This is a genomic window from Thorsellia kenyensis (assembly GCF_042432445.1).
Classification (GTDB): Bacteria; Pseudomonadota; Gammaproteobacteria; order Enterobacterales; family Thorselliaceae; genus Thorsellia; species Thorsellia kenyensis.
In genome coordinates this window covers 1-57,671 of the sequence record NZ_JBHLXE010000076.1, presented here as the reverse complement: position 1 = coordinate 57,671, position 57,671 = coordinate 1, and the positions used below count along the sequence as shown (strand labels likewise).

Here is a 57,671-nt window from a genome sequence, read left to right as displayed (position 1 = left end):
TCACTTTTTAGAGTTTAGCGCTAAACTACTTTTTATGCATTCATTATGCTTAAATTGAGTGAAAAAAAATAACAAATAACTAAAAATTAGCCATTATATTCGTATTATCATGGGTATTTATACATGATTTTGCCATGGAAATTATTTTTTCAAGTGAGCTAAACTATAATTCAATAACTCAAATTCAATAACTCAAATTTTCCAAAAAATCGTTTTATCAGACGCTGATAATAAAAAAATCCGCTAAAAACTAATTGAAAATGCCATTACTAATGCGTCTTCTCTACCATTATGGGTTGGGTAATAATCAACTCTTTGAGTTACTGTAGCAAATCCCATTTTTTCATATAATTTTATCGCATTTTTATTCGACTTTCTAACTTCTAACCAAAGGGTTTTTATGCCTACAGTTTCTAATTCATTGATTAAGTGAGAAAGTAATAATTCACCTAAGCCTTTTCTTTGCATCTCAGGACTAATCGCTATATTGAACAATGTCGCTTCATCAACAACAGTTTGGCAAATACAAAATCCTGCTAAGTTATTTTGTTTAAAAATAACAAAATTAGCGTAGCGTAAGCCAAAATTAGACTCGAAAATATTTTTAGGCCAAGGGAATAAATGACTTTGCTGTTCAATTTTATATGCTTCTTCAATTAAAGAGAGATCAAATGGTTTTATTGTTGGCATATTTTGTCAATTGCCTCCATAAATTTCTTTTAGCCATAGTTGATGCATAAAGAGTTTTTAATGTATTTGTTTCTATCAAATGACACTGTTTTAACTGTTTTAGCTCATTTATATAAGAGGAGATCTCTCCTTTTAGCATTAACTCTTCAATATCATCTTCAACCGCTTCGTTTTGTTGATCATTAAATAATACCACTAATCGATGCTGCTTAGATTCTTGAATAGGTAAAATCAAATGCGATAATTTATTTATAGGAAAGTAAGCTAGATTTGCATGTGTCAGGTTTAGTGAGGTCAATATATCATTTAAAAATGGGGTGTTCATATCCATAATTTCCTCACTTAAAAAAATGAGTTGAATACTATTTTCAAGCGCAATAGCGACTTCACCTAAAAATACATTAGGACGTTTCATAGACCAAGTTTGAATGCCTAATGTTTTTAGTGACTGTTGGTATCTTAATAGTGCAGGCATTGTTATCGGTGATTTTTTGAAGCTAAGAATTTTTTGATGACATGCGCAGCAGCCACCAACCCAAATGATGCTGTGACCATAGTCACCGCACCAAATCCACTAGAGCAATCCATTTTCAATTGCCCCTCAGTTTGTTTTTTTGCAAAACAGATTTCACCCTCTACGCTTGGGTACCTTAATTGCTCCTTTGAGTATACCGTATCTATTCCAAATTTGCCTTTATTATTTAACTTCACCCCATATTGAGATTTCAACAGGCTTCTTACTTTGGAGACAAGTGGATCTTGAACTGTCTTAGCTATATCAGCCACTTCGATAAGAGTTGGATCGATTTGGCCTCCGGCACCGCCAATCATTAAGAATTTTTTCTTGTTTCTTCGACAATAAGCAGCTATTGCTGCCTTAGTTTTGACGCTATCAATTGCATCTATGATATAGTCAAACTCTTGACTTAAATGACTTTGAATATTTTGTACTGTAATAAAATCTTCAATTTTATGGACTTTACATTCAGGATTAATTTCTAAAATTCTCCTTGCCATGACGTCGATTTTCGATTGACCGACTGTGGACGTTAATGCGTGGATTTGCCGATTGGTATTCGTAACGCATATTTCATCAAGATCAATAAGCGTAATTTCACCAATACCTGTTCTAGCAAACGATTCAGCAATCCAGGTACCTACACCACCTATACCCACAATACAAAAATGCGCACGAGCAAAATGCCGTAGAGATTCTTTTCCATAAAGCCTTGCTATCCCGCCAAATCGCTTTAAATACTCTTCTGATAGTTCATTTAATATAGTTGGTTGGGTAAGTTTCAAAGATTCAATATCGTTCATCATTGTTTTAGTCAAAGTCTCGATTTTAATCGTTTTTAATTACTGGTGGTTTACGATTTTTAAAGTAAACCGTTTCTATCTGTTAAATTTTTGTATTTTTAAAACAGAGGCGCTTTCAATGTTTTAATATTCATCAATAAGATTGACAAAATTCACCATTTTCATTTAAGACTAATTGATAGGCATTTCCATTATATTTATTATTTCCAGCCTCATAACCAGCTTTCTCGCCTAGTCCATGATAGATGTCAAAGTGATTATTCTTGATAGCCCCACCAACATCTAAGGCAACATAAACTCTAGGTTTATATTTACCCGTAAAATTACCAGCATTATCTACATGGGGCACTTTAGCGTAGATAAGATCACCCATATCAAAAATAGATTTATCTGCTGCAACTGAGCCATGTGCCACTAATGGTATGCCCGCTGCCCCTTTTACATGATCATTATTTTTAGGTGCAAAGAACACCCATGATGGATTTTGATTTAACAATTCTAAGACTTCCTCTTCACTGTGCTGTTCAATCCATTCATAAATTGTTTTTAATGAGACATTTTCTTTAGTAAGCTCACCTTGTTCAACTAAATATTTTCCAATTCCTTTGAATTTATGACCATTCTGCCCACTGTAGCCAAAATAGACGGGGGGATTACCATCTTCAAAATCGATAAAACCGCTCCCCTGGACTCCCATAATAAAATTATCTACTCTTGATTGGGTATATGCAAGTTCAAGTCCCATACCATCAAGCGCTCCATCATGAATTTCTGAACGACTCGGCATATTACCTTTAGTTAAATTAGGCTTGGACAATATTGGGTAAATAAAATCGCCTTGAGCTGTTCTGCGCCCTTTTATCACAGGTGAATAATATCCAGTAAACAAGGCCTGATTTGCCTCAGTGACAAAAGGTTTATTTAGCATCAATCCAAATTCTGCAAGTCTAGCCTCATCAGCACCTGCATCTACCCACGCTTTTGTACATTGATATAATTTGTTATTTTGTGTAATGAGCTTACTTGAATTTTGTTCTATAGTACTCAACTGCTCAAAAAAAGCACTTTTATTAATGCTTAAATCGTATGCCTCTCTTATGACTGGTGTGATCTCCTTCTTGGATGTACACCCAACAAGAACAAAAAGGGCTAATACGGTTGTGCATATGTTAAAATATCTAAGCTTATTTAGTGCTGTTTTTTTTGCCCTATTAAAACTTAATGGTGAAGTAAAAAAGATCATATAGCTTCCCAATTGAAAAAATGACTGCGTAGTGATGAATAAAAAATAATATTTGATGCAAAATGTTCAAAACTAACTAGGCAATTAGCTGCATAGATACATATTACTTTTTTTATTTTTGCAAAAAAACTATAATATCTAAAAATAAGGTATAATGTAAGAGATAATTCTAATAGGTAATGAATAATACCTTTTTAGTCTTTATAATAGGATTTTAACATTTTATAACATTTGCAATATAAGGAGCTAGGATGCGTTTTCTAGCCTTTTTTTTACCAATGACTTTTATTGTCTTAGGCTGCACCCCTAGAATTGAAGTGGTAACACCCGATAAACCTATTATCATCGATTTGAATATAAAAATTGATCATAACATTCATATTAAAGTTGATAAAGAAATAGAAACGTTAATTAACAGCAATGAGGCATTATTCTCCTCTTGATGTTGTGTATTATTACTTTTTTCATTTAAAGAGATTGAGTCATTTTATGAAATTTTATGGTTTTTTACGATTAACGAAAACGTTTTTAGTGCTTTTTTTCCCAATTTTTTGTTTTGCAGAAAGTTCAAATGCGCTTCAGGATGCTAAAAATAAGCATTTAGTGGGTGAGTCACTGAGTGGCTATATTGAAATCGTTGTCCTTAATGACAACTCAAAGTCCTCTCTAGTTGAAGAAACTGAACTCGAACGATTTGTAAAAAATATCAACGAACAAAGAAAACAATCTTACCAAATAATTGCTGATAATAATCATATTTCTGTTGAGATAGTGGCGAACATTGCTGGCCAAAAATTGGTCAAAAATGTTCAACCTGGTCATTATGCTAAAGGAATAAATGGACAATGGAAATTATTTAAATAACTCTGTTATCTTTAGCCGCAATTTAAATATTATCACTCCTAGATTAGGGCACCCAGATAAGGCCAATATATATGCCAGAGAGCAAAATAAAACAAATTAATCATTTAGTCGCCTTAGGTGGAGGCCATGGACTTGGGCGTGTTATGTCCTCACTCAATTTTCTTGGTGATAAACTAACAGGAATAGTCACAACGACAGACAATGGTGGTTCTACGGGGAGGATCAGAAATGCGCAAGGCGGTATTGCATGGGGCGATTTAAGAAATTGCCTGAATCAATTAATCACTCAACCAAGCACAGCCTCTAGAATGTTTGAATATCGTTTTTCTGGTCAGGGTGAGCTAAGCGGTCATAATCTTGGCAATTTAATGCTTAAGGCATTAGATAATTTAAGCATTCGTCCGCTTGAAGCCATTAATCTTATCAGGGATTTATTAAAAATAGAAAGTAATCTTATTCCAATGTCAGAAGAGCCAGTCGATTTACTTGCTTATGATGCATCTAACACTCCAATTTATGGTGAAGTTAATATAGATGCTTTAGAGGAAATGCCACGGCATTTACAACTAACACATCAAGCTAAAGTGACACAAGAAGCCGTCCACGCTATTAATCAGGCAGATCTTATACTTGTGGGTCCTGGGAGTTTTTTTACTAGCCTAATGCCTCTATTCCTTGTAAAGGATCTAGTCAATGCGCTTCATGAATCAAGAGGAAAAATTTGTTATATAGGAAATTTAGGTCCTGAAGTATCTAAAGCTGCTGCGTCTTTGTCTCTTTTCGATAAGTTAGCCGTATTAGAAAGCAAAATGCATGGCCGCTCAATCGATTCAGTCATTATAAGCGATTGGGGAAATATGCCCTCGAGAATGGACGGTAAAATTGTTATCAAAACATCTCTTTGCGAAGATGAACAGATGTACTTGCATGATAGAATCAAATTAAAAAAGGCCATCAGTCTGCTCGTCGAAAAGATACTTTAAAAGGAATTTATATGAAAAAAAATAAAGCCCCTATTTTAATTGAATCAAATCCTTCTGCGATTTATACAGAAAAATCTCGTTTTACTTTCCTTTCTAGACTCAGTATTAAATTGTTGACTTACTCTTTTATAGCGACTTTAATTATCATTATTACTCTTCTTGTTAACCACTATACTTTTACCTTTTTAGCTAAAGACAAAATCTATACTTCGGTTCAAGAAATACCTTCAAATAAAGTTGGATTAGTCCTAGGCACATCCAAATATTATCGCTCTGGTAATTTAAATCAATACTATAAATCTAGAATAGAAGGAGCATTTGAACTATTTTCACAAGGTAAAATAAATTATTTTTTGCTCAGTGGTGATAACAGAGTCTCAAACTATAATGAACCTAGCACCATGCGTAAAGATTTAATTTCTAAAGGAGTTGATCCATCTTATATTTTTTTAGATTTTGCTGGATTTAGAACCCTAGATTCAGTAATCCGAGCCAAATCTGTATTCCAAACTCCTTCTTACACGATTATAACTCAGCGCTTTCATTGCGAAAGAGCCCTCTTTATAGCTCGATTTAATAACATCGATGCTACCTGCTTTGCTGTTCCAGATCCTTATTCAGGTGTTGTGCATTACAGAGAAATTCTCGCTAGAGCAAAGGCCACAATAGATATATTCTTACTAAATAAAGAACCCTATTTTCTTGGACCCAATATCTATATTCCATCTGAGCAAGAGTTAGCGCCCTCTGATTTAGATGTCATCGAACAACCTGACACCAGAAAAAACATGTAATAACCCCTATGAATAAAGAAAAAAGAATTGAAATTTTTAAGCGTTTACAAGCGAATAATCCCAATCCAACAACTGAACTTAATTTTAATACGCCTTTTGAGCTCTTAATTGCAGTATTACTCTCAGCACAAGCAACAGATATTAGTGTTAATAAAGCAACCAAAGAGCTATTTGCAGTGGCCAACACACCAGATACTATGTTCGCGTTAGGTGCTGATAAAGTAAAAGAAAAAATTAAAACAATTGGCTTATTTAATACTAAAGCTGAGAATATAATCAAAACTTGCAAGATTTTAGTGGAAGAATATGGTAGCCAAATTCCTGAAAATAGAGAAGCACTTGAATCTCTGCCCGGTGTTGGTAGAAAAACGGCAAATGTTGTCTTAAATACCGCATTCAAATGGCCAACTATTGCCGTTGATACGCATATTTTTCGTGTTGCTAACCGGACTAAATTAGCACCAGGTAAAGATGTTGTAGCCGTTGAAGAAAAGCTCTTGAAAGTCGTACCTAAAGAATACATGTTAGATTGTCATCACTGGCTCATTTTGCATGGTCGATATACCTGTGTTGCCAGAAAACCAAGATGTATGTCTTGCATTATTGAAGACCTATGTGAATTCAAAGAAAAAACAAGCCTATAGGAATTTTATATGCTAAAACAGCAAGCTGATTTGCCCCGTATTATCTTTTCATTAATGTTCATTGGACTTATGCTCATTGGTTGTCTTTGGGTGCTTAGACATTTTTTACCAGGTTTAATTTGGGCTGCAATGGTTGTTATTGCTACCTGGCCTTTAATGTTAAAAATTCAAAATAGCCTCAAATGTAAACGCGTTATTGCTGCTTCAATCATGACATTAATGATTTTATTGGTTTTTGTGATCCCCGCTGTCATGTTAGTTGCAAGTATCATCAAAAATAGTAACTTATTCATCAACATGGCTTCGTTTGATCAGAGCGTGGACATTCCGAGCTTAGAGATCTTAAAATCTCTGCCCTATATTGGTGAATCTGCTTATGATACATGGCAGTCTGTCATAGCAACAAATGGTAAAATTGTAATCAATCAAGTTAAGCCCTATATTGGCCAAGGTGTATCTTGGCTCGTTTCCCAAGCCGCAAACATAGGGCGCTTTTTAATCTATAGTGGTTTAATGGTTGTCTTCAGTTTTATACTCTATATGAATGGTGAACGCTGTGCAGATGCTATTCGTCGTTTTTCATTAAGACTTGCTGGTGAGCAAGGGGATCACACGGTAATTCTTGCAGGGCAGGCCATCAGAGCCGTAGCACTTGGCGTTGTAGTGACCGCTCTGACTCAATCAATTATTGCAGGTATAGGATTAGGCATTACAGGGATCCCAGCTGCAACTTTATTGACTCTCATAATCTTTGTACTTTGTGTTGCTCAAATAGGCCCTATTCTCGTCTTAGTCCCAGCGGTTTTATGGTTATTCTGGACTGGAGAAACCTCATTGGGTATTTTTCTGGGGGTATGGACTGTAATTGTAACGACGATGGATGCTTTTTTGCGTCCATTCTTAATTAAAATGGGGGCAAACCTACCTATGTTGCTCATTTTAGCTGGGGTAATTGGTGGATTATTAGGCTTTGGTTTGATTGGTCTTTTTATAGGACCTGTAATTTTAGCGGTCTCTTATAGATTAATTCAAGCTTGGGTAGATAAAGATCCTGCATCAGACGAATAAATAAAACATATATTGTTTTACATCCTTTCCTTTGGGAGGGATGTAAAATCAATTAAACAAATAAACACTAAAACACTAAAACACTTATTGAGATGATAACAATCAATGCAAAGCTATAGGTTCTGGTAAAATAGCACTTATCTGGGCCTTAGTAATTTCACTCATTGCATCATTTGGACACTTTTCCAAATAAAAGTTAAATTCATTAACTGCCGCTTGAGGGCAGCCTAATCTAGCTAAGATCATCCCCCTATCCCTTCTAAGAAATGGATCATCTGGCGTGAGGCTAATCATCAAATTGCTTGCTTTTAGAGCCAGCTCTAATGAATCTTCAAATATAAACGCTGATTTTAACACGCCTAAATAAACGAGGACTAAATAAGTCGTTTCCTGTGGCTCTAAAAAACTCACATCTACATCGTCTACATTTTCTTGAGATTTAATCATAAGCTCTATATCACGGTAGGGTAATTCTTCACCTGATTGTGCATCGATATATAAAGGTGGGGTTCCTAATATTTCTACCCGAATTAGTATTTGACCTAGTAAAAATATTGGTTTAGCAATAATACCTTGATCTTTTATGAGTGCACAAAAGAGTGCGCTTAACACAAAATCATGCCCTATTTTATTTTTAATTACAAAATCAACATCTAAGAAATTACTGAATTTAGTATGCTTTAAATTTATCCCCTCAAAAGCGACTTGATGATAAAAAACATTTAAAAAAAGTGCTAACTTATCTATGGATCCTAGAGGAGTTGGACCGTATTCTGATTCAAGCTCAGAAAGTAAATTGTTAATTTGAACATTTAAACGATTCACACTAAGAGAGAGTCTCCTTTTTGATTTAGTTTCATCAAAAAAAACTTTTAACTCAATTAATGCATTGAGAAATGACCTGGTGTTCATTTCATCTTCAGTGAACATAATAATTTCTCCTAAGCGGTATAGATTTAAGTATCAATTTATAATCCACCATATTGCGCAAATGTGATTCTATCTTTGCCATTATAATCTTGGTAGGATTGAATGTTTTTATACCCATGAGATAAAAAAAGGGTTTTAACACTTTCGTGTTGTAAATAACCATGCTCTAAAAATAAATGGCCGCCTTTTTTAAGATGCTTTTTAGCAGATTTAGTAATATGATTGAGATCAGCAAGTCCATTTGCCAAAGAAACCAGAGCGGTTTTTGGTTCAAATCTCACATCACCTTGGGATAAATGTTCATCTGATTCACATATATATGGAGGATTAGATACTATAATATCAAAGCATTCTTCTCTATCTATTGTATCAAACCAATTACTCTGTCTAAAATCAATCCGGTCTATGTCACTTATTAATTGGGCAAGCCTTACTTTATTTTCTAGTGCCAAGTCGACAGCATCACTGATGAGATCTACGCCTAAAAATTGCCAATTTGGCCTTTCTTTAGCTAAAGCAAATACAATAGCCCCTGTTCCGGTGCCTAAATCTAATACGCTAAGAGCCTTATTACTATATAGCTCTAAAATTTTTTCAATCAAGCTTTCAGTATCAGGCCTAGGAATTAACGTTGCTTGCGAGACTTTAAGTGGTAACGACCAAAATTCCTTTATTCCTAATATATAGGCTATCGGTCTGCCTTCAAGTCTCTGCTCTAAAATATGATTCAGTTGAGCAATTTCAACATCATTTAATTGTTCCTCACCAAATGCCATTAAATAAGCGCTGTTTTTACCGAGTACATGAGATAAAAGATAATATACCTCCCTTTTCGGTATACAGTAACCGTCTAAAATGCCATCATTTTTGGCTTTTTCTAATGCCTTTACCGCATTAGCAAGCCAAGTATAAATAGTTATCATCCTTCATCATTACCAGCTAGAGAAGCAAGTAAATCAGCTTGATGTTCTTGTAAAATAGGTTCAATTAACATGTCTAATTTCCCTTCCATCACTTCATCTAAACGGTATAAAGTCAAATTGATACGGTGATCAGTCACTCGACCTTGCGGATAATTGTAAGTTCTATTTCTATCTGATCTATCCCCTGATCCTAAAAGATTTCTTCGCGTGGATGCTTCTTCGCTATGTCTTTTTTCATCTTCAGCCGCCTTAATCCTAGAAGCTAATACAGACATCGCTTTGGCTTTATTTTTATGTTGTGAACGCTCATCTTGGCACTCAACGACAATACCTGTAGGTAAATGGGTAATCCTTATCGCTGAGTCTGTGGTATTAACATGCTGACCACCCGCACCTGATGATCTAAACGTATCTATTTTTAAATCAGCAGGGTTTATTTCAGGTAATTCCGCTTCAGGTATTTCAGGCATGACAGCAACTGTACATGCTGACGTATGTACACGTCCCTGAGATTCTGTTTCTGGAACACGTTGTACTCGATGACCACCAGATTCAAATTTTAACAATCCATAAGCCCCATCTCCATTCACTTTGCTTATGATTTCTTTATATCCACCATGCTCACCATCGTGCACGCTGAGAATTTCAATTTTCCAGCGTTTTGATTCTGCAAACTTTGAGTACATCCTAAAGAGATTACCTGCAAAAATTGCCGCTTCATCACCACCTGCTCCCGCTCTTATTTCAAGGTAACAGTTTCTTTCATCATCAGGATCTTTAGGTAGTAATAATATTTGTAGTTCATCTTCTAACTGCTCAATTTGTGTTTGTGCTTCATGGATTTCCTCTTTAGCCATTTCAGCCATCTCTGGATCATCTAATAATAACTTAGCTGTTTCAAGATTCTCCTGCGCTAATTGCCATTGATTAAAACAAACTATTACATCACCTAATTGAGCATATTCTTTTGTAAATGCTCTGAATTTATTTTGATCACTTATGACTGATGCGTCGCTCATTAATGCTTGCAGCTCTTCATAACGCTCTTTGAGTGTTTCTAATTTATTAATAATACTTGGTTTCATTAGTTATTCCGTAGTTAAAATTATAAGAGTGAATTTTGGGGGGTAGTTCAAAAAAACACAATCTTAAGCTAGCTAAGGTGGTGTCAATTTTAAGTCTTTACTTAATTGGCTAAAATAGATTTTACTCTCATGCAATGTGCTATTTTTTAAAGCTATTGTGGGAGTATGGATCAATTTATTGGTTAGCTTCTTACTTAATTTTTCTAATTCGTCAACAGGATCTGCACCCTTTGCTATTGAAGCCAATGACTTTTCTACCAATGCAAGTCGTAAATTTTCAGCTGATTGACGATAAGCAACAACAGCTTGAGCCGCAGATTGTGTATTAAGCCATTGAATAAAAGCTTCAACTTCCTCATCAATTAATAACTCAGCGGTTTTAGCTGCAGTTAACCTCTGACTTTGATTATAAGTAATAATGTCTTGCAGATCGTCCACTGTGTATAAATAGACTGAATCCAGTTCGCTGACTTTTTCATCTATGTCTCGAGGTACAGCAATATCTATAAGTAATACGGGTTGAAAACGTCTTTGCTTTAAAGCGCGCTTCATCATATCAACACTAACGAGTGCTTGGGGACTTGCTGTTGAAGAAATAACTATATCTGCTTTATAGAGTATTTCACTTAAAGTAGCTAGCTCAATTGCCTTAGCACCCATGCTGTCAGCTAAAAGTTGTGCACGCAAGAAAGTTCTGTTGGTGATAAGTAAATTTTTAACACCGTGTGTTTTAAGATGCCTACTTACAAGTTCAATCGTTTCGCCAGCTCCGATGAGTAGGACATTTAACTCACTTAAATTTTCAAATATTTGTTTTGCCAAACTACATGCAGCAAAAGCGACAGATACAGCGTTAGCCCCTATATCAGTTTCAGTTCTAACTCTTTTAGCAACTGAAAAACTTTTTTCTATCCATTTTGAAAATTTGGCATTAACTTTATAGGTTTCTAAAGCAAGTTGATAAGCATCTTTTACTTGTCCTAGGATCTGAGGCTCCCCCAAAACCAACGAATCAAGTCCACTTGCTACCCTCATTAAATGCCTAACAGCTTGCTCATCTTCAAGGATAAAAAAGTGATCAATCAGTTTATCTCTATCGAGTTGATGAAAATGACATAACCAATCAATCAATTTATTGATGTAAGGATTGACAGCCGGTGAAGAGACGGGGTTTGAGTTTTTCGGTTGCTGTGTTTTTTGCCATGCTTGTGGGTTTGCTGCATCATTTACAATAGAAAAATTTGACTCTAACTCTTCGGTAGTATCAAAAGAGAATTGCTTATAGGGTTCAGAAGCAAGTTCAAATTGGGATTTTTTTAGTCCAAAGTAAATTTCAGTTCTATTACAAGTAGAAACAATCAAGCTCGAATTTATCTCTAATAATGCATTAATTTGCATCAATGCATCACTTAATTGTTCAGGCGCAAAACTGATCTGCTCTCTCAAAGAGACAGAAGCCGTTTTATGATTTACCCCTAAAACAATCAGTTTCATTCCATTCCTTAAAAAAAACACAAAAAGCGCCATGAGGCGCTTTTTGTCAAGATAATAATTTACTTAATGATTTCCATAAAGTCTACATCGATTTCTGGAGATTCTAGAAAATCTTTTTCTAAGTCTCCATAAATTTTAACTTTGGTCTTTTCATCAACGGGTTGACTCGGAAAATCTTTATCATCGATCTCGACTCTAATAGTGCCAGTACCATCAGAAAACAAGTACTTTTCATTACGAACTTTCTCAGTAATGTAGCCTTCAAGTAGAACACGAGTGTCATCTACAGGATTATCCAATAAAGATTTTACTGTTTGATTATTCACACTGTTAGAAGCATTTTTTCCTACAAATCCAGCCAAAGATACAGTAGAAAAAAATAAAGTTATAAATAAAATAACACTTTTAGATTTAATGGAATTCATAATACATCCTATTAGTAATTGAGTTAGGGGATTAAATCTTTATCTGAAGACTATTGTAAGGAGTTTAGAAAGAAAAGTCCATTCTGATTATTTCCTAAATTGCACATTAGCTAGATCTGATTTTCATGAAGCAATTGATTTCATACACCCAAAAAATGCATCAATAGTGGATTATTAATTCCACTTTGATTGGTATTTATAATAAAATAAATCAAATTGAATAAAATAATTTAGTAAGGATGGATAATATAAACAGTATTAAAATATGGACTTCTTTCAATATACTTGCTTTGATCGATTAATATATCCCCTGTTTCATGTTATATTAATACCACTAAAAATTTTTGTGGATAACATCCCAATATATCTGATAAAATCTAGCTTAGAAAGAAAGTTATTTTGTATGATATAATTCATAAATAGTATATTCAAGTATCATACTTCTTCTGCAATACTTTTCAAATCTAATGATTTTTATCAACTCAAATATTTATTGATATATTATTTTTTTGCGTTTAATTTGAAAGCACAATACATTAACATCCTCTAGTGAGTTTACAGTGAATAAATTTTTTTTTAATATCAGTACTTCGTTCAGCTTTAGCAATGCATGGCTAAAATGCCTTATTTTAACCAGCTTTCTCTTTTTATCTGCTTGTACAATAACATCTGATGAACTCAGTAAAGAAGCAAATGAGGCCGCCTTGAATAACCCCCTTTGGAAAACCCATCAAGCTGAGGTGGAAAAAATAGCCTTGAGTGAATATAGTGCAAAAGGTTCATTTGCTTATATTTCAACGGATTTTCGTCAATCTGCAAGTTTTTATTGGGAACAACAATCAAAAGAGTCTTATCATTTGAGATTATTAAATCCACTAGGCCAGACTGTTATTTTCATTACTGTGGACGACAATCAGACGAAGATCACTGATGACAAGGGACAAGTTTATAACTACAGCAATCCCGAAGAGGCAATTTTAGATCTTGCCAATATGGACATCCCTTTAACGCAACTTCGTCTCTGGATGCTAGGCTTACCTGGAGAGGCAACTGAAATTACTCTTAATTCAAATTATGAACTGGCCGCTGCACTTTACAAGAGCAAAGAAAGTAACCTGATATGGCAAGTAAAATATATTAACTATGATAGAAACTTGCCAACTTCGTTACCTTCTCAACTTGAAATAGTTCAAAAAAATGGGGATGAAGAACTAACAATCAAATTAAAAATAAATCGCTGGAAAAGTTAAATTAAAAATTAATGATATGTTACTCAAGTTTAACTTTATTTTATGTTTACGATACTAAAACCCGTTATACAATGTTTAGTTAACTAGAATACTAAATCTTCTAAATGTGCTTCGATGAACAGGCTTTCAAGATTGACTCTTAAAATATCTGCGTTTTAATACGCGTTTTATATGAGTGACTCAAGTTTATTCGAGCGGCTATTAAAGGTGATACATTGAAACTAAAAATATTCTCCCCTGCTAAACTTAATCTATTTTTATCTATCACCGGCAGAAGATCTGATGGGTACCATGAACTTGAAACTCTTTTTCAATTGCTTAATGTCGGTGACGAAATCCTATTTGAGTATGAAGAGTCTAAAGTAATTACTGAAAAGCCAAAGATTGAATTGTTTTTTTCAAAAAAAACGCATCATCATAAATTTACTAGAAATATTACCCTTCACCCCAAAGAAGATAACTTAATCATTAAAGCCGCAGATCTCCTTTATGAGTTTGCAGTCGAAAGGAATCTGAAAAGAAAATTCACTGATATTTCCATATTATTGGATAAAAAAATGCCCCTAGGGGCTGGTTTAGGGGCAGGATCATCCAATGCTGCAAGTACCCTAATTGCATTAAATCAGATTTGGCAGCTCTATCTACCCGTAGACATTCTAGCTAAAATTGCCGTTAATTTAGGGGCTGATGTGCCGATTTTCATCATCAATCGTTCAGCTTTTGCTACGGGTGTGGGTGATGTAATTACACCTGTAGACCTCAACGAACGCTGGTATTTACTTATTTTTCCAAATAAATCAATTCCTACTCAAGCTTTATTTCAATCAAATTTACTCAAAAGAGACTATCCCAAAAAAACTTGGCATGAATGGTTACACTCACCTTATTTTAATGTATTCACTCCTGTCGCGAGCAAGCTTTTTAATGAAGTTCAAGAAGCGATTGATTGGTTAACAAATTATTCAGAACCTTTTATGTCAGGTACAGGATCAACTGTATTTGCTATTTTTGAAGATCATGAGCAAGCGCTTAATATACAAAAAAAAGTGCCCTCTATGTGGTGGAGCATAGTCGCTAAAGGTGTCAATTCAAATCAATTACTATATTAACTCTCAATTTCGTTATTAACTTTTATACTCATATTCTCACTTTAACCAATACCCTAACAATGTATCATTTGATTGGCCGTTTTATTTAAGACGCTAAATTAAGTGAAATAAGTCACATATGGATGGATTCTATTTGCTATCGCCTCACTTTACTGGTACAAGTAATAAGTAATGACTGATTATCATTTATGCTTTTTTATACGTCTTACTGTTAACTTTCCTTCGTCAGATTAAAAAATATTTTATTTTATTGAAAACTTTTTTATCTATTTTTAAAACTGGCTCAAAAATTTTTTTTCGCCTACTCTATTCAGGTTAAACAAAAAACTGATGGGGCAAAGCATCATAAAAATCACATAGCCATTTGCATTTCTACAACAATTATTCTTTATCTTTCACTTGAGGAAAAAACTCATGCAGCAGACACAAGAAAACTCAAAAACGGTATGGTATAAAAAAATTCCTGATCCCATGGCCTTGATATTTTTCATCTCTGTATTAGTCTATCTAATGCATTTTTTTATCCCCGCAGGCATGTTTGAACGAGTTGTAGAATCAGGTAAAACTAAAGTAGTGCCTAATTCGTTCCGCTTAATTGAAGACAGTGCTAGTCTGCATGTATTTGACATATTTGTTGCTATTCCAGCAGGATTGATTAAAGCAGGTCCCTACTTATTTATCGTATTCATCGCTGGGGGGTTATTTCATATTCTCCAGAAAACAGGTGCCCTTGAAAATGCAATAGGAGTGTGGATTCATCGAATGGGGTTAAATAAATCGAATATCATTATCACGATTTGTACTTTTATTTATGGTTTTTTTGGTATAGCGGTAGGATATGAAAATAACATTGCACTTGTTCCTATTGCAGTTCTTATTGCTTCTGCCATTGGGCGCTCTAATCTTATTGGCGCTATGATTGCCGTTGGGGGTATTGGCGTGGGGTTTGCTCTATCACCTATTAGCCCTTATACGGTAGGTGTAGCACAGACAATTGGTGAATTACCTCTTTTTTCTGGTGCTCCATTTCGATTTATACACGTATTCTCAGCGCTTGGGTTACTCTCATTCTATATTTGCCGCTTAGCAAAAAAAGAGGAGTTCAGAATGCAAAACAGTGGGTTATCAAAAAACCTCTCTCAATATTCTCTCTCTTTAAAAGACATACTCACTTTAGCATCCTTTGTGCTGGGTATGGGAGTAATGCTTTATGGTGTATTTGTGCACAAATGGTATATCAATCAAATTGCCGCTGTTTTTATTATTATCGCTATTGTGATTGGTGTGATAAACGGATTAGGCGCGAATAAAATTGTTGAGCAAATGATAGAAGGCGCGTCAGGCGTAACTGCTGGTGCCTTAGTTATTGGTTTAGCTGCGTCAATTGATGTATTACTCAATAAAGCGCAAATGATTGATACTATTGTTTACTATTTAAGTTCACACATACAAAATGTCCCTGTCTCTATTGCAGCTATCGCTGCAAGTGTCATTCAAGGCATCATAAATCTGTTTATACCCTCAGGATCAGCACAAGCATTAGTCACAATGCCTATCTTAATACCGGTGGCTGATTTGATTGGAATGAGTCGCCAATTAATGATTTCCGCATTTCAAATTGGTGATGGCCTGACAAACTTAATCATTCCGACATCAGGTGGCACACTCGCTATGATAGCTCTAGCAAAAGTCAGTTATACTAAATGGCTAAAGCATATTTTTCCATTCATGGTGATGGTCTATGTTTTAAGCTGGGGCTTCTTACTTGTTGGTTATTACATAGGATTTTGATGTGTTGTTATATTTTATAGCACCCGCAATTTAAATTAATTTTCCGTTTTTATTTAAAAAAATGTACTATGTTACCCTTGAAATTATCATTGATTTACACCGCATAATTGATTATGATTCTTAAGAATCATGGGGTTTTAATGATAAACTAAAGGGTAATAAATTGTATTTTACTCGTTTCTAAATAGATCCATACTCATCTCAATAACTTATAAGCCAAGATAAAACGTGCCTTGGTAACTTCTTTTCCAGGCAATCAATTAAGACATTATTGGAATATTCTATGCCACAACAAAATACAAATACAAGCGCTTCGACTCGCTCTGTACTTGACTCTTTTTTTAAACTACATCAAAAAAATACTAATGTAAAAACTGAAGTCATTGCAGGATTAACTACCTTTTTAACAATGGTTTATATTGTGTTTGTCAATCCTAATGTTCTTGGTGTGGCAGGGATGGACACGAAAGCAGTTTTTGTTACTACAGCTCTTATAGCAGCGATTGGTTCTATTGCAATGGGCCTATTTACTAATCTTCCCATCGCATTAGCGCCTGCTATGGGATTAAATGCTTATTTTGCCTTTACTGTCGTAAGCGATCTTGGTCATAGTTGGCAAGTTGCTATGGGGGCCGTTTTTTTAGGCGCTTTATGTCTTTTTATTCTAACCGTTGTAAGAGTAAGATATTGGATCATGAATTCAATTCCTATAAGCCTCAGGATAGGTATAACAAGTGGTATAGGACTTTTCATTGCTCTTATCGGTTTTAATAACTCTGGAATTGTTGTTGCTAGTCCTGCTACTTTAGTTAAATTGGGTGATTTTAAAAGTATCCCATTTATACTTGGGCTTCTAAGCTTTTTTTTAATCGTTATATTAGCACACAAAAAAGTTCATTCTGCTGTACTGATTTCTATAATAATTACCACATTAATTGGATTAATTGTTGACCCGGATGTTAAATATTTTGGAATCGTATCAATGCCCCCATCTATAAGCTCAGTCGTTGGTCATGTTGATATTAAAGGGGCTTTGAATGTCAGTTTGCTTAGCATCATTTTTGTTTTCATGCTCATCAATTTATTCGACTCATCCGGTACTTTAATTGGTGTAACAAATAAAGCAGGTATGACTCAATCAGATGGTTCTTTTCCAAACATGCAAAAAGCCCTTGTGGTTGATAGTTCAAGTTCTATGTTGGGTGGCTTATTAGGCACTTCCTCTGTTACTGCTTATATAGAAAGCTCTTCTGGTACTTCTGTAGGAGGTAAAACAGGGCTGACATCTATTGTCACTGGACTGATGTTTTTAATCGTACTCTTTTTCTCACCGCTTGTCAGTCTTGTACCTCCCTATGCGACAGCCGGAGCGCTTATTTATGTTGGGGTATTAATGACCTCAAGCTTAACAGAAGTACAATGGGACGATCTCACCGAAGCTGTGCCTGCATTTATTGCCACTGTTATGATGCCATTTACCTATTCGATAACAGAAGGCGTTGCTTTTGGATTTTTTAGTTATTGTTTAATGAAAATTGGGACTGGAAAATTCAGATCTCTCAATCCGTGTGTCATAATCGTTTCTTTATTATTTTTAGCGAAGTTTATTTTTATTGACTAATTGAGACGATGATGAATTCTATAGATAAAAGTACTAGCCACTTTATGGCTCAAATTTCACGACTTAAACTGATAAATCGTTGGCCGCTGATGAGAAATGTTAGAACAGAAAACGTGTCTGAGCATAGCTTACAAGTCGCTTTTGTTGCACATATGCTGGCAGTAATAAAAAATAGAGTGTTTGATGGGCAACTAAACCCAGAGAAAATAGCTTTATATGCCATTTATCATGATGTCAGTGAAGTGTTGACTGGCGACATGCCAACTCCAATTAAATATTTCAATCCTCAGATAGCAGAAGAGTTTAAAAAAATTGAAAAAATTGCCGAGCATAAAATGCTTTCTATGCTACCTGAAGCTTTACAGTCTGATTTTGCTTGGCTTTTTAATAGTGCCACTGTGGATGAATCAACCAAAATTATTGTTAAACAAGCAGATACATTATGTGCCTATCTTAAATGCCTAGAAGAACTTTCTGCTGGAAATAATGAATTTTTATTAGCCAAAACTAGACTAGAAAAAACATTGGCTAAAGATAATTCAAACGAAATGGATTATTTCATGCGCATATTTGTTCCAAGCTTCACTCTTTCTCTAGATGAGATGTCCGAAGAAGGACTTTAGAGACTCATTAATCCATAAATATTATATTAACTAATTACATTTTACTAGAAAAAAATAGCTATGACAGAACAAATACAAAAGCAACTGAATCTACTTAAAAAACAGTTACGTGAATATGAATACCATTATCATGTATTAGATAAACCGATTGTCCCAGATATTGTCTATGATAAGACGTTTGATGAATTAGTTGCCCTAGAAAAGTCTAACCCACATCTAATCACGCCCGACTCACCGACTCAGCGCGTAGGTGCTCATCCACTCAGTGCATTTAAAAGTGTCAATCATGTCATTCCAATGCTTTCTTTTAATAAATGCTCTAATGAGGAGGAATTCATCAAGTTTTATAATCGTATTTATGAAAGATTACCTGAATATAATCCCGCTGAAATCGAATTTTGCTGTGAACTAAAACTGGATGGCCTTGCAGTGAGTCTAAGATATGAAAATGGCGTATTTGTCCAAGCAGCTACCCGTGGTGATGGTAGTTCTGGTGAAGATATTACTCAAAACATAAGAACAATTAAATCCATCCCTTTGGTGCTCTTAGGTGAAAGCTATCCAGAAGTACTTGAAGTCAGAGGTGAAGTTTTTATGACACACCAAGGTTTTGATACGCTGAATGAACAGTTATTATCCCAAAGTAGAAAAGACAAAGTGGTCAAAACGTTTGCTAATCCAAGAAATGCCGCAGCAGGTTCTTTAAGACAATTAGATCCTAACGTTACTGCAACAAGACCATTGACTTTTTGTGCTTATGGTCTAGGCGAGATAATCTTTGATTCATCAAAGCGATCAGCATTGCCAGATAATCATTATGATCGCTTAAAACAACTCTCTGACTGGGGGTTTATTACAAATTCATGGATGCGGCGCTTGAGAAGTAAAGACGAAATATTGGCGTACTTTAAGGAGATTGAAACTACGCGCGATAGCTTAGGCTACGATATTGATGGCGTAGTCATCAAAGTGAATGATATAAAGTTACAAGAAAAATTAGGGTTTGTCTCGCGCGCCCCTAGGTGGGCAAGTGCCTTTAAGTTTGCTGCTCAAGAAGTTCCTACCCAACTACTTGATGTAGAGTTTCAAGTAGGTAGAACTGGTGTTATAACACCTGTTGCAAGACTTAATGCCGTAGAAGTTGCAGGCGTTGTTGTCAGTAATGCCACTTTACACAATCAAGATGAATTAAATCGTTTAGATATCCACATAGGTGACACGGTCACAATAAGACGTGCTGGAGACGTCATACCTAAGATTGTAGCAGTCATTGATTCATTAAGACCTCAAACGGCTAAAAAAGTCGTCTTCCCAACTACTTGCCCTATTTGTCACACAGCGCTTATTCAATTAAGAGAAGAAGTTGCTGTTCGTTGTCCTGCTGGCCTGGCGTGCTCTGCGCAAAGGAAAGAAGCCTTAAAGCACTTTGTTTCTAGGCGTGCCTTAGATATTGAAGGATTCGGTGATAAATTAATAGAACAATTAGTTGATAAGGAATATCTGCAAACCCCTGCAGATATTTTCTCACTCACTCAATCTATCTTGAGCAGTTTAGATCGTATGGGGGAAAAATCAGCGACCAATATTCTAAATGCGATTGAAAAATCTAAAAAAACGACCTTGTCTCGGCTTATTTATGCTATTGGTATCAAGGACGTAGGGGAGTCTACTGCGACAAACTTAGCAAATCATTATAAGGACATACAGCTTATTATAAATGCTTCTGAAGCTTCTTTAAAGGAAGTTCCGGATATAGGTGAAATTGTTGCCCATAACATTCGAGAATTTTTCAACGATAAAGATAATTTGAAACTTATCGAAACGCTCTTATCTGATAAAGTTGGATTATCATTCCCTAAGCTAGATGAAATGGACTTGCCTTCGGCCAACCAAAAGAATAATCTATTTTTTGAAAAAACCGTTGTATTGACAGGTACTTTGAGTCAGATGACCAGAGATGAAGCGAAAGATCAACTGATTGCTCTAGGCGCTAAAGTCAGTGGCAGTGTTTCTAAAAAAACAGATTTTGTTATCGCAGGAGACGCGGCTGGGAGTAAACTTGAAAAAGCAAATAGCCTAGGAGTAAAAGTATTAGATGAACAAGCATTTATAAGCCTGCTTAATGCGATTTAATTGTCTACTTTTGTTTTGTAATTTAATTACAGCTGTTATACTCACAATAGGCTGAATTCAGCCATGAACACCATACGTTTTTGGAATTTATGTAAATTCTCTTTTAAACTAATAAATTAAATATTAATTCAATAATTGAGGTTTTTGAATGTATAAACTACACAATACCATTCAAAATTATGCTTGGGGATCTGAAACTGCTCTAACTGAGTTATTCGGCATAGATAACAATGAGCACCTTCCTATGGCAGAAGTATGGATGGGAGCTCATCCTAAAAGTAGCTCTAGAATAATCAAAAAAGACAATTTGTTTGCACCAATTTTTAGTATGTCTTCAGGAATTGTGTCTGAGGACATCATGTCGCTAGAAACACTTAAATCATACATTGAAAAGGACTTAGTCGGTAATTTAGGTCAAAAAGCTGCGGACAAATTCAAAGAACTACCCTACCTTTTTAAAGTTCTCTGTGCAAAAACACCTTTGTCCATTCAAGTGCATCCTAATAAAAAATCTGCTGAATTGGGTTTCGAAAAAGAAAATAAACAAGGGATCCCTTTAGACTCTCCTGTACGTGATTATAAAGATGCCAATCACAAACCTGAGTTGATTTATGCTCTGACTGATTTTATTGCCATGAATGCATTTAGGACTTTAGAGGATATTAGCCAACTGATTTTACCCTTTAAGGATACTCATGCCCTTTTCTCTAATTTTATTACTCAACCTGATGAAAAGAGCCTTAGTGAACTGTTTGAAGGCTTATTAAAACTTACGGGTGATGATAAGTTTTTTTTATTAAAACAACTTCGTCATCATGTAAATTTAAATATCAGTGCACTTGATATTTTCAATAAAAACCATCAACTGACCTGGCAAACGATTAGCACTATTTTAGATATCTACCCAGAAGATATGGGTGCTTTCTCGCCTTTACTACTCAATGTGATCCACTTAAAAGCTGGTGAAGCAATGTTTTTGTACGCAAATACCCCCCACGCTTATTTAAGTGGAACTGGGTTAGAAATCATGGCTAATTCTGACAATGTACTAAGAGCTGGATTGACATCAAAAAATATCAACATCTCAGAATTGATGTCCAATTTAGAATTTATTCCCACCGCACTAGATTCTTTGCCTATGAAACCCAATAAAGTAGGGATTATTTCTCATTTCCCGATCCCTGTCGATGATTTTCGTTTCAGTATTTACCATAGCAAAATTGACTCAAAATCTAGCATTAATCTCGAAGGCGCTAGTATTTTCTTTTGTGTAAAAGGTAAAGCTCGAATTCAAGCAAATGATGATGAGATTACCCTACTTCCAGGACAATCCTGTTTTGTGTCAATGAAAACACCTCATATTGAATTAGAGGGTGACTGTGTAGTTGCTCAAGCATTCTATTCTCTATAACTTTACTCATATTTTATTAAGGAATTTGCATGGCCGGTAATAGCATAGGACAACACTTTAGAGTAACCACTTTTGGTGAATCGCATGGCTTAGCATTAGGTTGTATTATCGATGGCGTACCTCCAGGTCTAAAACTTTGTGCAGCTGATATTCAGATTGATCTTGATAGACGTAAACCAGGAACCTCTAAGTATACAACTCAAAGACGTGAAGCTGATGAAATTAAAATTCTTTCAGGTGTTTTTGAAGGTGTAACGACAGGAACAAGCATCGGTCTTCTAATTGAGAATACCGACCAACGTTCACAAGATTATAGCACCATCAAGGATCTTTTTAGACCAGGACATGCGGATTACACTTATGAACAAAAATATGGCCTAAGAGATTATCGTGGCGGTGGTAGATCATCTGCACGTGAAACAGCTATGCGTGTTGCCGCAGGCGCCATCGCTAAAAAATACTTATTTGAAAAATTTGGTACGACGGTAAGAGGTTTTCTATCTCAGATGGGAGATGTAAAGTGCGACTTGAAAAATTGGGATTATGTCGAAGAAAATGCTTTTTTTTGTCCCGATCCAGCTAAATTTGATGATTTAGACGCCTTACTTCGAGAACTAAAAAAATCTGGTGATTCAGTTGGTGCAAAAGTCAGTATTGTGGCTGAAAATATTCCTGTTGGCCTTGGCGAACCTGTTTTTGATAGATTAGATGCAGATCTTGCACACGCCCTAATGAGCATTAATGCAGTCAAAGGAGTAGAAATTGGTGCAGGATTTTCAGTTGTAAATCAAAGAGGCAGTACACATAGAGACACTATGACCCCTAATGGTTTTTTAAGCAACTACGCAGGAGGGATTTTAGGTGGCATAAGTACAGGCCAGTCTATAGATGCGCATATAGCATTAAAGCCAACATCAAGTATAACTACACCAGGACAAACGATTAATAAATTTGGCGACTCATCCCCAATCATAACTAAAGGACGACACGATCCCTGTGTTGGGATAAGAGCTGTACCCATTGCAGAAGCAATGATGGCGATTGTATTAATGGATCATTTTTTAAGACATAGAGGCCAAAACGCAGATGTTAAAACGACTGTACCTATTCTAAAATAGATCATACTTACATTCTTATTCTTATTAATTTTTACAATAGAATTAACCCATAATATAGCTTAGTATTATGGGTTAATTTTCCTAAGGTTCTATGACTTTCCGTGCGAGTGACTTGTATTTATTTATCTATCAACTTATCAATAAATACTCTCATTTATAATAATTGACATTACTCATAGTCAGATTTGGGAGATGCTATGCCAGTTAGAGATATTTTAATTGCTGTTTTGGTCACCTGCATTTGGGGCACAAATTTTGTTGTCATTCACTATGGTCTACAATATTTCCCACCATTTCTATTTGCTGCACTCAGATTTATACTGACATTTTTACCTTGGGCTTTTTTCTTTAAAAAACCTGACATTCCTGTTAAGTATCTAATGCTTAATGGCTTTTTCTTAGGTTTTGGTCAATTTGGTATTTTATTTTTCGCCCTTCAAGGCTACATATCCCCAGGCATTGCCTCTTTATTAATGCAATCGCAAATATTTTTTTCTTTATTCCTCTCATTTATTATATTTAAAGATGTTCCAAATAAATATCAATTAATCTCAATTACTATTTGTATTATTGGATTTATATTGATTGCAATGTCAGGGATTCAAAATAACGTCGGCAATATCACAATAATTGGATTAGGTTTATGTTTAATTGCATCCTTTTCCTGGGCATGTAGTAATATCGTTGCTAGAAAAGTAGGGAAAGTCAAAATGATGAACTTCCTTATATGGGGTAGCCTCTATTCATCCATTCCACTATCATTCATGTCACTTTTTCTCGATGGGATAGATGCAATTATTGATAGTATCTCTAAAGCGCCTTTTTATGCTTGGGCTAGTATACTTTGGCAATCGATTGGAAATACCTTGTTAGGATTTAGTCTCTGGTTCTGGCTTATGTATAAGCATGGTACGACTGTTGTCTCCCCACTTTCTTTATTAGTACCTGTTTTTGGCATGCTTTCCGCTTTTTTAATACTAAATGAAAGATTGCACCTATATGAAGGATTAGCTGCACTATTAATAATGACTGGTCTCTCTTTGAATATTTATTTTTCTAATAAAAAATTTACTTCTTAAGGCATACTATGGAATATCTAGCAGATTTTTTCACCCTATATGGTCCCAGCCTCTTGTTAATTTTATTTGCTGTTGCTCTAATAGCAGGATTTATAGATTCTATTGCTGGAGGTGGGGGATTGATAACAATTCCAATTCTTTTGACTGTTCCTGGTATGACCCCGGTTGAAGCACTTGCGACCAACAAATTACAAGCTGTAGGGGGATCTTTTTCGGCTAGCTTATATTTTATTAGAAAAAAAATAGTCGATTTAAACCGTTGTAAAACACTTATTGCGACTACTTTTTGTGGCGCAGTTTTCGGTGCGTCTCTTATCCAGTTTATATCTGCCCAAGTATTGCAACTTTTATTACCTGTCATGATTTTCATTATAGGTTTCTATTTTTTATTTTCTCCCAAATTGGGGCAAGAGACTAGACCTGCAAAGATAGGTTATTTTACAATGGGAGCTTTTACAGGACTCATTGGTTTTTATGATGGTTTTTTTGGCCCAGCTACAGGTTCTTTTTTTGCTTTGGCATTTGTAACCTTGATGGGTTTTAATCTTGTTAATGCTACCGCACACGCCAAGGTCATGAATTTCACTTCAAATTTTGCCAGCTTATTGTTCTTCAGTTTGACAGGTAATATCTTGTGGCCTCTTGGTATAATTATGCTTGTAGGTCAAATTATCGGAGCAAATATCGGCGCAAGATTAGTGATTTCTAAGGGGCAAAAAATTATTCGTCCGATGTTAGTGATAGTTTCATTTGCCATCAGCGGTAAACTTTTGTATAGCAATTATGTACAATTTATGCAATGACTCTAATTATTATAATTATATAACAAATAACGATTTTTAGTTTATGCCCTATTCAATTTTTAATTAACGCACTATATGAATTAACAAGGAGCACGCGATGGCTTATTCTATTCCACAAGAATTAAAACAGACGGTACTTGAAAAAATCTTAACTGATAAAATCTCCTGGATTATGCATAAAAAAGAAACATTTCCACTCGATTCTTTTAATAGCCTTTTAACTCAGTCCACCAGAAGTTTTTATCAAGCATTTACTAAGACTCAATGTCAGTTTATCTTGGAATGCAAGAAAGCTTCGCCCTCTAAAGGCGTGATAAGACCTACTTTTGACATTGAAGCTATAGCTACTATTTATAAACATTATGCAGCAGCCATATCTGTTTTAACTGATGAACCTTATTTCCAAGGGGATTTTTCTTATCTACCTAAAGTCAGCGCCCTTGTACACCAACCCATTTTATGTAAAGATTTTATTATTGACGAATATCAAATAAAACTTGCTAGGCACCATCAAGCTGATGCTATTTTGTTGATGTTGTCGGTTCTTAATGATGATCAATATAAATCACTTTCAGCTGTAGCTCATGAACTTGATATGGGCATTCTAACCGAAGTCAGTAATGAAATTGAACTACAAAGAGCCATTGAACTTGGTGCTAAAGTCATTGGTATTAATAATCGAGATTTACGTGATCTTAGCGTTAATCTTCAAACCACACTAAATTTAGCACCTAAAATACCCGAAGATACCATTATCATCAGTGAGTCTGGAATACGCCAATACCCTGATGTGAGACGTCTTAGCAACTATGTTGATGGTTTTCTTATAGGTAGCGCCCTCATGGCTGAAGATAATTTAGAAAAAGAGATCAAAAAAATTCTTTTTGGACGTAATAAAATTTGTGGACTCACTCGAGCACAAGATGCGAAAGCAGCCTATGATGCTGGTGCAATTTACGGTGGATTGATATTTGTTCAAAACACCCCTCGGCATATTTCTGTGACTCAAGCAAAAAATATCATGCTCGGTGCACCCTTAGATTATGTTGGTGTTTTTAGAAACGATAATATTGATCATATCGCATCTATAGCCGACGAGTTAAATTTATCAGCGATTCAACTTCACGGGCAGGAAAATCAAGCGTATGTCAATATGCTAAGAAAAAAATTGCCTGCAGCATGTCAAATATGGAAAGCCCTAAGTATTGAGAAAAAATTACCCTCACGAGATTGGGTTAATATCGATAATTATGTTTTTGATCATGGTCCAGGAGGAACAGGTAAGACTTTTGATTGGTCGGTATTTAGTGATCATCGTCATGAGGATTTTTCAAATATTTTATTAGCTGGCGGTCTGACTCCTGATAACTGCAAAGAAGCTGCTAATTTTAATTGTGGTGGGCTAGATTTTAATTCCGGGGTTGAAAGTACGCCAGCAATAAAATCTGCAGAAAAAATAAACCATGCATTTATAAATTTACGTAACTATTAGGCAAATACTGATACTATAATTTACGTTTTCTATATACCGCTTTTATTTCAAGGTGGCCTGTTAAGACCACCTGTTCATTCGTTAATTATAGTTATAGTTTAGCTTGAATTTCTTATAGCCATAGCCCATTTTAAAGATCCAATGCAGTCATTAAAGTAATCACTTGGCCTTACTTTAAATTTTAAATTACTCTCTTGAAAAATTCCGAGAGAGTCTTAGCATAGTTTGTTGGCATAGTTTGTTGGCATAGTTTTATTAAAATTTGACCAGCAAAGTTTCGCAACTCGCTAAACATATTGTAAAAGCCCAGCTTCACTTCTAACACGTGCCATTGCTTCAATCATAAGATGGCTTTGATGCCCTTGCATAGATTTTGCTGGATTTGCCCTATTTGCGATAAAGAACATGATAGCGACCTCAATATGGCATTCACATCCAACACAAAGGGATAAGAGATTTAAAATTGGTGGTGCTCATCGTTTCTGATCATAGATTCTTGATCATAGATTCTTGAGCAAAGAGTCGCACAATAGACTGGTGAGCAGTCATCCTACAAAAAATCGGCAATGCTAATAGCTTTCAGCCTACAACTCTTTTTAAATGAACATATAATTATTTAATAGGGCAACAATATGATGAATAATAGTGAATTTCAACAATTAAACCTGGCAAAACCAGACTTAAAATTTGCCACAGATCTTTTTTCACTCATATCAGATAACAGAGAGTATTTGTCTGTCTGGTTAGCATGGCCTAACTATGTAACTCATATTAAAGATTCAGAATATTTTATTAAAAACGCTATAAAAGAGATGGAAGAAGGTACAGCTGAAACTTATATTATACTGTTTGATATGAAGCCTATTGGTACAGTATCTTTTAACAAAATTGATAAACAAAATAAAATTGGTTATGTAGGTTATTGGATCAGTGAAAAATACCAAGGGAAAGGATTTGTGAAATTTGCAGTAAACTTTCTACTCCAAAGAGGATTTTATGAGTTAATGCTTAATAAAGTAGTGATTCGATGTGCTGTTGGCAACAATAAAAGTGAATCTATCCCGTTAAAATTTGCATTTAAATTTGAAGGCATTGCCAGAGAAAATGAGTTAGTGAATGGCATATTTATTGATCATAAAATATATTCTTTACTAAAAAATGAATTCAGTCAGGGGAATAGTGGCAGAAATGAGGCATAATTTGTAAGATAAACTTTCTAGGACAGAAGCCTCTTCATTCAGATGACCGATGGCTAAATGAACTTCATAATACTAATCAACTTGTTTAATTATAAGGTCAATTTTCAAGCGGATATTCTCATCTGAGATTTAAAGTGACTTGTAGCGATATTTGAATTATATGTCAATAAGTGATGAAATAGCTTAACAACTAATGCCGTATTGGCATTTATCCCTTATAAGTATTTTAAAATATAGTCGTTGATCTTTTAATAATAATTATTTACTTGTAAATATTATTTTATTCCGTGTTTTACATGTTAGACTTGTGTTTGTTTTCTTTTACAGCAAAGGGTTTGCTCAGTTATGCTTCAAATTTTTAAAAAAATTATTAGAATGATTTTGAATTTTCCGCCTTTAAAACATCATATCACTGCCTTTAAACGCTTTGATTCTAGGATGGGCTTACAACTCAGTGCAGGGATCAGTTTTTTCTCATTCCTGTCATTAATTCCCGTCCTTATGATTTCTTTTGCGGGCTTGGGAAGTTTTTTAATCAATAACCCTGAATATCTCCAACAAATACAAGAAAAAATAGTCAGCAACATTGGGGATGAAAATTTAGCTAACACACTTAAAAACATTATAGATACAGCCATTAATCAAAGAACATCTGTTGGGATCATGGGGCTTGTGATTGCATTTTATTCTAGCGTAGGATGGATGACGAACTTAAGAAAAGCCATACGTTTTCAGACATCCGAGGAAATTGCAGGTGATGACGAGGTAAAACACTCTTTTTTAAAACAATACCTTTTGGATTTTATCAGCTTAGTTGGACTCGTTTTTGCAATTATCATCACAATTTTAATCAGTTCATTTGCGATCTCGAAACAATATCTCTTGGTTGAACTTTTGGCATTAGAAAACAGTATGTTTCTGCAGTATATTGTAAGATTATTTACCCTGACAATTTCACTCACAGCTAACTATTTAGTTTTTATGTGGGTATTTATCTCCTTACCCTCAAGACGTCCATCAAAAAAACTACTTTTACGTGGAGCCGTGCTAGCCGCAGTTGGATTTGAAATCATTAAATACGGAATGTCAAAATTTCTTCCTATCTTGAGTAGCTCTCCATCGGCAGCGGTTTTTGGTTCATTACTTACTTTAATGATGTTTTTTTATTTGTTTGCCATTTTAACTCTTTATACGAGTGCGTGGATTGCAACTGCACAATTTGAATATGATCGATTCAATGAAAAAAATGAATAGTTTAACTCCAGCTAATCGCCTAATTATAGATAAGAGTAAAGTTAACTGTTGATTTAATTTATGGTAGAATTAAACAATCTATTAACATCTTTATTCTTCCAATTTGAGGATCCTTATGAAAATTATTGTAACTGGTGGTGCTGGATTTATAGGTTCAGCTGTTGTACGCCATATCATCGATTCTACCAATGATAGTGTCTTAGTCCTTGATAAATTAACTTATGCAGGCAATTTAAATTCACTAAAGCAATTTGAAAATAATGAGAGATTTACTTTTGTCCAAGCTGATATATGTGATTATACGGCAATTCAAAACGTTTTTAATAATTATCAACCCGATGCAGTAATGCACTTAGCCGCTGAGAGCCATGTTGATAGATCAATTGATGGCCCTTCTGCCTTTATTGAAACAAACATAGTTGGCACCTATACGCTCCTTGAAGCAACTCGCCACTTTTATCAGTCTTTAAGTAATGAAAAGAAAGCCCTTTTCCGTTTTCATCATATCTCAACCGATGAAGTTTTTGGCGATCTGCATGGTACGGATGATTTTTTCACAGAAACTACCCCTTACGCACCAAGTAGTCCTTATTCTGCATCAAAAGCAGCAAGCGATCACCTTGTTAGAGCTTGGCACAGAACTTATGGTTTACCTACACTGGTAACTAACTGCTCAAATAATTACGGGCCCTTTCATTTCCCAGAAAAACTAATTCCTCTTATGATCCTTAATGCGCTTGAGGGAAAATCTTTGCCGGTCTATGGTGATGGTGGTCAAATACGAGATTGGCTATATGTAGATGATCATGCTGCCGCTCTTTATACCGTGATATCAAAAGGTAAAGTAGGAGAAACATATAATATCGGTGGGCATAATGAACGCAAGAATATTGATGTGGTTAAAACAATTTGTTCACTCTTAGAAGAACTTGTTCCTAACAAACCAAGTAAAATACAAAAATATGAAGACTTAATTACCTTTGTTACAGATAGACCTGGCCATGACGTGAGATATGCCATAGATGCCAGCAAAATTGATAAAGAACTAGGCTGGAAACCAAAAGAAACATTTGAATCTGGTATTAAAAAAACAGTTATCTGGTATCTAGAAAATCAAGATTGGTGGCAACAAGTTAAAGATGGTTCCTACCAAGGTGAAAGATTAGGTGTAAATTTAGGTGTTAAGAAGTAAATTTAACGCCTCATTGATAAACTTTTTTAATTTAATTAATTCAATTTCAAAGACTATAAGCACAAGGTGAACCTTAAACCCTATGAATAACATCGTTCCAGAACAAAATATAAAAGGCATTATCCTCGCCGGAGGTTCAGGCACTCGCTTACATCCAATAACTCGTGGCGTGTCAAAGCAATTATTACCTATTTATGATAAACCTATGATTTATTACCCTATTTCTGTACTCATGCTAGCAGGAATAAGAGATATACTCATTATTACCACACCTGATGATTTACCAGCATTCAAAAGACTCTTAGGCGGTGGAGAGCAATTTGGTATCAATCTCTCTTATGAAATTCAGCCTAGCCCTGATGGCCTTGCACAGGCTTTCTTGATTGGAGAAGACTTCATTAATAATCATAGATGTGCATTAGTTTTAGGTGACAACATCTATTATGGCCAAGGCTTTGCGGAAAAACTGGCTCAGGCAACTTCTCACGAGTCAGGTGCGACTATTTTTGGTTACCAGGTAATGGATCCTGAGCGTTTTGGTGTCGTTGAATTTGATAATCACTTTAAAGCGATATCCTTAGAAGAAAAACCAGCTCATCCCAAATCGAATTGGGCAGTAACAGGTCTTTATTTTTATGATAAAGATGTTGTGGAATTAGCGAAGCAGGTAAAACCTTCTCACAGAGGAGAACTTGAAATAACAACACTTAACCAGATGTATTTAGATGCAGGTAAACTAAATGTTCAGTTACTTGGACGTGGTTTTGCATGGCTAGATACTGGTACCCATGAAAGTCTCTTAGATGCATCTCAATTCATTAGTACAATTGAAAAAAGACAAGGATTCAAAATTGCTTGTCTTGAAGAAATTGGTTTTAGGCAAGGCTGGCTGAGTAAAGATAAACTCCAAGAAGCCTCTCAAGCATTATCTAAAACCCATTATGGATTATATCTGCAACAAATTTTGAAATTTGGTTAATTAGAATACAGGAAAACGCCATGCGTACAACACAATATTTACTATCCACGCTGAAAGAAACACCAGCAGATGCGGAAGTTATCAGTCATCAATTGATGCTCAGAGCAGGAATGATTCGAAAATTAGCCTCTGGCCTTTATACTTGGTTACCCACAGGTTTAAGAGTACTAAACAAGGTGGCAACTGTGGTTCGCGAAGAGATGAATCGTGCTGGTGCTATTGAAATATCAATGCCTGTGGTTCAACCTGCAGATTTATGGCAAGAAAGTCAGCGTTGGGATGACTACGGTCCAGAGTTATTACGTTTTGTCGACCGAGGAGATCGTCCTTTTGTACTAGGCCCTACGCATGAAGAAGTTGTTACCGATTTACTTAGACATGAAGTCAGTTCATATAAACATTTACCAATTAATGTTTATCAAATTCAAACTAAATTCAGAGATGAAGTCAGACCAAGATTTGGTGTCATGAGATCTCGCGAGTTTATTATGAAGGATGCTTACTCTTTTCACACAAATAGTGAATGTTTACAAAAAACATATGATGCGATGTATGATGCTTATAGTGCTATTTTTACTAGACTAGGCTTAGATTTTAGAGCTGTGCAAGCGGATACGGGTTCTATTGGTGGCAGCGCTTCTCACGAATTCCAAGTGCTAGCTAATAGCGGTGAAGATGATATTGTATTTTCAACAGAATCTGATTTCGCAGCAAATATAGAACTCGCTGAAGCGATTACTCTAGAGACGTCAGCCCCTGCTCCATTAGAAGAAATGAGTTTAGTTGATACACCCAATGCAAAAACAATTAATGAGCTGGTTGAACAGTTTAAACTCTCAATAGATAAAACCGTTAAAACTTTAATAGTCAAAGCGGATGAAGCTTATGCGCAAGAAACCGGATACAAATTAATTGCGCTTTTGATCCGAGGAGATCATACCCTAAACGAAATAAAAGCAGAAAAAAGACCTGAAGTAGCGTCCCCACTACAGTTTGCCGAAGAGGATGAAATTAAAGCTGTTTTAGGAGCATCAACAGGTTCTTTAGGTCCAATTAATCTTTCAATACCCATGATTGTGGATAGATCGGTTGCTGTACTCAGTGATTTTGCTGTAGGGGCTAATGTGGATAATAAGCACTATTTTGGTGTTAACTGGCAAAGAGACTTACCAGCTCCGACATTAATTGCTGATCTTAGAAATGTACAGGAAGGTGATCCTAGCCCTGATGGCAAAGGCACCCTCCTTATTAAACGTGGTATTGAAGTGGGTCATATTTTTCAATTAGGGGATAAATACTCCAAAGCAATGAAGGCTACAGTTCAAGGGGAAGATGGTCGAAATCAAGTAATGACAATGGGCTGCTATGGTATTGGAGTAACAAGAATAGTTGCTGCCGCAATTGAACAAAGTCATGACGATAAAGGTATCATTTGGTCAAAAGCCCTAGCACCTTTTGATGTCGTTATTCTTCCTATGAACATGAAAAAATCATTTAGAGTTAAGGAAACCGCTGAAAACTTATATTCCACATTAAAGGATAAAGGTTTTGATGTGCTTTTTGATGACAGAGATGAGCGCCCAGGTGTCATGTTCGCTGATATGGAACTGATTGGGATCCCCCATACTATAGTAATAGGCGATAGAAATCTTGATGAGGGCAAAGTTGAATATAAAAATCGTATTACTGGTGAAAAATCAATTATTAATATTACCGAAATTTTAACTGTTATTAATCAATAATCGTTAAGAAATACAAGTAAAATCATAACAATTTCAAATAATTAACTTGATATTGTTATGATTTTCATGCTTAACATCACACATTACAATACCTAGTATATCAGCAAGGCTTATACACCTAAAATTACAACCTCCCTGCGCTTCATGCAATCAGAGAAGTCAAACTTCAATTTATCTACATTACATTTAAATAGTTAAGAACACCTAAACCCAAACCATACTCATCATTTAAAAAAATATCCCATAAAATGGTTTTATGATTATTTAAAAAAATTCTTTGTTAAATCGAATTAGGGATTAATAACATCAAATCAAATATACTCGACCAGCAATAGAATAAGTATTACCCCTACACTCATTAAGGCAAATAGATAATCTAAACTCGTTAAGGGGACATCGTATAAGTAAGTTTTTGGTACTCTTCCAAGCCCTTTTGACTCAAGCGTATAGGCAATTCTTTCAGATCTCCTGATGGCACTTACCATCAAGCTGAGAATAGCTTTTTTATAAATTCTAGCTTTGAGAAAAATATTATCTACTCGGCTGTTTCGTATAGATGATTGTAATGTTATGTGCCTCGATCTTTGCGCAGCAACTATAACTTGCCAGTCATAACTCAATAATTGAACAATTCTAAAACCCGTCATGACAGCATAGCTTACTCGAATACTCAACTTAGCATGCTGATTCAAACTTTGCATAAGGGCATTAGGGCAGGTACTTTTTATAAATGCTATGCATATAGCCCCAATAAATAGAGTCCTTAAAACCAAAGCAGTTGCTATAATCATTCCTTCGCTTGTAATATTAAATATCCACACAGATGCTATAATATTACCAGGTCTAGAGATACAATTTACCATAAATATAACACAGCTTACCCAAAGAAAGGGGGTTTGCATTCTCAAAATCTCGACAAAAGAAAATGAACTACTTAAATAAAAGCCTAATAATGCAAAAAACCATAAAATAAGTAAACTCCAAGGTGCAAAAATAAACCCTGCACTAAATGTTAGCATTAATAAGACGAAGAATTTTATAGTTGGATTTCTAGCGTAAAGCCAGTTGCTACGATCTGATTTTTTTAGCATAACTCATCTGTTCCATTTTAAATAAAATACTCGATACTTCTTTGGGATTGAAATGACTTACAAGATAGCTAATTAATTCAGGCACTTTAATGCCCCCTCCCACCTCTTTCCATTTTTCTTTAAAAAATTCATAGGGAGTACAATCAGCAACTATTTTGCCTTTATCAAGATAAAGCACTCTGGTTGCATAAGTAGTAACTAATCTAAAATCATGTGATGTGAATAATACAGCACATCCTTTGTCTCTCAGTTGCATAAATCTATTCATCACTACACATGTATCTTGTCTGTCAAGTCCATAGGTCGGCTCGTCAGCTAGAAAAATTTTTCTATCAAGTAAAGTCATACTAGCAATACTTAAACGCTTTTTTTCGCCCCCTGATAATTTGAAAGGATTTTGTTTCGCTACATGAGACAAACGAAACTGTCTTAGGACGTTATCTATGTGTTCTTTATTATTTTTAAATAAACCACAAGCAACTTCGTCTTCTACAGTTTGGCGAATAAACTGATGCTCAGCATTTTGAAAAATCATCGCGAGGCTCTCTTTGTTTATTTCTCCTAAGAGGGTCCACTCTTTTTGATGCGCTAATAATCCCGCTAATGCCATCAAAAGAGTGGATTTACCGCTACCATTTTGACCTAGAAGGGCAATGCACTCCCGAGGATAAATTGATAGATTAATTCCCTCTGCAATAACTCTTTGCCCTACGGATAAGTGAGTTTTTGTTAATTGAGATTTGGTTAGATGAACACTCGGGCGATCAATTATGGCAGAATGAGTATTTTTTTTATTCGATTTTATTGTCAGCCCATTAACAGTCAATAAGGCTTTGAGGGTTAATATCGATTTTGTAGTCTTGAATGATGTTGGTGCAAATACTTGTTTTTTTTGTTTAATTGGTTTTTGCCAAAATCCATGAATTATCCACTGACTTTTTAATTGTGCCAAAAACTCAAGGTTTTCAGCACTCTTCAATCCAAATTTTACGCCTGTGTAGGCAAATAACTCACTCTCTAAAGGTAGCCAAATCCCATCTAAATGAAGCTTTTTTGCTTGTTCTATTAAAATATCTTTAGTCTTACCAGCAAATTTGAGCTCTCCTTTAGAATTTAATACCAGTGTATTTTCTGGAAGCCCATCAAAACCTCTCTGTGCTGCCAAATCATCAAGTCGATGCTCAATCAAAAGGGAACATTTTCTCTGGCTAGACCATAGTTTTATCAATAATTCACTAACACAGTCAATAGATGATGTATCCAGCATAGAAGTAGGTTCATCTAATAAGAATAACTCTGCATCTGTAGCTAAAATCGCAGCTAACGCTATCTTTTGACATTCTCCGCCTGATAATTTTAATGCTTCTCGCATTTGATATTCTTCCATCTGGACCCAAGAAAGTGATTCCGTAATTTTATGTTTGATTTCATCAACACTAAGTGCTTTATTTTCAAGCGCTAAAGCTATATTTTGTTCTACTATAGGCAAAGCTAAAGATACAAAAGGATCTTGATTTAGCCAACTGACAAAGTGAGAAATATCTAAAACAGATAAGTTATTAGTCTCTTTGCCAGATACTTTGACGTGACCAGATAATCGTAACGAAATAAAGTGAGGAATCAATCCTATTATTAGCGCCAATAACGTGGATTTTCCTCCGCCAGAAGGCCCTATTAATAACCAATGTTGCCCTTTTGACAGTGAAAGTGTCAATTGATTAAGTAAAATACGATCACTTTTAGGGCAAGTGACATGAACATTTTTAAGTGTAACCAGTGATTCATCACAACTATTTTTCATATCACTTGACAAAAGATCCCTGTTAGCTTGCATTGTTTTTTTGTTCCACATGGATGAAATTATCTAAGACGCCTGTTTTGATTAATGCATCAGTCAAAAGCTTTGCAGCCAATCCACCAATAAGAACACCCGAAATTAATTGCAAAATTAATCTTAGATAGAATAAATCAGTGGAAAACCAATCATTAATTAATGCAGAATAAAAAAAAGGAAATAAGCCTCCAAAGAAACCTGACAACATAAAAACAAATAAATTATCTTTGCGATATCTTGTAAGAGTAAAAGCTGATTCACTACTTGCTCCTTGAATAAGAGCAGATATGATAACTCTTGCGCCAAAAGGGGACGCTAAAACAATTACTTCAATTAGTGCAGCCAGTAATTCAGCAAAAACACCTGCTAATGGCCTTTTTAGTATGGCGAGTGCGATAGGGGCAACCATCAGCCAAGCACCAAATAAAATATGTTGACTCAGATCAGCATAGGGACCTAATAGAATTTGCAGCACAAAAAAGAGTTGAACAAAGGCGTAATAAATCACACCAAAAACGGATCCTAAAGCGACTAACAGCATGACCTCTTTACTTGACCAATTTTTTTTTCTTGTCGCTATTGAACTTTCTTTCGAACCTTTATTAAAGAACATATTTCGCCCTCACCTGTTTATTCCATTGAATTTATTAATTAAAATGCCATAGTTGGACTGTTGATAGAAAGCGTTGTGTGTGAAGTAACATGCTGAACAGTTTGACCAACTAACATCCAACCCATAGCAATCGTTTCCAGCACCTGCGCTAAATCACCTTTCAATTCAGTGACAAAGTGAGTACTTCTATGATAGGTTCCTTTATCTTTTGCAAAATCTATTGCTCGATAGATATCGTCCATATGAGAAAATGCGGTTTGTCTATCATCAAATAATGGATATAACGACCACTGCGCTAACACTGTAATGCCCGTTTTTTCAAGCGAAATATTTGTAGAATGTGTAGCTAAAGATCTGTTAGGTAGCTGGCATGTGATTTCACCAGGACAACCTCGTGAAAGCAAAATCGTGGCTGAAACATGATGCCCAGAAGCAGCAATTTTAGTGATGACTGTATAAAGATAATCTAAAATATTCCGTTCTGAGCCTTTTATTAAGGTACTTACTGCATCTGTTTGAATTTTTAATTCTTTTGGTGTTGGGCTTGCTAAAGCATCTAAAATAATAGAAATATAATCATCGCTCATCACATTCACTGTAAAACGAGCACCGACACCAAAATCTTGTGGGGTCGATGGTACCTTGATATCGATTTGATTAATTTCTTGAGTGGTGGGAGTTAACTTTAACTCTGAGTTAGGAAATGTAATGTTTGGCTGATTTGAATTCATAGTAGTACCCTTTAATATAACGAATGGTTAAACCAATGTTGATAGATAGTAGAGGGCACGGGTAAAAAAAGAGCAGGCCTCCTTGCGCTGGCATTATCCAGTTCAAGTTTGACGGTCGAAAATTATTAATTTTCCTCTCAGCCGAGTTTACTCAGCTCCCGTGACAACTGTGCCATACTATTACGAATTTTTTAGGTTTTTGCAAGCAAATCTTATTTTTTTGCTCATAATCAATAAAAATCTTTTTTTATCACGCACTCATCTTATTAAAAATTAGCTTAGTTCTACTGATTCATAGTTAAGGATGTCTAATTACTGACTCAGCATAAGGTGTTATGATAAAGAAAGGCCGTTGTCTTATGGTGTATAATGAATCTATTTCCTCGTATTTAATTTAGTCTAGGACAAACTTCAAATGGGAAAAACATATAATATCAATGACATTGCTCTTATGGCTGGTGTTGCCAAAAGCACTGTTTCTCGCTATTTAAATGGCGGGTATGTCAGTGAAAAAACTCGACTGCAAATTGAAAATATCATTCGAACAACAGGATTTAGCCCTAATCAAACAGCTCAAAATTTAAAATCAAAACAGCGTAAAGTGGTTGGAGTCGTCATTCCAAGAATCGACTCTTATGCTGTATCGAGAACGCTGATGGGATTGGATGATGCTCTCAATGCGGTAAATATGCAGATGCTTGTTATTAATTGTAGTCAATCAATTGATAGAGAAATCGAAGCATTGGACAATTTAAGTAAACAAAAACTAGCTGGTATCGTTTGGCTGGCTTCAGCTATTTCTAAAAGGCATCATAAAATCATTAATCAATTAGAATCAGCCAACATTCCTATTTTACTTTTAGGTCAAACTCATCCCACTTTGCCTTATATTGCTTATCCAGATTTTGATGGTGCCTTTTCATTAGGTCAATACTGTAAATCACTTGGTCATAAAGAAATAGCATATCTTGGTGTAGAAGAAAAAGACTTAGCAGTAGGTCTGAATAGATGGCTAGGTTTTAAAAAATCCTTCGATGAAGCTGATATTAGCTTAACGAGATATTTCTGTTCTTTTAGTCTGCAAGATGCCTATGAATTAACGAAAAAAATAATCAACGCACAAAGTAATTACACGCTTTTATTATGTGCAACAGACAATATCGCTCTTGGGGCTTATAAAGCTTTGTCTGAAGCGAAAATAAGGATCCCAAATGACATTAGTCTTACTGGTTTTGGTGGATATGACTTTACTCAAATGCTTCATCCCTCATTAACAACCATTGAATTGCCCTTTTATGAGGCAGGACAAATCGCAGCATTTAAGCTTAGGTATATTTTGCTATCTCAAGATAAAACGATTGGTCAAACAACAAATAAGCAAGAAAATGATCCTTATCTTCAGTTAAAAAAAACATTTACCAACTCAGCTGCTGCTCTGTATTTATCATCAGCTGAAAAAGAGAACATTTCACATGGATGCCAGCTTGATTCTCATCAACTGTGTACTACATTTACGTTAAAAAAACGCCAGAGTGTTGACATTAGTGACAAGAAGAAGTAAATTTATGGAACCGATTCCATAAATTAAAAGTAAAGCTTTTATAATTTTCGTCCACTACTAAATGAGGGCTTCATGTGAATATTGAACTAGCAACACAACAACTTATTACTGCGCTAGGCAGCGCGTCCAACATACAGGCTGCTTCACATTGTGCTACACGCCTAAGACTGGTTATAAAAGATGAGACGTTAATTGATGAGAAAAAAATTAACGCCATAGACATGGTAAAAGCGACCTTTTCGACAGGTGGACAATATCAAGTGATCTTAGGCACAGGCACAGTCAATCTGGTTTATAATATGCTGAGTAAACAATTGGATCTAGGTGAGATGTCAACAGAAAACGTCAAAACCGCAAGCTTTGAAAAACTGAATATAGTGCAGCGCTTTGTAAAAATGTTATCAGATATTTTTGTTCCCATAATTCCTGCTATTGTGGCAGGTGGTCTGTTGATGGGACTCAATAATATTCTGACTGCAAAAGATCTTTTTTATGCAGGTGAATCATTAATAGATAAAACCCCAGCTCTCACAGATTTAGCTAGCATGATCAATACCTTTGCTAATGCAGCATTCGTTTTTTTACCAGTTCTCATAGGTTTTTCAGCAACAAAAAGATTTGGGGGAAATGCCTATCTTGGTGCAGCACTTGGCATGATTATGGTTCACCCTGACTTAATGAATGCTTACGTGGCAAATAGTGCAACTGCTATTCCGTACTGGGATGTGTATGGCTTTCAAATTGAAAAATTAGGCTATCAGGGACAAGTATTGCCTGTATTGGTTGCCTCTTATGTGCTAGCTTTCTTTGAAAAATGTTTCAGGCGTTTTATTCCTGCGGCACTTGATATGTTATTAACACCTCTTTTCGCTCTTCTGGTTACAGGAATATTAACATTTACTCTACTAGGTCCTATCACTAGAGAATTAGGAGAATGGATAATGTTTGGCATTTTATGGCTTTTTAATTCTCTCGGGGCTATAGGCGGATTTTTATTTGGATTTTTTTATGCGCCGATAGTAATTACAGGGATGCACCATAGTTTTATTGCATTAGAAACGCAATTATTAGCTAACATAAGTGAAACTGGTGGATCATTCATTTTTCCAATAGCTGCTATGTCAAATGTAGCTCAAGGTGCAGCCGCACTGGCCACATTTTTTCTTATTAAAGAAGTAAAAATGAAAAGTGTTGCCTCAGCATCAGGTTTTTCAGCACTCCTAGGCATCACTGAACCTGCCATGTTTGGGGTTAATCTTAAATTACGCTATCCTTTTTATGCTGCTATTATTGGTTCTGGATTTGCTTGTGCCTTTATTGCTTATCAGGATGTACTTGCTGTCGCACTTGGGGCCGCGGGACTCCCTGGCATCATTTCGATTGCACCCCATTCACTTATTTCTTATGTGATAGGAATGTTCATTGCATTTGGAATTTCTTTTAGCTTAACTTTTCTTTTTGCTAAAAAACTCAAAAGGCAGTCTAATGAACAATAAAAAAACACAATTTAGCAGCATAAACCAGAAAATTGAATGGGATAGAGAAATTCGGTACACACCACTGACAGAAGTTAGTGCTTTTTTCCTTGAAACCCTAAAAACAAGGGTCACGAATGCGCCATGGCGACTTGGTTACCACATTCAGCCTACCTGCGGATTAATGAATGATCCAAATGGTTTTTGCTTTTTTGCGGGATATTATCACTTATTTTATCAGTGGTTTCCTCTAGGACCAGTTCACGGACTTAAGCATTGGTACCACGTTAAATCAAAAAATTTAATTGATTGGATTGATTGTGGCGTAGCTTTAGTCCCGAATGAAGCAATCAATTCTCATGGGGCTTACTCCGGAAGTGCCTTTATCCTAAATGAAGAGTTACATTTTTTTTATACTGCTAATAGAAGGGATACCAATTGGCAAAGAAGCTGCTCGCAGGTAATTGCAAAATTAGATTCAGATGGTTTTATCTATACTGTTAATGAGGCGATCTCTTCTATTCCCAGTGGCTACACTGAGCACTTTAGGGATCCTAAAGTATGGTACGAGGATAATACATTTTACGCAATAATTGGTGCGCAAAGTTCAATAAATTATAAAGGAACAGCCGTAATCTACTCATCTCGTGATGGCATAGAGTGGAAAATGCTTGGGGAAATACAAACCCAACTAGATGATTTTGGTTATATGTGGGAATGTCCTGATTATTTTACTTTAGACTTTGCTGGTGAAACCCATGGTATTTTAATTTTTTCACCTCAGGGAATAGAGGCACAAGAATATAAGTATCAAAATATCTATCAATCGGGGTATATTGTAGGATCACAGATCAATTTGCACAGTTTATCTTTCGTTCATGGTGAGTTTGAGGAGTTAGATTTTGGCTTTGATTTCTATGCCCCCCAAACGACTACAGCGCCAGATGGTCGAAGAATTTTATTTGCTTGGATGGGACTTCCTGAAATAGCGTACCCAACTGATAAGGATGGTTGGGCACACTGCATGACTTTACCTAGAGAACTTTATCTTTGTAACGGAAAAATAGTACAAAAACCAATAAAAGAGCTGGTCAATTTAAGGAAAAATCGTTTATTTCACAACGAAATAGTCGAAGATACATTCTTAGGTCGCTGCCAGACATTTGAATTAGAGGCATCCTGCTTAAATGGATTTACAAATTTTCAACTGGTTCTCTATGCAAGTAGTCCTGAATTTAACGCTAGTAAAGAAGAAAATACCCAACAACTCATCCTCCGTTATGATGCCAAAATACAATGCTTCATAATTGATAGAACAAATGCAGGGATTGTCTTTGCAACCGAATATGGCACAACACGGAAACTCTACCTTTCAAAACCTTTAACTCATATTCAGGTGTTTGGCGATTATTCCTCTCTCGAAGTTTTTATTAATGAAGGGGAAAGTGTAGCGTCGCTTAGACATTTTCCATCATTTCCTGAAAATAACAATCTTATTTGGAATGGGAGACATGCTAAAATGACACTATGGCAATACTAAATACAGAACTCTTTGACTTAAGTATTAGTCACATTTTGCTTTTACAATAATAGTATAAGGTACATATAATGAGAATTGGGATAGATTTAGGTGGCACAAAAGTAGAAGTCATTGCATTAGCAGATAATGGAATTGAAATTTTCAGACATCGCATAGACTCTCCGCAAGGTGATTATAATAAAACGATTGATGCTTTGGTTCATTTAGTTAATCTTACTGAACATGAAACAAATCTGAAAGGTACTGTTGGTCTAGGGATGCCAGGGACTATTTCTCCTTTCACGGGTAAAGTAAAAAATGCTAACTCAACCTGGCTAAATGGCCATGCAATTGATAAAGATCTATCATTAAGACTCAATAGGGAGATAAGGGTTGCTAACGACGCTAATTGCCTTGCTGTCTCAGAAGCGACTGATGGCGCTGGCCAAGGTAAAAATACCGTATTTGCTATTATTATTGGTACTGGTTGTGGTGCCGGTATTGCAATTGATGGAAAAGTTCACTCTGGTGCAAATGGTAATGCCGGCGAATGGGGACATAATCCATTACCTTGGATGAATTCTGATGACATTGCTTACAGTGACGATACTTTATGTTACTGTCAGAAAAGAGGCTGTATTGAAACTTTTATTTCAGGTACAGGATTTATGAATGATTATCAGCGTCTTTCTAATGGCCCAAGAATTAATGGAAGACTTATAATGGAAAAAGTTGAACAAAATTGCCCTATTGCCTCCAAAGCATTTGAAAATTATCAAATCAGACTTGGAAAAGCAATTGCACAGGTAATCAATCAACTTGATCCAGATGTATTTGTGCTGGGTGGCGGTATGAGTAACATAGATAAACTATATGATGCCTTGCCAGACCTAATTTTGCCTTGGGTTTTTGGCGGAGAATTTCAAACCCCAATTCTTAAAGCACAGCATGGCGATTCGAGCGGAGTCAGAGGTGCAGCTTGGCTTTGGCCTAAAGAATGATCATAATCTTTACTGAATGGTTTTTATTTTCTATTGAGTTATTTTAAATCATTCATTATCTTCAACAGAGTAAAAATATGAATCTAAGTCAAATTTACATTTTTAATTCAGGAAAGACTTCATAATAGCATGAATGCAAGCATAGCATTACTCTTTTCTCTGTATATACACAATTGATATCGAGGTGCAGGTTTTAGCATTACTTAAAACCAACTGAACGGAAGTGAGAACACAACTACGCCTGCAACTTAAGTCCAATATTTTAATGTCATTTGACTAAGTGTAAGAAGTCTCAAAAACACAAGTTATATACGAAAAGTGAGCAACATGAAATTTTATCGACTAGAAATGGGCTATTTTAATAGAAAGAAAAAAAGATCCTTCTTTATACCAAAGCCTAAGAGTATATAGCTAATTGCATGAGATAATTAAACACACATAAACATTAAATTTTTATTAAATTAATCGACAGAAGATTAAGACGCTAGTGCAACTTATTCTTCTGTCAGCATTTATGCTATTTAGAATTAGGAAAGAGAGTTGATTGATATTTTTGTAAGAAAACAGCAGGATCTAATGCATCACTGTCCTCATTTTCACGAATCAATATTGTTGCCTCCTGAGATAAAAATTTAGATATAGCCAAATTAATGCTTTCCTTAGACACAGAGCCAAGATACGCTTGTCGTAATTGTTGATAATCTTCAAGAGATATGTCTTGTATCCCATTTTGTTCAGCCTGAATTTTGTTATCAATTAATGTGGACAGCTCTGTTTTAGCATAAGTCGCAAATAGATTAGCCAGAGCTTCAGTTTTTAAATTGATAAGTTTTTTAAACTCTTCATCGGTTATTCCTTTTTCTTCAAGAACAACCAGTTGATTTAAAAACACTTGAAATTTATTCAGTAACTCGTTTTGAGGATAACTGATACCAATACCACATAACTGGCGCTGGAAGGCAACATTACAATCAATATTAAGTTTGAGTTTATCATTATTCTCAACGCCAAGCTCTTTATTGATTCGGGTAAAAATTGCTTCTCTTGCTAATTCCATCTCCCACCACTTTTCTAAGGCTCTAGACGATTTAATGGGTTGCCACTGGCTGTCCCAATAAAGAGAAATGATAGGATGTTCTAAAGCAGGTTTAAGTGTAACTGAATCTTCTTTGACCGTAGCTAAAATAGCTCCTCCACGCAGAGGTTGTAAAACGGCCACCGGTGCATTTTTTCCACGCACTCCGGTTAGTTTAGCAAAACTTTTATTAATTTCTTCTGTAAGAATTCGATTATCAATTTTCCCTGCAACGAATAATTTCATTGCATCAGGAGTAATCCAGCTTGAGTGGAATTTTTCAATTTTTTCCCTCTCAAGTAAAAAACTTTCTAATGAGGGTTCAGCTCCAACTAATACAGAATCATGGATTCGATTCAACCAAAATGTATCTCTTGGATTTAATGGCTTAGTTACCATCAAATGACTTTGTTCTATTTTTGAGATAGGTTGTTCAATAATAGTGTTTTCATCAAAACTTATTAGTTGATTCATCATCTGGATAGCTGATTTAACAGACTCATTAGAGCCATTTTCTCGAACCTTCATGCTAATAATCACTTCATCATAGCCAAGAGTGACTAGTGGTTGACTGTCCGCACTAAAATACTCAAGAGTTCCTTTTTGTTTAGCAATATTCGAGGACAATAGCGTAGTTAAAGCCCCTTTTTCATCTAATGATTCTAAAAGTGTTCCTGCTGAAATGACTAAGCGTAATTCAACAGGATCATTAGGTCTTTGAGTTGCTTGTGTAGAATATAAAGTGAATCCATTTTCAAAAACTTGCTTAGACCAGGCTGGATCAGAATTTAAAGGTTTCGCTATAGCATTAGAGAAAAAGAGTAAGGTAAATGTGCTAAATAGAACGGTTTTAAGTCCATTTTTAGCCGTAGGGGAAACTTTTTTTACTATCTTTTTTGTATGAGTTAAAACGTTTAAGCGAATAAAAATATGATTGATTCTTTTGACGATTTTATTTGGTATTAGGACTCTTGTCATAACAACCCTCTTTTTAATGTTTTTCATTCAATTTGGTACTGCCATAATACAATTTTTTGATTTTTTTATCTGTTTTTTATGACATTTATATGGGTATATCATAACACGTCTTATAAGTAACGCATTAAGAAGTTGGTTTTAAATTATAGTTTTTATGATTTACTTAGCATAACCTCATCTTTTGAAGAAAATTACTTGTATCAGTATTTCTATGCTAATATTTTAAGTTCTTATCGACTAAAAATAAAACTATTTCCTGTCAAGTCATTATAACACAGTGCATTTTGAAGATTAAAAAATAGTGTATCGTTCAGACTTGAAATTGTTTGAATTCTTTTCATTTGACTATTTTGGCAACTGTTTGATTGAATTTTGATGATGTAATCATTATACCGAAGCCGCACAGCTTATATCAGGTTAAGAACACTGTATACTTGTATCTTGTTTAAACCAGTTTGACTTAATTATATAGGGATAGTTTTACGTTTAATGAATTTAGCATTTATTGGCATTTATTAGCATTTATTGGCATTTATTAGCATTCAAGGTTATGGTTTTTCCTTGTTTTTTGCACTTAAAAACTGTTAAGATGAACTTTATTTTTAGGATAGTAATTGCTTGGGAATTATGTGACTGACTTTCAATTTTTAACTCGCCTCGAATATTCAGGGTTTAGGCTTCCAATTATTTGCCACAGTCTACCAGATTCTGTTCACCAGCATATTTTTGCCCTTGAAAAAGTCCTGATGTCTAATAACATGACATATGAAATTATTGACTGCTCCTCGCAATTAGTAATGCAAAACCAAATCAAATCATTAGGCAAAGAAACAAAACATGTTATTGTTAATGCTACTAAGGGAATTCATTTAAAAGGATTCCTTGCTTTAATAGGAAAATTAACAAGTACAAGCCTCTTTTTTTTATTCATTCCTCCAAAATCAGTTATCAATACCATAAATGATAACTCGGCAAGTAGCTGGTTCAATTTCAACTACCATGAGGCAGATTACTTCATATCAGCGCCAATATTTAATGCGTTTCTTTATTCGATTCTTGACAAAATTAAAGCTTGTATCCAGATTGATGCAGCCACTTTTAATTGGAATGATTTACCCTCTTCTTTGGGCCAACATGTAAATAATTTCTGCCACGATCCCTTTTCGCTCCCTAGAAATGGGCAATTAACTAAAGAACAAGGCGCTATTTTTAATGCTATAATTAATTCCGATGAACAAATCATACTCTTAAGTGCAAAACGAGGTAGAGGAAAAACATTCACTCTACATCATCTTATCTATTTTTTAATTCATCAAAATAAGCGACTTTTATTGACGGGCAACAGAAAATCGCTCTATCAAGCTAATGAAAAACACAAGCAATGGCATATTCCAAATGGTTTAGATATGAGTGAGTATTTTCTGGCACCTGAGGTGGTAGATAAAAGCATAGATTATCATATTCAAAACTCAGCAAATTATCCTTATTCTGAATGGCTTATCATAGACGAAGCTGCAATGATCTCTTTTAGTTCCATAAAAAAATGGATACCTTACTTTAATAAGGTACTTTTAGTTACTACATTAGATGGCTATGAGGGCAGCGGTCAAGCCTTAAAGGTTAAACTAGCAAACATCAGCAATAAAATTAATTATCAAACGCTAAATCAACCTATTCGTTTTAGTCTACATTGTCCTCTGAATCGGCTTTCAGAATCGTTGATGATAGCTAATTCTTCAGCACTTCCAGCGCTCTTCAAAAAAGCCACTGCTCAACTGAATGCTTGCCAAAAATATAATGCCACATCTCTAGAAAATCTAAAAGATAACTCTATGTTTAAGCAATCAAAAACAAGTTCGTTTCAATGTTCCTCTAGGAAGGATATCACCTTAAGTAACGCATTACAGAATAATAATAATGAATTAATCAATAATCACTTAAAAAAAATTAATTTTTCGATTATCAAAAATTTTGATATTCATTTATTATCTTTAGCTCAAACCCTTTATTATTTCTTTAAACACATTCATTACCAAACAACGCCAAATGATTTAAGGCGCTTATTAGACGGACAAAATCAATGCTTTTTTATTGCTTCAGATAAGACTTTAAAAAGTGCTGATGCGATTAAAAACCTGGATGTTCTTCCAATTAAAGCAGCATCTTGGGTTTTATTTGAAGGCGGAGCATCTATTGATTTAGCAAAAAAAATCTGGTTAGGAGAAAGAAGACCTAAAGCCAATTTGGTAGCTCAATCACTAGCTACACATGCTAACAACCCTATATTTCCCTCACTTAGAGGAATGAGAATAAGCCGAATTGGTGTACTCCCTTTTTACAGAAGAGTTGGCTTAGCTTCACAATTGGTCAAAAAAATTATCTCTGAGGCGAAGCAGTTAGATATTGACTATGTTTCGGTGAGTTTCGGTTTTGAAAATGAGTTATTCGAGTTTTGGTTGAAACAAGGGTTTACTCTTGTACACATAAGTCATCGCGCGGATGCTAGTAGCGGCGAGCCAAGTGTGATGATGCTATACCCTATTTCATCTGTAGGCATAAGTGAAACAGTACACTGCATAAACTATTTTAACGCCTATTGCGATGTTATTAAAAAATTAACTTCGCCTACTAAATACGGTATATTTACTCACTTGTCTGATTTAATTGAAAGACTCTCATCTAACACACACACATACCAGCATGAATTAAACAATCAATTAAACAATGAATTAGCCAATAAACCTACACGTTTTGAATATCACCCTATCTATTGTTTATGCGCTTTTGCATTTCATCATAAAACATTCTTGACAACCCTACCTGCATTTATCTACCTTTTGACCGAGAATTCATTATTTTTACCCAAGGTGTTCAAAGACTTTTGGGATCAGTTCATCGAAAATGGTGAATTCCCTACCAAAAGTCAAACTCAACAATTAAGAAAAATAGTAGGCATTTTTCTTAATGAATACTTTTATAATGATGTTATTAATTTTAATCATTGGATAAGCGATTCAACTTCTTTTATAATAGAATAATAGATACTCTTAATTCATAGGATAATCTTCGCAAATAATCTAACAGTTTGCACTCTGGCTTGCTGTTACGCTTTTTTTACAATTTCTACAGGTTATAACGACATGCCATCATCTTTTGATCCAAAATCATCCAACTCGCAAATAGACAGCCATGCCTCAACTCATTCTTCTTGTATCATCATAGGTATTGCAGGGGCTTCAGCATCTGGAAAAACCTTACTTGCAGATACATTATACAAAGAGTTAAAAGCAGATGTAGGTAAAGAATGGATCGACATCATCGCAGAAGACAGTTACTATAAGTGTCAAGATCACTTAACTTTTGAAGACAGAATAAAAACAAATTATGACCACCCAAACGCAATGGATCATGACCTTTTAATTCAACATTTGAATTCCCTCAAAGCGGGTAATGCTGTAGAGATCCCTCAATACGATTATGTTACTCACACTCGCAAAAAAGAGACCAAAACATTTACATCAAAAAGAGTGATAATTATCGAAGGAATATTATTACTTACGGATAAAAGAATTAGAGATGCACTTAATTTTTCCATATTCGTTGATACCCCTCTAGATATTTGTTTAATTCGACGCATGCAAAGGGACATGAATGAACGTGGGCGTTCAATGGAATCTGTCATCGCACAATACCGTGCTACTGTTAGACCCATGTATTTGCAATTTATAGATCCCTCAAAACAATTTGCAGATGTAATTATCCCTAAAGGCGGAAAAAATAGACGGGCTATCGAAATGCTTAAAGCTCAAATAAAAACATTTTTTATCAACTAAGCTGAGACTAGTCTACTCTTAATATAAAAAGAATGGATTAACTCACGTTGTAATTAATTTAATTTCAAAATTTTATTTTTTAATTCAGTCATTCAATCTAATGATAGCTCACCCTACCAAAATCTCATGAATGTAGGGAGAGCTAAATTAACAAAATATCAGCTATCTACCACTAAATAACTTATCTAACCCTTCAATAAGTTCTTTTTTAGGTTTATTATAAAAAATACCACTACAGAATTCTTCTTTTTTTGTTATTTGTTCACAACTTACTATTGTTTCCATAGTCCCACTATTTAACGGGATAGGAGATGAATCTAACTGAATATTCTTATCTAATGCTCTTATGAATAGGTAATAAACGCCACCAAAATGCGTATCATAGTCATATGCGCTTAACCTATGCCTTAAAAATCTATGTAGGGCTAATGTATATAATTGATATTGTAAATCATACCTATGCAAAATCATGGCTTGCTCTAATGCTTCTTGGTTATAATCATTAATATCGTCTCCTAAATAATTGGATTTGTAATCCACAATATAATATTTATTATTATGGACAAAAACTAAATCTATAAACCCCTGAAGCATTCCCTCAACATCAGCAAAGTTAAGTTCTTTAGATTTACTTGAAAGTTGATCATAAGAATTGAGCAAATAATTTAACTCTTTTGAACTGACACTTTTTCGTATTGATAAATGAAAATGCAACTCTTTGAGCTGATGCGCCTTAGGGATTGCAGATAAAGCAACATGAGCAACTGGTAATTGATAGTTATAAATAGATAACAGCCACTCATATAGAGGTTTTTGCCAAACATTCAAATCAATCAGCTGGGAAGGATTATGCTTTGAAAAATAGTGATTAAATTCCTCAAAAATTGCCTGCCAAGCGATTTGATGAGAGTCATCATCTCCTAAATATTTTTCTAAATCTTCTAAAAGGCTATGTAAAAAAATTCCAGGCCTAGAGCCGCGGGGAAATGAAAATGCATTTAGTTGCTGATTTTTGTTAAGGAGAATATCATCAGTATGCTCAAGCCCATTCTCTATATTGCGTATTTCATTGCCCAATAATTCCTCGAATTTATGTGTTATCTTCGGTTCATAAGTGGTTTGGGTTGTTTTAGATAAATAGATTAGACTTGAATAACTTGATATCCTCCAATTTTCTTTCAGTTGTCGTGTAAATTGCTTTAAAACTAATTTTTCATTCAAGGGCGACTCTGCATCTAAAGACTTTAATTCAGTATATTTAATATTATTGATCAATTCGATAGAAGTAGATTCCCCCTCTTTACTGCGCAAAATAAGTGATTCTATACATTCATTAAATCTAGGTAATGCACACTCTTTATCTTCAGTGTTAGAAGCCATCTTATGTCCATTAAGTAATAAATGCCCTACACTTGTTGAAAAAGTAATCGCCTTATCTTCTTTCGAGTTTTTAGCTTTCATTAAATGGCTGAGTCCAATCACGCAGTGATATTTTGCACGTGTCAAAGCGACATAAGATAAGCGAATATTTTCTGTCAGTAATTCATACTCAATGGCCTGAGATTTTTGCTTAGATGGCTCAACAGAAACATCGGTAACTTTCATATGCAAATCTTCATGAACATAGGCCAATATTTTAGCCTTATCACCACTATCAAGCGAGTGAAACAACATTGCAAAAGGATGGACAACAATTGGAAATTCGAGACCTTTTGATTTATGAATAGTAATTATTTTAATTAAGTTTTTGTTGCTCTCTAGCCTTAGTTGAAAGTCATCTTTAGCTAAGGTGGTTTTTTGTGTTTGCTCTACAAGCCAATTAATCAACTCAAAACCACTTTCGAAATTTGACTCAATTGATTGCAATAGCTCGGCTAAATGCAAGTAGTCTAATAAAATTCTTTCTCCTAATCCTGCTGCTTGCCACGCTTTAGCCAAATCATAATCAAGTAAAATAGCACGAAGTACGGCCATTATACCATTTTGAAGCCATTTATCATGGTAGCCTTTAAACTTAACCATTAATGCTTCGAGAAATTCGTCATTTTCTCTTAATTCAAATATTTCCTTAGCATTTTTTTGGAATAATCCCGAACCGTAGGCCTCAAGTAGAAGCTTATCATTACTAGGCATATTAATGGCTTTTAATAATCTTAAAACATCTATAGCTAAATCGGTTTTAAATACAGAGGTTTCACCAGACAAATATACGCTTTGAATCCCTCTTTTACTTAATGACTCATTGATATAGTCTGATTCAGGTTTACTCCTCACAATAATGCAAATATCACTGACATCAAGATTTTTGGTAAGGCCATTTTTATCAATAAAATAGGCCTTGCCCTCTCTAGCTAAATTTAACCAGTTCGCAATGATGTTTGCTACTTTTTCTGACATCTCTTGCTTATATTCATTTAAAGACAATAGTTCATCTGAGACTAATAAACCAAGGCCAGGCTGAGACTCTCCTTCAACAACAAACTCTAAATTATTATTCTCCTTTGCCTTTTTGACTTTAAGAAAAGGGATCTCCTCAAACAAAAAAGGAGATTTTTCTGCACTAAATAAGGCATTCACTGAGTCGATCACTTTAGGCGAAGAACGATAATTTGTGTCTAGTGTATAGTGCCTGGTAGTCTCTTTTTTTGCTGACATATATGCATAGATATCAGCACCGCGAAAAGAGTAAATGGCTTGTTTAGGATCCCCTATCAAAATTAATAATGGCAAATGATCCTTTTGAAAGGATGAACTATAGAGTGATGAGAATATGCTAAATTGATTAAAATCCGTATCTTGGAACTCATCAATTAATGCTACCGGGTACTGTTCTTGGATCAAACGCTTGAGTTCATGCGTATCATCCTTTTGAATTGCGCAGTCTAGTCGAAAAATTAAGTCATCAAACGTTAAGATCCCTTCTTTTGTTTTGAGTTGACTATAACTTTCTCCAATCGTTAATGTAGCAAGTTTTAATAAATTGGCCTTTAAAAAATCAGATAAATTAAGGGCTAAGTACTCATCGATTAATTCGAAAAGTCGCATTTTTGGAGGATTAAAATTTTTTTTCGTTTTGTTTATTAAATTTTCTTGTCCAAGACTTGCTATATCTTTAGGTGGTGAAGCGATTGCAGGCGAAACCACCCAATTGTTCATCTCATCCACTAAGGACTCTATTTTACCTGCAGGAAAACTTCGACCGTTCAAGCAAGAATAATTTGCGATTAATGCATTTAATTCTGACGTAGGGGAATTGATTGCTTCACGCCACGCTTTCTTGAGGGGTTCAACTGAATTTACTTCTAAACTCAAATAGTTCTCTTGTAAAAATAGTATTTTTTCCTTTAGCGTAGAATATTGATCAAACTGCTCTTTAGTATAGATTGAAGTTTTATTATTACTATTAGCAGACAATTGTTCTGAATTAAGGGGTTGACTTTTGACTATTTCATCTAAATATTCAGGAAGATTTCCAGATAAAAAATCTTTAATGTAGCCTTGCAATTCAGAAGGTGATTTGAAACAATTTAAAATAGCATGATGAAAGCGCTCTGTCACCTGATAGCAAATTGTCCGCCAAAAATCTTCTACAACCTGACGAACCAATGCGCTGTCATTTTCAAGCAACGTCAAATTAAACAAGTTATTAGACTCTAGGGCAAGTTCATTTAAAGCTTTTTGCGCAAAGCCATGAATGGTAAAGATAGACGCTTTATCCATCTCCTGTTCAGCAAGTAACAAAATGTCAATCGCCTCAGCAAGCCGATTTTGTAAAACCAATTGATCGAGTATCGGAGTAAATCTTGATTTTTGAGTTAAAAGAGGTGAAGCATGATGTCTTATACATTCAATTCTTAATTCATGAATATTCGCACGAATTCGTGACTTTAATTCTTCTGTAGCCGCTTTAGTAAAAGTAACAACTAAAATCTTCTCTACACTTAAGGGGAATGTAAAAACATTACTTTCACGAATACCGAGTAACAATCTTAAATACAAAAGCGAAATGGTATAAGTTTTTCCTGTTCCAGCTGAAGCTTCTATCAATATAGTTCCATCTAACTCAACAGTAAAAGGATCTAAAGATTGCATCATTACAGTGGAATTGTTCTTTTTTTGAGTAACCGCCATGAAAGCTCCTGCTGGATTTATATTGATAAAATCAAGAGTTATTTTAAAATTTTTAGGCAATTTTTTTTTAAAAATTTTTTCTAAAAAAAGCTAATAGTCATTTACGCTTGAAGGAAGTCAAGCTTTTTTTATAAAAAAATACGCTTGAAAAAATTTTAAAAACACTCTATCTTGTTGTCTTAGGCAAGCAAAAACACTACATATAGTGTCTTTAATAAAACTACCCACTATCCGAATAAACACTTACTTTTACTAATAAACCCTATACTATTGGCAAGGCTAAATCATGACTCATACTCTTATGGTCACAAAACGTGACGGCAGAAAAGAAAAGATTAACTTAGATAAAATTCATCGCGTAATAAAATGGGCGACAGAAAATCTAAAAGATGTCTCGGCTTCTCAGATAGAGTTGAAAGCGAGAATTCAATTCTATGATGGAATCAGAACCTCTGACATTCATGAGACATTGATTAAGGCTGCAGCCGATCTTATTTCAAAAGAATCACCTGACTATCAATATGCTGCAGCACGCTTAGCAATATATCATCTGCGCAAAAAAGCATACGGTGAATTCACTCCTCCTTCACTATATGATCATGTTTATAAATTAGTCAATATGGGTAAGTATGATAAACATATTCTAGCAGATTATTCTAAGGAAGAATTAGATATCCTTGATAAATACATAGATCATGAAAGAGATATGAATTTTTCTTATGCTGCGGTCAAGCAATTAGAAGGAAAATATTTAGTGCAAAATCGTGTGACGGGCGAAATTTATGAAAGCGCACAATTCTTGTACATATTAGTATCCGCTTGTCTATTTGCAAACTACGACAGAGACACTCGTCTTGATTATGTTAAACGTTTTTATGATGCAGTATCTTCATTTAAAATTTCTTTACCTACACCCATCATGTCTGGTGTAAGAACCCCAACAAGACAATTCAGTTCATGTGTGCTTATTGAATGTGACGACAGTTTAGATTCAATCAATGCAACAGCGAGCTCTATAGTGAAATATGTGTCACAAAGAGCTGGAATAGGCATTAATGCAGGTAGAATCAGAGCACTTGGTAGTTCTATTAGAGGCGGAGAAGCTTTTCATACAGGGTGCATTCCATTTTATAAGCATTTTCAAACTGCCGTAAAATCATGTTCTCAAGGCGGAGTTAGAGGAGGGGCTGCAACACTTTTCTATCCTCTTTGGCATCTTGAGGTTGAAAGTCTTTTAGTGCTTAAAAATAACCGCGGCGTTGAACAAAACAGAGTTCGTCATCTCGACTATGGCGTGCAAATAAATAAATTAATGTATGAACGTCTTATAAAAAATGATGTGATTACACTATTTAGTCCTTCAGATGTACCAGGTCTTTATGACGCATTTTTTGCCGATCAAGAGGAATTTGAACGTTTGTATAAACTATACGAACAAGACACTACCATCAGAAAAGAACAAGTTAAAGCTGTTGATCTGTTTTCTTTAATGCTGCAAGAAAGAGCGTCAACAGGCCGAATTTATATTCAAAATGTCGATCATTGCAATACCCATAGCCCATTCGATCCGAAAGTAGCGCCCGTCAGACAATCTAACTTATGTCTTGAAATTGCTTTACCTACTAACCCATCTAATGATATTAACGATCCTGAAGGAGAAATTGCTTTATGTACTTTATCAGCATTTAACCTTGGAGCAATTGACTCTTTAGATGAATTAGAAAATCTTGCTGATTTAGCTGTCAGAGCTCTTGATTCACTATTAGATTATCAGGACTACCCTTTAGCCGCTGCTCGTCGTGGCTCTATAGGAAGAAGAACATTAGGAATTGGGGTCATTAATTTCGCCTACTATTTAGCAAAAAATGGCATGCGTTATTCTGATGGTAGTGCTAACCACTTAACTCATAAAACATTCGAAGCAATTCAATATTATTTGCTCAAAGCATCAAACAACTTAGCGAAAGAATTTGGCGCATGTCCTTGGTTTGATCAAACTACCTATTCCAAAGGTATTTTACCTATTGATACTTACAAAAAAAATATTGATACCTTCTGCCAGGAATCTCTTCATTTAGATTGGGAAACATTAAGAGAAAATATTAAAGCTCATGGATTAAGAAACTCGACTCTTTCTGCTTTAATGCCATCAGAAACCTCTTCGCAGATATCAAATGCGACCAATGGCATAGAACCACCAAGAGGACACATAAGCATAAAAGCATCAAAAGACGGCATTTTAAAGCAAGTTGTTCCTGAATATGAAAGATTGAAAGAACAATACGAATTGTTATGGGATATGCCTAGTAATGAAGGATATATAAAGCTAGTCGCCATCATGCAAAAGTTTGTCGACCAAGCTATTTCATCAAATACTAATTATGATCCTAGACGTTTCCCTGGTGAAAAAGTACCAATGAAACAGTTAATGAATGATTTATTAACAGCCTATAAATTTGGCCTTAAAACGCTTTATTATCATAATACACGTGATGGTGCTGATGACGTTCAAGAAGATATCCATGACAGTAGACTTCCTGAATTACAAGATATGACTTCGGATGCTGATGATGATTGTGAAGGCGGCGGATGCAAAATTTGATAACTTGTGTGTTTCGTTACGAATTATCATGCTGTTAATTGTTGATTCTAAGCTAAAAAAAGACAGATTCCCCTGATAACCATCAATTATTTATTGTAACTTGGTATCTGCCCCCTAGCTTTGATTATCGTGCATATAATTTTGTAAACTCTGAATTTTTCAATAAAATCAAATTTTACTGACTACGCTTTCATAATAACAAATACTGGTATAATGGTGTGCATTAAATTATTTTGCCGATAAATCGTCAATATATACAAAATAGAGGATTACTTAAAATGTTTTATACTACGTTTTCTAAAGTTCAAAATGATCAATTGCTAGAACCTATGTTTTTTGGTCAATCAGTGAATGTTGCGCGTTACGATCAACAAAAATATGAAATTTTTGAAAAGTTAATAGAAAAGCAACTCTCATTCTTTTGGCGTCCTGAAGAAGTAGATGTTTCTAAAGATAGAATTGATTATAATAATTTACCAGATCATGAAAAGCACATTTTTATTAGTAATTTAAAGTACCAAACATTGTTAGATTCTATACAAGGCCGTAGCCCTAATGTGGCCTTGCTTCCAATCATATCAATCCCTGAATTAGAAACATGGGTTGAAACTTGGGCATTTTCTGAAACGATACATTCTCGTTCTTATACCCATATCATCAGAAATGTAATGAACGATCCGAGCATTGTCTTTGATGATATTGTAACCAACAATGAAATCTCTAAGCGTGCTGATGACATTTCTAAGTATTATGATGATTTAATACACCTAACAGGTTTGTACCACCAGTTTGGGGAAGGCAATCATACTTTAAATGGTCACTCCGTCAATGTGGATTTAACTGAACTTAAAAAAAGATTATATCTGTGTTTAATGAGCGTTAATGCACTGGAAGCCATTAGATTTTATGTGAGCTTTGCTTGCTCATTTGCTTTCGCGGAAAGAGAATTAATGGAAGGTAATGCTAAAATCATTAAATTAATCGCTCGTGATGAGGCCCTTCATTTGACAGGAACACAGCACATGCTTAATATTTTACGTTCAGGTAAAGATGATCCTCAAATGGCTGATATCGCTAAAGAGTGTGAAGCTGAATGTTTTAATCTCTTTTTAAAAGTCGCTCAGCAAGAAAAAGATTGGGCTGAATATTTGTTTAAAGATGGCTCTATGATCGGACTTAATAAAGATATACTTTGCCAGTATGTAGAATATATTACTAATATTCGTATGCAAGCAGTTGGACTTCCAATGGCATTTGATGCCAAAAGTAATCCGATTCCTTGGATCAATGCTTGGTTAGTGTCTGATAATGTTCAGGTCGCACCGCAAGAAGTGGAAGTCAGTTCTTATCTTGTTGGACAAATAGATTCTGAAGTTGATGCCTCTGAATTTAAAGACTTTGAGCTCTAAATACAACAATGAATGATTGCCTTACTGTGTGTAGAATAAAATTACTTTGTCAAGATAAAACCATTTCATATGAAAGTAATGAATCTTGTTTACTTGATACATTAAAAAAAAATGAGATTTTCATTGAATTTCAATGCACAGAAGGCTTTTGTGGTGCGTGTAGGACTAAAAAAGTCAGTGGAGAGGTTGCCTATCATACAGAACCACTTGCCTATTTGAATGATAAAGAGATTTTGCCGTGCTGCTGTCGCCCTTTAACTGATTTGGAATTAGAAATTTGAACTACTGAATTTTTAACTCTAAGTTCTAAACGCTCAACATAAGCTATTCTATTGCTTGCTCTTAAAAATTTATTCTGATTCCAGTTATACTAAGAACAATTGATAAATATATCAAATGGCTTCATTATAACTGAGACAATTGCAAAATGATGCATCGGTAAATTAAAGTCATATAAACAGGCAATCTATAACAATCTCTGAGAATTGGATTGCGTGGATTTGTATAATAAGTGCATAGCCGCTGTCAGTCGCATTGTATTAATTGAGGGTCGAAAAGA

General features: G+C 35.0%; 47 protein-coding genes and 1 riboswitch. Of the genes, 32 read left to right on the top strand and 15 right to left on the bottom strand.

Features of this window, described 5'->3' with window-relative positions:
• Nucleotides 1-243: 243 nt before the first annotated feature.
• The 4 genes from rimI to mltA all read right to left on the bottom strand — a co-directional run bounded on the left by rimI (nt 244) and on the right by mltA (nt 3,253).
• Nucleotides 244-690, bottom strand: a complete 447-nt coding sequence (gene rimI, locus ACFFIT_RS06920) for a ribosomal protein S18-alanine N-acetyltransferase (RefSeq protein WP_385876922.1) — start codon at nt 688-690, stop codon at nt 244-246.
• Entirely contained in the window at nt 668-1,165 is a 498-nt protein-coding gene (locus tag ACFFIT_RS06915) for a DNA polymerase III subunit psi (RefSeq protein ID WP_385876921.1), read from the bottom strand. Before ACFFIT_RS06915 ends, rimI begins: the two co-directional genes overlap by 23 nt.
• A 2-nt stretch (nt 1,166-1,167) precedes the next feature.
• Entirely contained in the window at nt 1,168-1,971 is an 804-nt protein-coding gene (gene tcdA / locus ACFFIT_RS06910) for a tRNA cyclic N6-threonylcarbamoyladenosine(37) synthase TcdA (protein WP_385876952.1), read from the bottom strand.
• Between the two features lie 172 nt (nt 1,972-2,143).
• A complete protein-coding gene (gene mltA / locus ACFFIT_RS06905; protein WP_385876920.1) occupies nt 2,144-3,253 on the bottom strand; it encodes a murein transglycosylase A in 1,110 nt (369 codons plus the stop codon).
• A gap of 251 nt (nt 3,254-3,504) precedes the next feature.
• Between mltA and ACFFIT_RS06900 the strand changes: the two genes are divergently transcribed.
• The 6 genes from ACFFIT_RS06900 to ydiK all read left to right on the top strand — a co-directional run bounded on the left by ACFFIT_RS06900 (nt 3,505) and on the right by ydiK (nt 7,606).
• The gene (locus ACFFIT_RS06900) at nt 3,505-3,696 is read left to right on the top strand and encodes a YnbE family lipoprotein (RefSeq protein ID WP_385876919.1); all 192 of its coding nucleotides are present in this window, start codon (nt 3,505-3,507) and stop codon (nt 3,694-3,696) included.
• Between the two features lie 46 nt (nt 3,697-3,742).
• Nucleotides 3,743-4,117, top strand: coding sequence for a YdbL family probable chaperone protein (locus ACFFIT_RS06895; protein WP_385876918.1), 375 nt, complete (start codon nt 3,743-3,745; stop codon nt 4,115-4,117).
• A gap of 71 nt (nt 4,118-4,188) precedes the next feature.
• Nucleotides 4,189-5,100 carry a gluconeogenesis factor YvcK family protein gene (locus tag ACFFIT_RS06890; protein ID WP_385876917.1) on the top strand — a complete coding sequence of 304 codons (912 nt, stop codon included), beginning with the start codon at nt 4,189-4,191 and terminating at the stop codon, nt 5,098-5,100.
• An 11-nt stretch (nt 5,101-5,111) separates the two neighbouring features.
• Nucleotides 5,112-5,894 carry a SanA/YdcF family protein gene (locus tag ACFFIT_RS06885; RefSeq protein WP_385876916.1) on the top strand — a complete coding sequence of 261 codons (783 nt, stop codon included), beginning with the start codon at nt 5,112-5,114 and terminating at the stop codon, nt 5,892-5,894.
• An 8-nt stretch (nt 5,895-5,902) separates the two neighbouring features.
• Nucleotides 5,903-6,538: an endonuclease III gene (nth, locus tag ACFFIT_RS06880; RefSeq protein WP_385876915.1), complete on the top strand. Its 636-nt coding sequence runs from the start codon at nt 5,903-5,905 to the stop codon at nt 6,536-6,538.
• A gap of 9 nt (nt 6,539-6,547) precedes the next feature.
• Nucleotides 6,548-7,606 (top strand): AI-2E family transporter YdiK, encoded by a 1,059-nt coding sequence (gene ydiK / locus ACFFIT_RS06875; protein WP_385876914.1) that lies wholly within the window; start codon nt 6,548-6,550, stop codon nt 7,604-7,606.
• A 102-nt stretch (nt 7,607-7,708) separates the two neighbouring features.
• On the opposite strand, the gene ACFFIT_RS06870 is transcribed toward ydiK, so the two are convergent.
• From ACFFIT_RS06870 to ACFFIT_RS06850, 5 genes are all read right to left on the bottom strand, one after another.
• Nucleotides 7,709-8,536, bottom strand: coding sequence for a tetratricopeptide repeat protein (locus tag ACFFIT_RS06870; protein WP_385876913.1), 828 nt, complete (start codon nt 8,534-8,536; stop codon nt 7,709-7,711).
• A 38-nt stretch (nt 8,537-8,574) separates the two neighbouring features.
• A complete protein-coding gene (gene prmC, locus ACFFIT_RS06865; protein WP_385876912.1) occupies nt 8,575-9,459 on the bottom strand; it encodes a peptide chain release factor N(5)-glutamine methyltransferase in 885 nt (294 codons plus the stop codon).
• Entirely contained in the window at nt 9,456-10,544 is a 1,089-nt protein-coding gene (gene prfA / locus ACFFIT_RS06860) for a peptide chain release factor 1 (protein ID WP_385876911.1), read from the bottom strand. The genes prmC and prfA overlap by 4 nt, the downstream gene beginning before the upstream one ends.
• Nucleotides 10,545-10,616: 72 nt before the next feature.
• The gene (gene hemA / locus ACFFIT_RS06855) at nt 10,617-12,038 is read right to left on the bottom strand and encodes a glutamyl-tRNA reductase (RefSeq protein ID WP_385876910.1); all 1,422 of its coding nucleotides are present in this window, start codon (nt 12,036-12,038) and stop codon (nt 10,617-10,619) included.
• A gap of 59 nt (nt 12,039-12,097) precedes the next feature.
• A complete protein-coding gene (locus ACFFIT_RS06850) occupies nt 12,098-12,463 on the bottom strand; it encodes a NirD/YgiW/YdeI family stress tolerance protein (RefSeq protein ID WP_385876909.1) in 366 nt (121 codons plus the stop codon).
• 560 nt (nt 12,464-13,023) lie between these two features.
• Between ACFFIT_RS06850 and lolB the strand changes: the two genes are divergently transcribed.
• The 17 genes from lolB (at nt 13,024) to proS (ending at nt 33,259) form a co-directional block, all read left to right on the top strand.
• A complete protein-coding gene (lolB, locus tag ACFFIT_RS06845) occupies nt 13,024-13,713 on the top strand; it encodes a lipoprotein insertase outer membrane protein LolB (RefSeq protein WP_385876908.1) in 690 nt (229 codons plus the stop codon).
• A gap of 215 nt (nt 13,714-13,928) precedes the next feature.
• Nucleotides 13,929-14,822 carry a 4-(cytidine 5'-diphospho)-2-C-methyl-D-erythritol kinase gene (gene ispE / locus ACFFIT_RS06840; protein WP_385876907.1) on the top strand — a complete coding sequence of 298 codons (894 nt, stop codon included), beginning with the start codon at nt 13,929-13,931 and terminating at the stop codon, nt 14,820-14,822.
• Between the two features lie 414 nt (nt 14,823-15,236).
• A complete protein-coding gene (locus ACFFIT_RS06835; RefSeq protein WP_385876906.1) occupies nt 15,237-16,613 on the top strand; it encodes a YfcC family protein in 1,377 nt (458 codons plus the stop codon).
• A gap of 283 nt (nt 16,614-16,896) precedes the next feature.
• Nucleotides 16,897-18,234, top strand: coding sequence for an NCS2 family permease (locus tag ACFFIT_RS06830; RefSeq protein WP_385876905.1), 1,338 nt, complete (start codon nt 16,897-16,899; stop codon nt 18,232-18,234).
• Between the two features lie 11 nt (nt 18,235-18,245).
• Nucleotides 18,246-18,857 (top strand): 5'-deoxynucleotidase, encoded by a 612-nt coding sequence (gene yfbR, locus ACFFIT_RS06825; RefSeq protein WP_385876904.1) that lies wholly within the window; start codon nt 18,246-18,248, stop codon nt 18,855-18,857.
• A 60-nt stretch (nt 18,858-18,917) separates the two neighbouring features.
• Nucleotides 18,918-20,990 carry an NAD-dependent DNA ligase LigA gene (ligA, locus tag ACFFIT_RS06820; RefSeq protein WP_385876903.1) on the top strand — a complete coding sequence of 691 codons (2,073 nt, stop codon included), beginning with the start codon at nt 18,918-18,920 and terminating at the stop codon, nt 20,988-20,990.
• A gap of 148 nt (nt 20,991-21,138) precedes the next feature.
• Entirely contained in the window at nt 21,139-22,401 is a 1,263-nt protein-coding gene (gene manA / locus ACFFIT_RS06815) for a mannose-6-phosphate isomerase, class I (RefSeq protein WP_385876902.1), read from the top strand.
• Nucleotides 22,402-22,430: 29 nt separating this feature from the next.
• A complete protein-coding gene (aroC, locus tag ACFFIT_RS06810) occupies nt 22,431-23,519 on the top strand; it encodes a chorismate synthase (protein WP_385876901.1) in 1,089 nt (362 codons plus the stop codon).
• 197 nt (nt 23,520-23,716) lie between these two features.
• The gene (locus ACFFIT_RS06805) at nt 23,717-24,598 is read left to right on the top strand and encodes an EamA family transporter (RefSeq protein WP_385876900.1); all 882 of its coding nucleotides are present in this window, start codon (nt 23,717-23,719) and stop codon (nt 24,596-24,598) included.
• An 8-nt stretch (nt 24,599-24,606) separates the two neighbouring features.
• Nucleotides 24,607-25,401, top strand: a complete 795-nt coding sequence (locus tag ACFFIT_RS06800; RefSeq protein WP_385876899.1) for a TSUP family transporter — start codon at nt 24,607-24,609, stop codon at nt 25,399-25,401.
• Nucleotides 25,402-25,498: 97 nt separating this feature from the next.
• Nucleotides 25,499-26,893, top strand: coding sequence for a bifunctional indole-3-glycerol-phosphate synthase TrpC/phosphoribosylanthranilate isomerase TrpF (trpCF, locus tag ACFFIT_RS06795; protein WP_385876898.1), 1,395 nt, complete (start codon nt 25,499-25,501; stop codon nt 26,891-26,893).
• A gap of 353 nt (nt 26,894-27,246) precedes the next feature.
• Nucleotides 27,247-27,345 (top strand): hypothetical protein, encoded by a 99-nt coding sequence (locus tag ACFFIT_RS13360; RefSeq protein ID WP_446697452.1) that lies wholly within the window; start codon nt 27,247-27,249, stop codon nt 27,343-27,345.
• A 180-nt stretch (nt 27,346-27,525) separates the two neighbouring features.
• Nucleotides 27,526-28,092 (top strand): GNAT family N-acetyltransferase, encoded by a 567-nt coding sequence (locus tag ACFFIT_RS06790; RefSeq protein ID WP_385876897.1) that lies wholly within the window; start codon nt 27,526-27,528, stop codon nt 28,090-28,092.
• Nucleotides 28,093-28,437: 345 nt separating this feature from the next.
• Nucleotides 28,438-29,346 (top strand): inner membrane protein YhjD, encoded by a 909-nt coding sequence (yhjD, locus tag ACFFIT_RS06785; protein WP_385876896.1) that lies wholly within the window; start codon nt 28,438-28,440, stop codon nt 29,344-29,346.
• 115 nt (nt 29,347-29,461) lie between these two features.
• Nucleotides 29,462-30,538, top strand: coding sequence for a dTDP-glucose 4,6-dehydratase (gene rfbB / locus ACFFIT_RS06780; protein WP_385876895.1), 1,077 nt, complete (start codon nt 29,462-29,464; stop codon nt 30,536-30,538).
• Nucleotides 30,539-30,647: 109 nt separating this feature from the next.
• Complete coding sequence (gene rfbA, locus ACFFIT_RS06775) at nt 30,648-31,517, top strand: glucose-1-phosphate thymidylyltransferase RfbA (RefSeq protein WP_385876951.1); 870 nt, start codon at nt 30,648-30,650, stop codon at nt 31,515-31,517.
• Between the two features lie 20 nt (nt 31,518-31,537).
• Nucleotides 31,538-33,259, top strand: coding sequence for a proline--tRNA ligase (gene proS, locus ACFFIT_RS06770; RefSeq protein WP_385876894.1), 1,722 nt, complete (start codon nt 31,538-31,540; stop codon nt 33,257-33,259).
• A gap of 311 nt (nt 33,260-33,570) precedes the next feature.
• Here proS and ACFFIT_RS06765 read toward each other — a convergent pair whose 3' ends face one another.
• The 4 genes from ACFFIT_RS06765 to ACFFIT_RS06750 are packed head-to-tail and all read right to left on the bottom strand — an operon-like array spanning nt 33,571 to nt 37,528.
• Nucleotides 33,571-34,350 (bottom strand): energy-coupling factor transporter transmembrane component T family protein, encoded by a 780-nt coding sequence (locus ACFFIT_RS06765; protein WP_385876893.1) that lies wholly within the window; start codon nt 34,348-34,350, stop codon nt 33,571-33,573.
• Nucleotides 34,328-36,184, bottom strand: coding sequence for an ABC transporter ATP-binding protein (locus ACFFIT_RS06760; protein ID WP_385876892.1), 1,857 nt, complete (start codon nt 36,182-36,184; stop codon nt 34,328-34,330). The genes ACFFIT_RS06765 and ACFFIT_RS06760 overlap by 23 nt, the downstream gene beginning before the upstream one ends.
• Nucleotides 36,174-36,797 (bottom strand): ECF transporter S component, encoded by a 624-nt coding sequence (locus ACFFIT_RS06755; protein ID WP_385876891.1) that lies wholly within the window; start codon nt 36,795-36,797, stop codon nt 36,174-36,176. Before ACFFIT_RS06755 ends, ACFFIT_RS06760 begins: the two co-directional genes overlap by 11 nt.
• Nucleotides 36,798-36,835: 38 nt before the next feature.
• On the bottom strand, nt 36,836-37,528 hold the full coding sequence (locus tag ACFFIT_RS06750; RefSeq protein WP_385876890.1) for a YkoF family thiamine/hydroxymethylpyrimidine-binding protein: 693 nt from the start codon (nt 37,526-37,528) through the stop codon (nt 36,836-36,838).
• A gap of 62 nt (nt 37,529-37,590) precedes the next feature.
• Nucleotides 37,591-37,700, bottom strand: a riboswitch (TPP riboswitch).
• A gap of 243 nt (nt 37,701-37,943) precedes the next feature.
• On the opposite strand from ACFFIT_RS06750, the gene ACFFIT_RS06745 reads away from it, so the two are divergent.
• The 4 genes from ACFFIT_RS06745 (at nt 37,944) to mak (ending at nt 43,084) form a co-directional block, all read left to right on the top strand.
• Nucleotides 37,944-39,089, top strand: a complete 1,146-nt coding sequence (locus ACFFIT_RS06745; RefSeq protein WP_385876889.1) for a LacI family DNA-binding transcriptional regulator — start codon at nt 37,944-37,946, stop codon at nt 39,087-39,089.
• Nucleotides 39,090-39,163: 74 nt separating this feature from the next.
• Nucleotides 39,164-40,585 (top strand): sucrose-specific PTS transporter subunit IIBC, encoded by a 1,422-nt coding sequence (locus ACFFIT_RS06740; RefSeq protein WP_385876888.1) that lies wholly within the window; start codon nt 39,164-39,166, stop codon nt 40,583-40,585.
• Nucleotides 40,575-42,104 (top strand): sucrose-6-phosphate hydrolase, encoded by a 1,530-nt coding sequence (locus ACFFIT_RS06735; RefSeq protein ID WP_385876887.1) that lies wholly within the window; start codon nt 40,575-40,577, stop codon nt 42,102-42,104. Before ACFFIT_RS06740 ends, ACFFIT_RS06735 begins: the two co-directional genes overlap by 11 nt.
• Before the next feature lie 68 nt (nt 42,105-42,172).
• Nucleotides 42,173-43,084 carry a fructokinase gene (gene mak / locus ACFFIT_RS06730; protein ID WP_385876886.1) on the top strand — a complete coding sequence of 304 codons (912 nt, stop codon included), beginning with the start codon at nt 42,173-42,175 and terminating at the stop codon, nt 43,082-43,084.
• 517 nt (nt 43,085-43,601) lie between these two features.
• Here mak and ACFFIT_RS06725 read toward each other — a convergent pair.
• The gene (locus ACFFIT_RS06725) at nt 43,602-45,137 is read right to left on the bottom strand and encodes an insulinase family protein (RefSeq protein WP_385876885.1); all 1,536 of its coding nucleotides are present in this window, start codon (nt 45,135-45,137) and stop codon (nt 43,602-43,604) included.
• Between the two features lie 614 nt (nt 45,138-45,751).
• On the opposite strand from ACFFIT_RS06725, the gene ACFFIT_RS06720 reads away from it, so the two are divergent.
• Together ACFFIT_RS06720 and udk are read left to right on the top strand one after the other, a co-directional pair.
• Nucleotides 45,752-48,175, top strand: a complete 2,424-nt coding sequence (locus tag ACFFIT_RS06720; RefSeq protein ID WP_385876884.1) for a tRNA(Met) cytidine acetyltransferase TmcA domain-containing protein — start codon at nt 45,752-45,754, stop codon at nt 48,173-48,175.
• Nucleotides 48,176-48,277: 102 nt separating this feature from the next.
• Nucleotides 48,278-48,970 (top strand): uridine kinase, encoded by a 693-nt coding sequence (gene udk / locus ACFFIT_RS06715; protein ID WP_385876883.1) that lies wholly within the window; start codon nt 48,278-48,280, stop codon nt 48,968-48,970.
• Nucleotides 48,971-49,132: 162 nt separating this feature from the next.
• On the opposite strand, the gene recB is transcribed toward udk, so the two are convergent.
• Nucleotides 49,133-53,101, bottom strand: a complete 3,969-nt coding sequence (recB, locus tag ACFFIT_RS06710) for an exodeoxyribonuclease V subunit beta (protein WP_385876882.1) — start codon at nt 53,099-53,101, stop codon at nt 49,133-49,135.
• Between the two features lie 286 nt (nt 53,102-53,387).
• Here recB and nrdA point away from each other — a divergent pair, with 286 nt between their 5' ends.
• The 3 genes from nrdA (at nt 53,388) to yfaE (ending at nt 57,393) form a co-directional block, all read left to right on the top strand.
• Nucleotides 53,388-55,703: a class 1a ribonucleoside-diphosphate reductase subunit alpha gene (gene nrdA, locus ACFFIT_RS06705; RefSeq protein WP_385876881.1), complete on the top strand. Its 2,316-nt coding sequence runs from the start codon at nt 53,388-53,390 to the stop codon at nt 55,701-55,703.
• Between the two features lie 278 nt (nt 55,704-55,981).
• Nucleotides 55,982-57,112 carry a class Ia ribonucleoside-diphosphate reductase subunit beta gene (nrdB, locus tag ACFFIT_RS06700; RefSeq protein ID WP_385876880.1) on the top strand — a complete coding sequence of 377 codons (1,131 nt, stop codon included), beginning with the start codon at nt 55,982-55,984 and terminating at the stop codon, nt 57,110-57,112.
• A gap of 26 nt (nt 57,113-57,138) precedes the next feature.
• Nucleotides 57,139-57,393 (top strand): class I ribonucleotide reductase maintenance protein YfaE, encoded by a 255-nt coding sequence (gene yfaE, locus ACFFIT_RS06695; protein ID WP_385876879.1) that lies wholly within the window; start codon nt 57,139-57,141, stop codon nt 57,391-57,393.
• Nucleotides 57,394-57,671 lie beyond the last annotated feature (278 nt).

What these genes read in the sequence shown, in the direction of transcription:
- udk (WP_385876883.1), top strand. Translation starts at nt 48,278, where the DNA reads ATGCCATCATCTTTTGATCCAAAATCATCCAACTCGCAAATAGACAGC.
- ACFFIT_RS06765 (WP_385876893.1), bottom strand. Translation starts at nt 34,350, where the DNA reads ATGCTAAAAAAATCAGATCGTAGCAACTGGCTTTACGCTAGAAATCCA.
- mak (WP_385876886.1), top strand. Translation starts at nt 42,173, where the DNA reads ATGAGAATTGGGATAGATTTAGGTGGCACAAAAGTAGAAGTCATTGCA.
- nrdB (WP_385876880.1), top strand. Translation starts at nt 55,982, where the DNA reads ATGTTTTATACTACGTTTTCTAAAGTTCAAAATGATCAATTGCTAGAA.
- ACFFIT_RS06835 (WP_385876906.1), top strand. Translation starts at nt 15,237, where the DNA reads ATGCAGCAGACACAAGAAAACTCAAAAACGGTATGGTATAAAAAAATT.
- rimI (WP_385876922.1), bottom strand. Translation starts at nt 690, where the DNA reads ATGCCAACAATAAAACCATTTGATCTCTCTTTAATTGAAGAAGCATAT.
- ydiK (WP_385876914.1), top strand. Translation starts at nt 6,548, where the DNA reads ATGCTAAAACAGCAAGCTGATTTGCCCCGTATTATCTTTTCATTAATG.
- prfA (WP_385876911.1), bottom strand. Translation starts at nt 10,544, where the DNA reads ATGAAACCAAGTATTATTAATAAATTAGAAACACTCAAAGAGCGTTAT.
- nrdA (WP_385876881.1), top strand. Translation starts at nt 53,388, where the DNA reads ATGACTCATACTCTTATGGTCACAAAACGTGACGGCAGAAAAGAAAAG.
- ACFFIT_RS06895 (WP_385876918.1), top strand. Translation starts at nt 3,743, where the DNA reads ATGAAATTTTATGGTTTTTTACGATTAACGAAAACGTTTTTAGTGCTT.
- ligA (WP_385876903.1), top strand. Translation starts at nt 18,918, where the DNA reads ATGACAGAACAAATACAAAAGCAACTGAATCTACTTAAAAAACAGTTA.
- mltA (WP_385876920.1), bottom strand. Translation starts at nt 3,253, where the DNA reads ATGATCTTTTTTACTTCACCATTAAGTTTTAATAGGGCAAAAAAAACA.
- yhjD (WP_385876896.1), top strand. Translation starts at nt 28,438, where the DNA reads ATGCTTCAAATTTTTAAAAAAATTATTAGAATGATTTTGAATTTTCCG.
- ACFFIT_RS06725 (WP_385876885.1), bottom strand. Translation starts at nt 45,137, where the DNA reads ATGACAAGAGTCCTAATACCAAATAAAATCGTCAAAAGAATCAATCAT.
- ACFFIT_RS06915 (WP_385876921.1), bottom strand. Translation starts at nt 1,165, where the DNA reads ATGCCTGCACTATTAAGATACCAACAGTCACTAAAAACATTAGGCATT.
- ACFFIT_RS06790 (WP_385876897.1), top strand. Translation starts at nt 27,526, where the DNA reads ATGATGAATAATAGTGAATTTCAACAATTAAACCTGGCAAAACCAGAC.
- proS (WP_385876894.1), top strand. Translation starts at nt 31,538, where the DNA reads ATGCGTACAACACAATATTTACTATCCACGCTGAAAGAAACACCAGCA.
- ACFFIT_RS06885 (WP_385876916.1), top strand. Translation starts at nt 5,112, where the DNA reads ATGAAAAAAAATAAAGCCCCTATTTTAATTGAATCAAATCCTTCTGCG.
- ACFFIT_RS06750 (WP_385876890.1), bottom strand. Translation starts at nt 37,528, where the DNA reads ATGAATTCAAATCAGCCAAACATTACATTTCCTAACTCAGAGTTAAAG.
- trpCF (WP_385876898.1), top strand. Translation starts at nt 25,499, where the DNA reads ATGGCTTATTCTATTCCACAAGAATTAAAACAGACGGTACTTGAAAAA.
- ACFFIT_RS06850 (WP_385876909.1), bottom strand. Translation starts at nt 12,463, where the DNA reads ATGAATTCCATTAAATCTAAAAGTGTTATTTTATTTATAACTTTATTT.
- yfbR (WP_385876904.1), top strand. Translation starts at nt 18,246, where the DNA reads ATGAATTCTATAGATAAAAGTACTAGCCACTTTATGGCTCAAATTTCA.
- ACFFIT_RS06745 (WP_385876889.1), top strand. Translation starts at nt 37,944, where the DNA reads ATGGGAAAAACATATAATATCAATGACATTGCTCTTATGGCTGGTGTT.
- ACFFIT_RS06890 (WP_385876917.1), top strand. Translation starts at nt 4,189, where the DNA reads ATGCCAGAGAGCAAAATAAAACAAATTAATCATTTAGTCGCCTTAGGT.
- ACFFIT_RS06755 (WP_385876891.1), bottom strand. Translation starts at nt 36,797, where the DNA reads ATGTTCTTTAATAAAGGTTCGAAAGAAAGTTCAATAGCGACAAGAAAA.
- ACFFIT_RS06900 (WP_385876919.1), top strand. Translation starts at nt 3,505, where the DNA reads ATGCGTTTTCTAGCCTTTTTTTTACCAATGACTTTTATTGTCTTAGGC.
- ACFFIT_RS06735 (WP_385876887.1), top strand. Translation starts at nt 40,575, where the DNA reads ATGAACAATAAAAAAACACAATTTAGCAGCATAAACCAGAAAATTGAA.
- ACFFIT_RS06830 (WP_385876905.1), top strand. Translation starts at nt 16,897, where the DNA reads ATGCCACAACAAAATACAAATACAAGCGCTTCGACTCGCTCTGTACTT.
- prmC (WP_385876912.1), bottom strand. Translation starts at nt 9,459, where the DNA reads ATGATAACTATTTATACTTGGCTTGCTAATGCGGTAAAGGCATTAGAA.
- aroC (WP_385876901.1), top strand. Translation starts at nt 22,431, where the DNA reads ATGGCCGGTAATAGCATAGGACAACACTTTAGAGTAACCACTTTTGGT.
- nth (WP_385876915.1), top strand. Translation starts at nt 5,903, where the DNA reads ATGAATAAAGAAAAAAGAATTGAAATTTTTAAGCGTTTACAAGCGAAT.
- ACFFIT_RS06760 (WP_385876892.1), bottom strand. Translation starts at nt 36,184, where the DNA reads ATGCAAGCTAACAGGGATCTTTTGTCAAGTGATATGAAAAATAGTTGT.
- ACFFIT_RS06800 (WP_385876899.1), top strand. Translation starts at nt 24,607, where the DNA reads ATGGAATATCTAGCAGATTTTTTCACCCTATATGGTCCCAGCCTCTTG.
- rfbB (WP_385876895.1), top strand. Translation starts at nt 29,462, where the DNA reads ATGAAAATTATTGTAACTGGTGGTGCTGGATTTATAGGTTCAGCTGTT.
- recB (WP_385876882.1), bottom strand. Translation starts at nt 53,101, where the DNA reads ATGGCGGTTACTCAAAAAAAGAACAATTCCACTGTAATGATGCAATCT.
- ACFFIT_RS06805 (WP_385876900.1), top strand. Translation starts at nt 23,717, where the DNA reads ATGCCAGTTAGAGATATTTTAATTGCTGTTTTGGTCACCTGCATTTGG.
- ACFFIT_RS06870 (WP_385876913.1), bottom strand. Translation starts at nt 8,536, where the DNA reads ATGTTCACTGAAGATGAAATGAACACCAGGTCATTTCTCAATGCATTA.
- manA (WP_385876902.1), top strand. Translation starts at nt 21,139, where the DNA reads ATGTATAAACTACACAATACCATTCAAAATTATGCTTGGGGATCTGAA.
- hemA (WP_385876910.1), bottom strand. Translation starts at nt 12,038, where the DNA reads ATGAAACTGATTGTTTTAGGGGTAAATCATAAAACGGCTTCTGTCTCT.